The sequence below is a fragment of the Bradyrhizobium lablabi genome (genome assembly GCF_001440475.1).
Taxonomy (GTDB): Bacteria; Pseudomonadota; Alphaproteobacteria; order Rhizobiales; family Xanthobacteraceae; genus Bradyrhizobium; species Bradyrhizobium lablabi.
Genome location: NZ_LLYB01000036.1, coordinates 1 through 49,055, shown reverse-complemented (window position 1 = coordinate 49,055; position 49,055 = coordinate 1). Strand labels below are relative to the sequence as shown.

General features: G+C 64.1%; 41 protein-coding genes, 1 other RNA gene and 2 pseudogenes. 12 read left to right on the top strand and 32 right to left on the bottom strand.

All coding sequences use genetic code 11. From position 1 onward, the window contains the following. The 17 genes from ftsZ to rsmH all read right to left on the bottom strand — a co-directional run. Positions 1 to 1,161, bottom strand: a 1,161-nt coding sequence (ftsZ, locus tag CQ14_RS03395; protein ID WP_063800292.1) for a cell division protein FtsZ, incomplete at its 3' end; no start/stop codon positions are given. 88 nt (positions 1,162 to 1,249) lie between these two features. Further along, positions 1,250 to 2,569, bottom strand: a complete 1,320-nt coding sequence (gene ftsA, locus CQ14_RS03390; protein ID WP_057856531.1) for a cell division protein FtsA — start codon at positions 2,567 to 2,569, stop codon at positions 1,250 to 1,252. Beyond that, complete coding sequence (locus CQ14_RS03385) at positions 2,566 to 3,564, bottom strand: cell division protein FtsQ/DivIB (RefSeq protein ID WP_057856530.1); 999 nt, start codon at positions 3,562 to 3,564, stop codon at positions 2,566 to 2,568. Before CQ14_RS03385 ends, ftsA begins: the two co-directional genes overlap by 4 nt. Before the next feature lie 312 nt (positions 3,565 to 3,876). After that, on the bottom strand, positions 3,877 to 4,869 hold the full coding sequence (locus tag CQ14_RS03380; RefSeq protein ID WP_057856529.1) for a D-alanine--D-alanine ligase family protein: 993 nt from the start codon (positions 4,867 to 4,869) through the stop codon (positions 3,877 to 3,879). Beyond that, complete coding sequence (gene murB / locus CQ14_RS03375; protein WP_057856528.1) at positions 4,869 to 5,792, bottom strand: UDP-N-acetylmuramate dehydrogenase; 924 nt, start codon at positions 5,790 to 5,792, stop codon at positions 4,869 to 4,871. Before murB ends, CQ14_RS03380 begins: the two co-directional genes overlap by 1 nt. A gap of 2 nt (positions 5,793 to 5,794) precedes the next feature. Continuing rightward, positions 5,795 to 7,198, bottom strand: a complete 1,404-nt coding sequence (murC, locus tag CQ14_RS03370; protein WP_057856535.1) for a UDP-N-acetylmuramate--L-alanine ligase — start codon at positions 7,196 to 7,198, stop codon at positions 5,795 to 5,797. Positions 7,199 to 7,356: 158 nt separating this feature from the next. Next, complete coding sequence (gene murG / locus CQ14_RS03365) at positions 7,357 to 8,457, bottom strand: undecaprenyldiphospho-muramoylpentapeptide beta-N-acetylglucosaminyltransferase (protein WP_057856527.1); 1,101 nt, start codon at positions 8,455 to 8,457, stop codon at positions 7,357 to 7,359. Between the two features lie 38 nt (positions 8,458 to 8,495). Next, positions 8,496 to 9,647 carry a putative lipid II flippase FtsW gene (gene ftsW / locus CQ14_RS03360; protein WP_057856526.1) on the bottom strand — a complete coding sequence of 384 codons (1,152 nt, stop codon included), beginning with the start codon at positions 9,645 to 9,647 and terminating at the stop codon, positions 8,496 to 8,498. 149 nt (positions 9,648 to 9,796) lie between these two features. After that, positions 9,797 to 10,465, bottom strand: a complete 669-nt coding sequence (locus CQ14_RS03355) for a hypothetical protein (RefSeq protein WP_057856525.1) — start codon at positions 10,463 to 10,465, stop codon at positions 9,797 to 9,799. A 167-nt stretch (positions 10,466 to 10,632) separates the two neighbouring features. Beyond that, positions 10,633 to 12,078, bottom strand: coding sequence for a DUF5107 domain-containing protein (locus tag CQ14_RS03350; protein WP_082649687.1), 1,446 nt, complete (start codon positions 12,076 to 12,078; stop codon positions 10,633 to 10,635). Between the two features lie 119 nt (positions 12,079 to 12,197). Then, positions 12,198 to 13,598 carry a UDP-N-acetylmuramoyl-L-alanine--D-glutamate ligase gene (murD, locus tag CQ14_RS03345; protein WP_057856523.1) on the bottom strand — a complete coding sequence of 467 codons (1,401 nt, stop codon included), beginning with the start codon at positions 13,596 to 13,598 and terminating at the stop codon, positions 12,198 to 12,200. 10 nt (positions 13,599 to 13,608) lie between these two features. Next, positions 13,609 to 14,715, bottom strand: coding sequence for a phospho-N-acetylmuramoyl-pentapeptide-transferase (gene mraY / locus CQ14_RS03340; RefSeq protein WP_057856522.1), 1,107 nt, complete (start codon positions 14,713 to 14,715; stop codon positions 13,609 to 13,611). A gap of 165 nt (positions 14,716 to 14,880) precedes the next feature. Next, positions 14,881 to 16,257 (bottom strand): UDP-N-acetylmuramoyl-tripeptide--D-alanyl-D-alanine ligase, encoded by a 1,377-nt coding sequence (locus tag CQ14_RS03335; protein WP_057856521.1) that lies wholly within the window; start codon positions 16,255 to 16,257, stop codon positions 14,881 to 14,883. Further along, entirely contained in the window at positions 16,254 to 17,711 is a 1,458-nt protein-coding gene (locus tag CQ14_RS03330; RefSeq protein ID WP_057856520.1) for a UDP-N-acetylmuramoyl-L-alanyl-D-glutamate--2,6-diaminopimelate ligase, read from the bottom strand. The genes CQ14_RS03335 and CQ14_RS03330 overlap by 4 nt, the downstream gene beginning before the upstream one ends. Positions 17,712 to 17,757: 46 nt before the next feature. Continuing rightward, positions 17,758 to 19,512 carry a peptidoglycan D,D-transpeptidase FtsI family protein gene (locus CQ14_RS03325; RefSeq protein WP_057856519.1) on the bottom strand — a complete coding sequence of 585 codons (1,755 nt, stop codon included), beginning with the start codon at positions 19,510 to 19,512 and terminating at the stop codon, positions 17,758 to 17,760. Next, positions 19,509 to 19,901 carry a cell division protein FtsL gene (ftsL, locus tag CQ14_RS03320; protein ID WP_057856518.1) on the bottom strand — a complete coding sequence of 131 codons (393 nt, stop codon included), beginning with the start codon at positions 19,899 to 19,901 and terminating at the stop codon, positions 19,509 to 19,511. The genes CQ14_RS03325 and ftsL overlap by 4 nt, the downstream gene beginning before the upstream one ends. Before the next feature lie 3 nt (positions 19,902 to 19,904). Then, on the bottom strand, positions 19,905 to 20,900 hold the full coding sequence (rsmH, locus tag CQ14_RS03315) for a 16S rRNA (cytosine(1402)-N(4))-methyltransferase RsmH (protein ID WP_057856517.1): 996 nt from the start codon (positions 20,898 to 20,900) through the stop codon (positions 19,905 to 19,907). 644 nt (positions 20,901 to 21,544) lie between these two features. On the opposite strand from rsmH, the gene CQ14_RS03310 reads away from it, so the two are divergent. Together CQ14_RS03310 and CQ14_RS03305 are read left to right on the top strand one after the other, a co-directional pair. After that, positions 21,545 to 22,333: an N-acetylmuramoyl-L-alanine amidase gene (locus CQ14_RS03310; RefSeq protein WP_057856516.1), complete on the top strand. Its 789-nt coding sequence runs from the start codon at positions 21,545 to 21,547 to the stop codon at positions 22,331 to 22,333. Positions 22,334 to 22,487: 154 nt separating this feature from the next. Next, positions 22,488 to 22,970 carry a nucleotide exchange factor GrpE gene (locus tag CQ14_RS03305; RefSeq protein WP_057856515.1) on the top strand — a complete coding sequence of 161 codons (483 nt, stop codon included), beginning with the start codon at positions 22,488 to 22,490 and terminating at the stop codon, positions 22,968 to 22,970. Between the two features lie 72 nt (positions 22,971 to 23,042). Here the strand turns inward: CQ14_RS03305 and CQ14_RS03300 are convergent, their stop codons facing one another. The 3 genes from CQ14_RS03300 to CQ14_RS03290 form a co-directional block, all read right to left on the bottom strand. Beyond that, entirely contained in the window at positions 23,043 to 24,281 is a 1,239-nt protein-coding gene (locus CQ14_RS03300) for an RNA polymerase sigma factor (protein WP_057856514.1), read from the bottom strand. 14 nt (positions 24,282 to 24,295) lie between these two features. Next, positions 24,296 to 24,646 carry a YciI family protein gene (locus tag CQ14_RS03295; RefSeq protein WP_057856513.1) on the bottom strand — a complete coding sequence of 117 codons (351 nt, stop codon included), beginning with the start codon at positions 24,644 to 24,646 and terminating at the stop codon, positions 24,296 to 24,298. A 130-nt stretch (positions 24,647 to 24,776) separates the two neighbouring features. Beyond that, positions 24,777 to 25,208 (bottom strand): PAS domain S-box protein, encoded by a 432-nt coding sequence (locus CQ14_RS03290; protein ID WP_057856512.1) that lies wholly within the window; start codon positions 25,206 to 25,208, stop codon positions 24,777 to 24,779. 133 nt (positions 25,209 to 25,341) lie between these two features. Here CQ14_RS03290 and rnpB point away from each other — a divergent pair. After that, positions 25,342 to 25,768, top strand: an RNA gene (gene rnpB / locus CQ14_RS03400) — RNase P RNA component class A. Between the two features lie 66 nt (positions 25,769 to 25,834). Here rnpB and CQ14_RS03285 read toward each other — a convergent pair. From CQ14_RS03285 to CQ14_RS03275, 3 genes are all read right to left on the bottom strand, one after another. Then, positions 25,835 to 26,563 carry an alpha/beta hydrolase gene (locus CQ14_RS03285; protein ID WP_057856511.1) on the bottom strand — a complete coding sequence of 243 codons (729 nt, stop codon included), beginning with the start codon at positions 26,561 to 26,563 and terminating at the stop codon, positions 25,835 to 25,837. Between the two features lie 220 nt (positions 26,564 to 26,783). Continuing rightward, positions 26,784 to 27,749, bottom strand: coding sequence for a helix-turn-helix transcriptional regulator (locus tag CQ14_RS03280; protein WP_057856510.1), 966 nt, complete (start codon positions 27,747 to 27,749; stop codon positions 26,784 to 26,786). A gap of 157 nt (positions 27,750 to 27,906) precedes the next feature. Further along, positions 27,907 to 28,623 carry an alpha/beta fold hydrolase gene (locus tag CQ14_RS03275; RefSeq protein ID WP_057856509.1) on the bottom strand — a complete coding sequence of 239 codons (717 nt, stop codon included), beginning with the start codon at positions 28,621 to 28,623 and terminating at the stop codon, positions 27,907 to 27,909. A 209-nt stretch (positions 28,624 to 28,832) separates the two neighbouring features. On the opposite strand from CQ14_RS03275, the gene CQ14_RS03270 reads away from it, so the two are divergent. Both CQ14_RS03270 and CQ14_RS03265 read left to right on the top strand, forming a co-directional pair. Continuing rightward, positions 28,833 to 29,576: a sulfite exporter TauE/SafE family protein gene (locus tag CQ14_RS03270; RefSeq protein WP_057856508.1), complete on the top strand. Its 744-nt coding sequence runs from the start codon at positions 28,833 to 28,835 to the stop codon at positions 29,574 to 29,576. A 73-nt stretch (positions 29,577 to 29,649) separates the two neighbouring features. Further along, positions 29,650 to 30,582, top strand: coding sequence for a DMT family transporter (locus CQ14_RS03265; protein WP_063800291.1), 933 nt, complete (start codon positions 29,650 to 29,652; stop codon positions 30,580 to 30,582). Here the strand turns inward: CQ14_RS03265 and CQ14_RS03260 are convergent. The 5 genes from CQ14_RS03260 to CQ14_RS03240 form a co-directional block, all read right to left on the bottom strand. Beyond that, positions 30,564 to 31,001: a hypothetical protein gene (locus tag CQ14_RS03260; protein WP_057856507.1), complete on the bottom strand. Its 438-nt coding sequence runs from the start codon at positions 30,999 to 31,001 to the stop codon at positions 30,564 to 30,566. The genes CQ14_RS03265 and CQ14_RS03260 overlap by 19 nt on opposite strands. Before the next feature lie 92 nt (positions 31,002 to 31,093). Further along, complete coding sequence (locus CQ14_RS41840) at positions 31,094 to 31,309, bottom strand: hypothetical protein (protein WP_156434655.1); 216 nt, start codon at positions 31,307 to 31,309, stop codon at positions 31,094 to 31,096. Between the two features lie 43 nt (positions 31,310 to 31,352). Next, on the bottom strand, positions 31,353 to 33,155 hold the full coding sequence (locus CQ14_RS03250; protein ID WP_057856534.1) for an ABC transporter ATP-binding protein: 1,803 nt from the start codon (positions 33,153 to 33,155) through the stop codon (positions 31,353 to 31,355). A 333-nt stretch (positions 33,156 to 33,488) separates the two neighbouring features. Then, positions 33,489 to 35,072, bottom strand: a complete 1,584-nt coding sequence (locus CQ14_RS03245) for a DHA2 family efflux MFS transporter permease subunit (RefSeq protein WP_057856505.1) — start codon at positions 35,070 to 35,072, stop codon at positions 33,489 to 33,491. Between the two features lie 50 nt (positions 35,073 to 35,122). Then, positions 35,123 to 36,412: an HlyD family secretion protein gene (locus CQ14_RS03240; protein ID WP_057856504.1), complete on the bottom strand. Its 1,290-nt coding sequence runs from the start codon at positions 36,410 to 36,412 to the stop codon at positions 35,123 to 35,125. Positions 36,413 to 36,593: 181 nt separating this feature from the next. Between CQ14_RS03240 and CQ14_RS03235 the strand changes: the two genes are divergently transcribed. Next, positions 36,594 to 37,235, top strand: coding sequence for a TetR/AcrR family transcriptional regulator (locus CQ14_RS03235; RefSeq protein ID WP_057856503.1), 642 nt, complete (start codon positions 36,594 to 36,596; stop codon positions 37,233 to 37,235). A gap of 272 nt (positions 37,236 to 37,507) precedes the next feature. Here the strand turns inward: CQ14_RS03235 and CQ14_RS03230 are convergent, their stop codons facing one another. Then, positions 37,508 to 38,641, bottom strand: coding sequence for a mandelate racemase/muconate lactonizing enzyme family protein (locus CQ14_RS03230; RefSeq protein WP_057856502.1), 1,134 nt, complete (start codon positions 38,639 to 38,641; stop codon positions 37,508 to 37,510). Between the two features lie 207 nt (positions 38,642 to 38,848). Between CQ14_RS03230 and CQ14_RS03225 the strand changes: the two genes are divergently transcribed. The 5 genes and pseudogenes from CQ14_RS03225 (at position 38,849) to CQ14_RS45630 (ending at position 43,950) form a co-directional block, all read left to right on the top strand. Then, the gene (locus CQ14_RS03225) at positions 38,849 to 39,199 is read left to right on the top strand and encodes a KTSC domain-containing protein (protein ID WP_245320172.1); all 351 of its coding nucleotides are present in this window, start codon (positions 38,849 to 38,851) and stop codon (positions 39,197 to 39,199) included. Between the two features lie 59 nt (positions 39,200 to 39,258). Continuing rightward, entirely contained in the window at positions 39,259 to 39,915 is a 657-nt protein-coding gene (locus tag CQ14_RS03220; protein ID WP_057856500.1) for a TetR/AcrR family transcriptional regulator, read from the top strand. After that, on the top strand, positions 39,912 to 42,602 hold the full coding sequence (locus CQ14_RS03215; RefSeq protein ID WP_057856499.1) for a molybdopterin-dependent oxidoreductase: 2,691 nt from the start codon (positions 39,912 to 39,914) through the stop codon (positions 42,600 to 42,602). The genes CQ14_RS03220 and CQ14_RS03215 overlap by 4 nt, the downstream gene beginning before the upstream one ends. Next, positions 42,599 to 43,522: an FAD binding domain-containing protein gene (locus tag CQ14_RS03210; RefSeq protein ID WP_057856498.1), complete on the top strand. Its 924-nt coding sequence runs from the start codon at positions 42,599 to 42,601 to the stop codon at positions 43,520 to 43,522. The genes CQ14_RS03215 and CQ14_RS03210 overlap by 4 nt, the downstream gene beginning before the upstream one ends. A gap of 78 nt (positions 43,523 to 43,600) precedes the next feature. After that, positions 43,601 to 43,950: pseudogene (locus CQ14_RS45630) on the top strand (transposase). A gap of 1,199 nt (positions 43,951 to 45,149) precedes the next feature. Here CQ14_RS45630 and CQ14_RS03200 read toward each other — a convergent pair. From CQ14_RS03200 to CQ14_RS03190, 3 genes are all read right to left on the bottom strand, one after another. Beyond that, the gene (locus CQ14_RS03200) at positions 45,150 to 45,968 is read right to left on the bottom strand and encodes a hypothetical protein (protein ID WP_347337111.1); all 819 of its coding nucleotides are present in this window, start codon (positions 45,966 to 45,968) and stop codon (positions 45,150 to 45,152) included. 107 nt (positions 45,969 to 46,075) lie between these two features. After that, a complete protein-coding gene (locus CQ14_RS03195) occupies positions 46,076 to 47,314 on the bottom strand; it encodes an extensin-like domain-containing protein (RefSeq protein WP_057856532.1) in 1,239 nt (412 codons plus the stop codon). A 383-nt stretch (positions 47,315 to 47,697) separates the two neighbouring features. Continuing rightward, the gene (locus CQ14_RS03190) at positions 47,698 to 48,393 is read right to left on the bottom strand and encodes a DUF2147 domain-containing protein (protein WP_199805431.1); all 696 of its coding nucleotides are present in this window, start codon (positions 48,391 to 48,393) and stop codon (positions 47,698 to 47,700) included. 330 nt (positions 48,394 to 48,723) lie between these two features. Here CQ14_RS03190 and CQ14_RS03185 point away from each other — a divergent pair. After that, positions 48,724 to 49,055, top strand: a pseudogene (locus tag CQ14_RS03185) (DUF2147 domain-containing protein); the annotation flags it as partial.

The window sequence follows — 49,055 nt, the reverse complement described above, 5'->3', positions numbered from 1 at the left end:
CGGTGCGGGAGCCGGAGCCATCATCTGCGGCGCAGCCGTCGGTTCGAGCTTCTGGGCGCGCTCGGCCAGACGCGCATTGTCAGCGCGCAGGCGAGCGGTCAGTTCGGCCAGCCGGTTGTCCGGCGAAGCCGGGGTGGCGACGGCCGGGGCAGCAGCTGCAGCGGCGGCAGGCGTGCCGGCGTTGCGCGCGATCTGCGACTGGTCGATGCCGGTCGCGACCACGGACACGCGGATGATGCCGTCGAGCGATTCGTCGAAGGTGGCGCCGACGATGATGTTGGCGTCCTGATCGACTTCCTCGCGAATCCGGGTGGCGGCTTCGTCGACCTCGAACAGGGTCAGGTCCTTGCCGCCGGTGATCGAGATCAAGAGGCCGCGCGCACCCTTCATCGAGGAATCGTCGATCAGCGGGTTGGCGATCGCAGCTTCGGCTGCGGTCAGCGCACGCTTCTCGCCGGTCGCCTCGCCGGTGCCCATCATCGCCTTGCCCATTTCCCTCATCACCGCCCTCACGTCGGCGAAGTCGAGGTTGATCAGGCCTTCCTTGACCATCAGGTCGGTGATGCAGGCGACGCCGGAATAGAGCACCTGGTCGGCCATCGCGAAGGCGTCGGCGAAGGTGGTCTTTTCGTTGGCGACCCGGAACAGGTTCTGGTTCGGGATGATCAGCAGCGTGTCGACCACCTTGTGCAGTTCGGCGATGCCGGACTCGGCGGTGCGCATGCGGCGCTGGCCTTCGAAATGGAAGGGCTTGGTGACGACGCCGACGGTGAGGATGCCCATGTCGCGCGCGGTCTTGGCAATGACGGGAGCAGCGCCGGTGCCGGTGCCGCCGCCCATGCCGGCGGTGACGAACACCATGTTCGCGCCCGTGAGATGGTCGCGCAGCTCGTCGATGACTTCCTGCGCCGCCGCCGCGCCGACATCAGGCTGGGACCCCGCGCCGAGGCCCTGCGTCACCTGGGTGCCCATCTGCACGATGCGCTGGGCCTTCGACATGGTCAGCGCCTGCGCGTCGGTGTTGGCGACGACGAAATCGACCCCCTGCAACCCGGCGGTGATCATGTTATTGACGGCATTGCCGCCTGCTCCACCGACGCCGAAGACGGTAATCCGCGGTTTCAGCTCGCTGATGTCAGGGGGTGTCAGATTGAGTGCCATGGTTGCCTCTCTTACGACGCGCGCTTTGGTTCGCCCGGGCCGGCGGCCGCGGGATTTGGTGAAAATCGTTTGGTTACTGGACCGGTCATCAGAAGCCCTCGCGAAGCCATCGTCCGACCTTTCCGAAATAGCCGTCAGTCCCTGTTTTGAGCTGCCGCGTATGCCGCGGTTCGACGTGTTCCAGATGAGCGTATTGCGGATAGACCAGGAGGCCTGCGGGCACCGCGAACGAGGCGCTCTTGGCCTCGTTGGGCAGCCGGCCGAAACCGAGCGGACGGCCGATCCGGACCGGCCGGTTGAGAATACGGGTGGCGAGTTCCACGGTGCCGGTGAGCTGGGAGGCGCCGCCGCTCAACACGACCCGCGCCCTTGGCTCTGCCGCAAAGGGGGAATCCGCGAGCCGGTCCCGGACCATTTCAAAAATCTCCTCGGCGCGATGCCGGACGATGTTGGCAATCGTGGCGCGCGAAACGATCTGCGGCGTATCGTGTTCCTCGCCCGCAGTCGGTACAGACATCAGCTCGCGCGCGTCAGACCCGCCGGTCAGCACGGTGCCATATAACGTCTTGATTCGCTCGGCATCTGCAATGCATGCGCCGACGCCGCGTGCAAGATCCATTGTGACGTGCTGGCCGCCGAGTGCAAAACCGCTGGCATGCACGAAACGGCCGCCGGAATACGTCGCGATCGTGGTCGAACCTGCGCCCATTTCGACCACAGCGGCGCCGAGATCGGCTTCGTCGTCGGTCAATACGGAAAGACCTGCGACATAAGGACTCGCCGCCATGGCCTCGACGTTCAGATGGCAGCGCTCGACCACCAGCATCAGATTGCGGGCAACGGTGGCATCCACCGTCACCACCTGCATGTCGACGCCGAACTGCCGGGCCACCATGCCGCGGGGATCACGGATGCCCTTGACGCCGTCGAGCGCGTAGCCGACGGGGAGTGCGTGCAGCACCGTGCGGCCCTCGCCGGTGGCGTGGCGCATGCCGGTGGACGTCACGCGGGTGACATCTTCAGCGGAGACCGCGCCGCCCCTGATATCGGCGGCTGCTTCAACAAGCTGGCCCTGCAGCCGGCCACCGGAAACCGACAGCAATACCGATTCGACGCGGACCTTGGCCATCCGCTCGGCCAGCGCCACCGCCTGGCGCACCGCCTGCTCGCATTCGGCGAGATCGACCACCGCGCCGGCCTTGACGCCGCGCGACTGGATCTGGCTGTAGCCGATCAATTCCACCGCATGGCTGCGCCCGCGCAGCGCCTCGCTCGGCGGCGACGGCTTCAGCCGCGCGATCATGCAGGCGATCTTGCTGGTGCCAATATCGAGCGAAGCCACCAGCGCCGTGCGCTTGTGGTCGACGGGCCGCGTCTTCGGGGTCTGGTTGCGATCGAGGCCGGTCATGCTGAATCACCCGGCTTCTTCTTGGTCGGCTTTTTCTCCTTGAACAGCTCTTCGCGGGCCTTCGCCGCGTCTTCCGACAATTGCACCGTGAGCCTGTCCGGCAGGCGCATGTCGACGGCGACGATGTCGCGCGAGAACAGCCGGTCTTCCTTGTCGAGCTTGCTGAGGGTAGCCAGCGCATTGCCGACGTCGTTTTCCGGCAGGCGGATGTCGAGGCCGTCCTTCAGCCGCAAATTCCAGCGCCGCTCGCCGACCAGGATCGCGGCCTTGGTGACGCTGCGGACCTGCGGGTAGCGGTCGAGCAGCGCGAGGAAATCGCGGGCCTTGAGGTCGGCGCCCTTGCCCACCACCAGCGGCAGCGTCACGAAGCGGCGCGACACGTAGGGCTCCAGCACCGCGCCGTCCTCGGAGATCACGGCGAGCCGGCCGCCCTGCTGCCACAGCGCGAACGCCGAGCGCTCGACGAGGTCGATCTGCAACTGGCCGGGATAGAGCTTCAGGATAGTCGCATCTGATATCCACGGATTGGCCTTGAGCTTGTCGCGCAGGGTGGCGGCGTCGAGGAACAGCAGCGACGAGCGGCCATTGACGCCGCCGATCGCGAGTACCTCGTCCTGGCTCAATTGCTTGCGGCCGTTGATGACGACTTCGGTAATGCGGAATCCGGCCGAGTTGGCCAGCGCGTTGCGGGTGTCGCTGAGCGCGGTCGTGAATGCGTCGAGGTGACCGCCCTTGACGATGCCAAAGCCGGCACTGCCGAGCAGCATCAGGACGGTCAAGGCCACGCCCAGGCGATTCGGCAGATAGCGCTCGACCAGACGGACCAGGCGATTCGACGGCTCGCGATCAATCACGGGTTTGGCCGGGATACGGGCGCGGGCACGACGGCCCAGCCACTCGCGCAGCAGCACGGCCGCTCCAATAGCGGCTGCTTTCAGGTCAGCCTGGGGCCCCACCGATCTCACCGACCGCGTGAGGCGTCCTGCACCATCCATTGCACGAGCCTGTCCAAGTGTTGTTCCCGCAAGCTTTTTTGCGGGCCTTCGCGAGTATTGGCTCAGATGACGTCTCGGCCGTGCCGGACCTAAGTGCTGACCTGACGTCGGAACAGCGCACACCCCGGCAGCCAAGCGCCACATGCGCCGCCAGCGTTAACCTTCGGACTTACTGGTAAACAAAGTGTAAAAACGTGGGGGTGCGGGTACGTTTTGATACGTCTTTTGAGTAGTTTGCCGCTCAACTGTTAGGATTTTGAAACAATTTTAGGGGTCGCCCCCGGGTTCCCCGTTAACTCCCGGCCAGGCCGGTCAAGCCCGGCCGCGGCTGCGCCGTTCGGCCAGGGCGATCTGATCGCGCAAGAAATCCGGAAATTCGATCCCCTGGGCCTTCAGCGCCTTCGGATAGAGCGAGGCCGCCGTCAGGCCCGGCAGGGTATTGGTTTCCAGATAGACCAGCCCCTTCTCCGAGACGATGAAGTCGGTCCGGGAATAGCCGGTGCAGGACAGCGCCTTGTGCGCGCGGAGCGCCTGATCCTGCAGTTGGGCGGTGATTTCAGGCGAGAAGCGGCCCGGGCAGATCTCCTGAGTCGATTTCAGAAGATATTTCGCCGTGTAATCGAAGGCGCCCTCCCCCGGAACGATCTCGATCGGCGGCAGCGACATGATCGTCCCATCCGATTGCTCCAGCACGCCGCAGGTGGCTTCCACCCCCGCGATGTACGCCTCGATCAGATATTCTTCAGTCTTGGCAGCGTTGCGGACCGCGACGAGGTCCTGCTTGGCGTTGACGAAGATCAGGCCGTAGCTCGAACCGTCGCGCGCCGGTTTTGCGATCAGCCTGCCGTAATCGGCAAACGCCGCATCAAGGTTTTCCAGGTCAACGCCGGGCGGCGTTGCGACGCCTGCGATCGCCGCAAACCGTTTCGCCGCGGTCTTGTCGAAGGCAAGATTCGACGACGCCGACCCGGAGCCAGTGAAGGGAATGCCGCGGATCTCGCACATCGCCTGCAGTTCGCCGTTCTCGGCCCGGCCGCCGTGCAGCCCGAGCACCAGCACGCGATCCTCGGCCTTCGCCTTGTCCAGCGCCGCCTCAAGCGCGATGCCGCGGTTGCCCGGATTGAACTCATCCTCGAAGGGACGCGAATGCCCGAGCAGCGTCTTCGAGTCGACCTCATGAACGGTATCCGCCACGTGCCAGAACCAGAGATCGGCTTCCGGCAAGGCGCGGTGCAGCGCCTGCGCACTCGCCACCGAAACCAGGCGCTCTTTATTGGTGCCGCCGAAGAGAATGGTCGTCCGCATCAGCTCTGCTCGATCCCGATCCGCTTGATTTCCCAGTGCAGTTCGATTCCAGAATTCGCTTTAACCCGCTCGCGCACAGTTTCGCCCAGCGTTTCAATATCATGGCCGGTGGCGTTGCCGGTGTTGATGAGGAAATTGCAGTGCATTTCCGAGACCTGCGCCCCGCCGACACGCAGGCCCCGGCAGCCGGCGGCGTCGATCAGCTTCCAGGCGCTGTTGCCGGGCGGATTCTTGAAGGTCGAGCCCCCGGTCTTTTCGCGAATCGGCTGAGCGGTTTCGCGGTGATTCTGCACCTCGTTCATCCGCGCGCGAATGGTCTCAGTGTCGGTGATCTTCCCGCGGAAACGCGCGGAGGTGAAAATGATCGACGGGTCGACGCCGCTGTTGCGATAGACGAACTTCATGTCGGCATTGGAGAAGACGTGCCTGGTGCCGTCGCGGCCGATGCCGACGGCGTCGAGCAGCACGTCCTTGGTCTCGCTGCCATTGGCGCCGGCATTCATCCGCAGCGCGCCGCCGATGGTGCCGGGAATGCCGAAGAAGAATTCCATGCCGCCGATGTTGGCGCTTGCCGCGGTTTCCGCCACGCGCTTGTCGAGCGCGGCCGTGCCGGCGCTGACGATGTCGCCCTCCGCTCTGGTCTCGCCGAACGCCCGCGGCGACAGGCGGATCACCACGCCTTCCATGCCGCCGTCGCGCACGATCAGGTTGGAGCCGACGCCGACGACATAGACCGGCAACTCGTTCGGAAGCAGCTTCAGGAAGTAGGCGAGATCGTCTTCATCCGCCGGCGTAAACAGCACCTGCGCCGGCCCGCCGACGCGAAACCAGGTCAACTCGGCGAGCGACTGATTCGCGAGCAGCCGCCCGCGCAGTTGCGGCATCGCGGCTTTCAGGTCAGGCGTGATGTCGGGAAATGCCACTGTTACCCCAACGTCTTCAATTCGCCGGGCAACGCGTAGGCCCATTGCGTGATGTTGCCGGCGCCGAGACACACGACGAGGTCGCCGGGGCCTGCGAGGCCGTGAACGATTTTTGCCAGTTCCGCCGAACCCGGCAGCGGGATCACCTCGCGATGGCCGTGGGCGCGCAAGCCCGTGACGAAATGGTCGCGGTCGATGCCTTCGATCGGCGCTTCGCCGGCCGGATAAACCTCGGCGACAACGACCGCATCGGCGTCGTTGAAACAGGTGCAGAATTCCTCGAACAGCGACTGCAGCCGGGTATAGCGGTGCGGCTGCACCACGGCGACGACCTTGCCGTTGGTGGATTCACGTGCCGCTTTAAGAACGGCCGCGATCTCGACCGGGTGATGGCCGTAATCGTCGATCACGGTGACGCCGTTCCACTCGCCGGTCCGGGTGAAGCGCCGCTTGACGCCGCCGAAGCCGGCGATCGCCTTCCGGATCGCGTCGTCGGACATGCCGAGCTCGTGCGCCACGGCAATCGCCGCCGTCGCGTTCGAAGCGTTGTGGCGCCCCGGCATCGGCAGCGTGATATCAGCGATCTCGTGCGTGGCGTCGGTCTTGCGGTTGCGGAACACCACCTTGAATGTCGAACCGCCGCCCATTGGGGTGAGATCCACCAGCCGCACGTCAGCCTGCGGGTTCTCGCCATAGGTGATGATGCGGCGGTCCTCGATCTTGCCGACCAGGCTCTGCACCACGGGATGATCGGTGCACATCACCGCAAAGCCGTAGAACGGCACGTTCTCGACGAAATTGCGGAACGCATCCTGGATCGCCTCGAATGTCTTGAAGTGATCGAGATGTTCGGGATCGATGTTGGTGACGATCACGACATCGGACGGCAGCTTCAGGAAGGTGCCGTCGCTTTCGTCCGCCTCGACCACCATCCAGTCGCCGGCCCCGAGCCGCGCGTTGGAGCCGTAGGCATTGATGATGCCGCCGTTGATGACGGTCGGATCGAGACCGCCGGCATCGAGCAGGGTCGCGACCATCGTGGTCGTCGTGGTCTTGCCGTGGGTGCCGGCGATCGCGACACAGCTTTTCAGCCGCATCAGTTCAGCCAGCATTTCGGCGCGGCGCACCACCGGAATACGCTGGGCCCGTGCCGCCATCAATTCGGGATTGTCGCGCTTTATCGCGGTCGAGACCACGACCACGTCGGCGCCGTCGACGTTCTCGGCCTTGTGGCCGACCGAGACCTTGACGCCCTTCTCCCGCAGCCGCGCGACATTGCCGCTTTCGGAGGCGTCCGAGCCCTGCACGGTGTAGCCGAGATTGACCAGCACCTCGGCGATGCCGCTCATGCCGATGCCGCCGATCCCGACGAAGTGAATGGGTCCGATCTCGCGCGGCAGTCTCATGGGTATGTCCTTGGCCGTCATCGCCCGCCTTGTGGGCAATTGCGCACAGAAAGGGGCGATCCACTATTCCGCGAAGCCGAGGTTCAAATCAGCCGCGCAGAGTACTGGATGCCCCGCTTTCGAAGGCGCTGACAAGGGGCAATTTTGCGGACAACCGCCTAGATTCCGGCGGTTTTCATCACCAGATCGGCCAGCCGCTCGGCGGCGTCGAGGCGGCCGACCTGGCGGGCGGCGGTGGCCATCGTGGTCAGCCGTGCCGGCTCGGCGGCAAAGGCGGAGATTTCGGCCGCGAGCCGGTCGGGCGTGAATTCGGCCTGGGGGATCCGGACGGCGCCCTCCACCTTGGCCAGCACGCCGGCATTGGCGAACTGATCCTGGTCGATCGCGCCCGGCAGCGGCACCAGGATCGAGGGCCGGCCGATCGCGGCGAGTTCCGCCACGGTGCCGGCGCCGGAACGCGAGACCACGAGATGGCTGGACGCCAGCCGCGCCGGCAAATCAGAAAAGAACGGCGCAAGTTCGGCCTTGATCTTGAGCCGGTCATAGATCGCACGCACCCGCGCCATGTCTTCCTCGCGCACCTGCTGGGTCAGGACCAGGCGGCCCCACAGCACCGGCTCGAGCCGTTCGACCGCTGGCGGCACGATGTCGCTCATCACCCGCGCGCCCTGGCTGCCGCCGACCACCAGCAGGCGCAGCGGCCCGTTCGGTTCAGGTGACGCAAACGGCTCCGCGGCGGCGGCAAGGATCGCGGGACGCATCGGCGTGCCGACCGTCGTGGCTTTTCCTGCAAGCGAGGGATCGCGATCGAGCACGCCGGGCAAGGAGGTCGCGATCGCGTTGACGCGGCCGGCGAGAAAGCGGTTGGCGCGGCCGAGCACGGCATTGGCGTCGTGAATGACGCTGGGCACGCCGAGCAGCCGCGCGGCGATCAGGGGCGGCAGCGTCGGATAGCCGCCGAAGCCGACCACCGCCGCGGGCTTCAGCCGGCGCACGAGGTTGATTGCGACGCCCGTTCCGTAGCCGAGCGTGATGACGGTGCGCGCCAGCGACAGCGGATTACGGCCGCGCACGGTCTCGCTCGGGACCACGTCGATATTGTCCCGCGCGAACAGGCCGCTGTAGCGCAATGCACGGGCATCGGTGGCAAGCCGCACGCGCAAACCCCGCTTGATGAGCTCAACGCCGAGTGCTTCGGCCGGAAACAGATGGCCGCCGGTGCCGCCGGCGGCCAGCAGAATGAGAGGCGTGTTGTCCATGGCTTCAAATAGCCGACGCCGCGGCGCTAGTCACGCCCTCAAGCGTATCCGCGCGCCACGCCGGCCGCATTCATCGATTCCACCTCGGTGCGCGGGCGCTGCCGCGTCAGTGCCAGCATCATGCCTACGCCAAAGGCCAGCGAGATGATCGAGGAGCCGCCATAGGAGATGAAGGGCAGCGTCATGCCCTTGGCCGGGATCAGTTGCAGGTTCACGGCCATGTTGATCGCGGCCTGCACGCCGAACAGGATCGCTAAGCCCGACGCCGCAAAGCGCGAGAACATGTCCTCGCTGGCATAGGCGCGCGTCAGCGTGCGGATCACGATGAAGGCGAACAGCCCGACCAGCGCCAGGCAGAGGATGATGCCGAATTCTTCGGCGGCCACCGCGAACACGAAATCGGTATGGCTGTCCGGCAGGCTGCGTTTGGCAATGCCCTCGCCCGGCCCGAGCCCGAACCAGCCGCCGTTCCAGAACGCTTCCATCGCCATGTCGACCTGAAACGTGTCGCCGGAGGCCGGGTTCATGAACCGCTTGATGCGGCCAGCGACGTGCGGAACCAAGAGATAGGCGCTGAACAATCCGGCCGCCGCGGCGCCGGCAAGGCCGGCCACCCAGATCATCCGCATGCCGGCGATGAAGAACAGCGCGCCCCACACCATCAGGATCAGCATGGTCTGGCCGAAATCCGGCTCCATCACCAGGAGCGACACCAGCGTCAACAGCAGCACCATCGCCATCGAGGTCGCCGGCATTTCCGGCCGCCTGGTCGATTCCGCAAACAGCCACGCCGCCATCACCACAAATGCCGGCTTGGCGGATTCGGAAGCCTGGATATTGACGCCGAGCAGCGTGATCCAGCGCCGCGATCCCTTTACTTCCGCCCCGAAGACAAGCGTCGCCACGATGAGGATGATGCTCACCACGAACACCAGCAGCGCGAGACGGCGGATCTGCTTGGGCGACAGGAACGACACCCCGATCAGCACCAGCAGGGACGGCAGCAGGAACAGCATGTGCCGGCTGAAGAAGTGGAAGGGATCGAGCCCGATCCGGGTCGCCACCGGCGGGCTCGCCGCCAGCGACAGGATCACGCCGCCCAGCATCAGCGCCATGATCGCGCCGAGCAGCAGCTTATCCACGGTCCACCACCAGTCCGAAAACGGGGTGCGTTGGTCACGGTGGAGCATGGGCGTCCCCAAAATGGCATAGGTAACGCCCATTGGTGGAGCAGGATGGTTTATGGGGAGTTAATGAAGAGCGTAACTTTTGAGAGATCGGGCGCGCCTTCGTAGGATGGGTAGAGCGCAGCGAAACCCATCGTCGTTTGCGGCCACCATCACTGATGGGTTTCGCTGCGCCCTACCCATCCTACGGTCTGAGTCAAAGACAGGATCGTGTGGATCAGTACGTGGGACGGTACATCGAGATGGGCGGCAGAAACGAGCACGTGATCTGGCTTCGGACGATAGCCCTGAAACTGCACGTCCAGCCGAAACGGATTCTGCCAATGCTTCACCGGCTCGCGAAGCTGCAGAATGACGCCATCGATGCCGCTGTTGGCAATCCTGGCGCACTGCACCGACGACCAGGGCACCGACAGGCCGGAGCGATAGTCGCGCAGGCCATCGGCGGTGATCTCGAGGGCGGGACCATTCCGCGCGGCGTCCCGGAAGCAGGTCAGCGCCGCGACCGTGCAGCCCACGCCCCACCGCACGGCTAAGATCAGCATTGGCACGAGCACAAGGAGGAGGAGAACCTCCCAGATCGACATGCCCACGTTCACCGCGCGACGCCAAAATACAAATACCGGCATGCCAATGAGCACGCCGCACAAAAGGGCGAACATGCCGCCTGCAAGGAAGAACAACCCGAGCAAGCAATTCTTGAGCTCCGCCGACCGCGCGACGATCGGCAGCGACACGACGACGGATGGAGCGGCCGGATTTTTCAACGCGAGTTCGCTGGGGATTACGACCGTCTCGATTGCAGGCTCGCTTTCGCTCAAATCCCTTCTCCCCTGTCCGCAACAACGCGCGCTACAATATGCACCGTACAGGATGGGTGGAGCGACTTGCCCGCCGTAGCTCAACGAGCGAAGGCGGAATCGATCCCCTTCAATTGCGGTCGCCAGGATGATGGGTTTCGCTGCGCTCTACACATCCTACGGCAAACCTACTTTATTTCCGTCTTCGCCGTGATTAGCTCTTTGCCTTCCACAGTCGTGATCGTCAGCCGCACCTGCTCGCCGCTGCCGCCGGCAGGAATCGGTGTAGAAATACGGTTTCCGCTTTTTGGGTCCGCCGTCACGGCGTCGTCGAACAATGACGCGTCGCCGCGTTTCAACGTCACGCGCAACGATGTGGCCGGTTCGATACTGAAGAACTGGAGATTCACATTGGAAGCCGCTGCCGAGAAATTGATCAGGATATTCTCGTTCGCATGCGTTACATTGCTCATGCCGACGGTCGGGCTATAGGTTTCCGGAATCGATATCTCGCCGCGCGAGGGAAGCGTAGCGCGGTGGAAGAACTGGTCTGACACGCCCGCCCACAATTCGACGTAGGGCCGCGCTTCATTCGGGTCGTTGCGCGCGTCGGTCTCATTCGTGAACGACGGATATCCCCACGTCCACATCTTCAGGCCCCGAGTGACGCTGTTGTCGGCGATGCGGATGATCCCCTCCTCGTTGTCGTGGTTGATCACGCCCCAAAAATTGCCGCCCTGCATGTCGGGCGCCGCGTAGGCGATGCCCATCGTCGGCCAGTTCTTGAAGTAGCGCAATTTTTCGAAACGGCTACTGCCCGCGCCTGCGCTTTCGTCGCCATCGGACAGATTCTTCGACCAGGCGGGCGTGCTATAGGCCGCTATCGGCGCGATGATTTCGGCGCCGCCGGTCGTCCTGGGATTGTTCGGATCCGATCCCGGCGCGAGCGTCGTGCACGTCCAGTACTCGTAGTCGACCGTATTGGCTTGCGGGTTTTTCAGCACCACGCGTGTATCGAGCGCGGCGCGATCGGCTTTCAGCGTGACATAGTAAGTCGCTTCGATGCCCGTCGAACCCTTGAGGAACTGTTTTGGCGCCGCGGAATACGCGATATCATCCTTCAGCGACATCGACACGGTCACTTCACCGGCGCTCTCCTTCACCACCTTGAAGTTCCACGGCTTCAGCCACGCCTTGCCGTGCTCGGCATCCGGGAACGTCGGGAAGATGCCGCCATACACCATCAGCCAGTCGTAATAAAAATTGCCGGCGTTCATCCCGTAAGGCACGCCCACTTCCGTGCGATAAAGTTGTTCGTGGCCGGTCGGCTTGTAAATGATGGAAAGAATGCGCCCGCCAAATTCGGGGACGAGCGTCACCCTCAGATAACGATTCTCGAGCACATGGCTCTTGAACGTTCGATCGACGATAGTGTTCTTGTCGAGCGAGCCATTGACGAATCCATTCTCTGCGGAGGTCACGTACTTGACGGTGCTCCACGTGATCGTCGACTCGCTCAAGGACACTCCGTCCGACGCTAGCGTCGCATCTACGACAGCATTAAATGCCAGGGTCGCCGAGAGCGCACCAAACGTGAAACGAACAAAGGTGCGTGAGAGAGCATGAGTTGCCATTTGCGACGCCCTCGAAATGAAGAAGGATGCAGGATGGGTAGAGCGAAGCGAAACCCATCAATCCGGTCCCGCAGCGATGGGTTTCGCTGCACTCGACCCATCCTACGCGATCCTCAATATCACACCACCGGCTTCACACCCGGCATCGCCGTGACCAGATCGCGGAACGCGGCGCCGCGGATTTCGAAATTGCGGTACTGGTCGAACGAGGCACAGGCGGGCGACAGCAAGACCACCGGATCGAAAATCCCCGACGCATCCGCGTCGCGCGCCGCGCTCGCCACCGCGACATCGAGCGTCTCAGATATCTCGTGCGGCACGCGCTCGCCCAATGTACCCGCAAATTCCTGCGCGGCCTCGCCGATCAGATAGGCCTTGCGGATGCGCGGGAAATATTCGGTGAGACTTGTGATGCCGCCCTGCTTCGGCTTGCCGCCGGCGATCCAGAAGATATCGGCAAACGACGACAGCGCGTGCGCGGCGGCGTCGGCGTTGGTGCCCTTGGAGTCGTTGACGAACAGGACGTTGCCGCGGCGGCCGACCTGCTCCATGCGGTGCGCGAGGCCGGGAAAGCTGCGCAGGCCGTCTTGCAGCGTGTCGGTCGAGATGCCCATCGCCAGCGCACAAGCCGACGCACACGCCGCGTTCTGCGCATTGTGCAGGCCGCGCAACGAACCGATGCCGCCCAGCCGCGCGACCTCGCGGCGGGCGCCGCCGGAGGCCTGCACGATGGTTTCGCGCTCGACATAGACGCCGTCGGGTAGCGGGTTCTTCACGGAGATGCGCACCACGCGCTTGCCGGTCTGGTCGAGCCGGTCGGCGATGTTGCGGCACCAGCCGTCATCGACACCGACGATGGACGTGCCCTGCGGCTGCACGCCGGCGACGAGCCGCGCCTTCACGGCGGCGTAATGCTCCAGCGTGCCGTGGCGGTCGATATGGTCTTCGCTGACATTGAGCAGAATGCCGACGGACGGATCGAGCGAGGGCGCGAGGTCGATCTGGTAGGACGACATCTCGACCACATGCACCCGCCCCATCCGCGGCGGCTCCAGCGACAGGATCGCGGTGCCGATATTGCCGCCCATCTGGGTGTCGTAGCCGGCGACCTTCATCAGATGCGCAATCAGCGCCGTGGTGGTCGATTTGCCGTTGGTGCCGGTGATGGCGACGAACGGCGCGTCCGGCGCGTGGCGGCGGCGCTCGCGGCAGAACAATTCGACGTCGCCGATCACCTCGACGCCGGCCTGACGGGCCATCAGCACCGACCAATGAGGCGCCGGATGCGTCAGCGGCGCGCCGGGGGTGAGGATCAGCGCCGAGAAATTCGACCACGACACCGTGCGCAGATCGGCCGTGGTGAAGCCGGCCTGCGCCGCCTTGGCGACATTGTCGGCGCTGTCGTCGGCCGCGATCACTTCGGCGCCGCCGGCCTTCAGCGCATGGCAGCACGCAAGGCCGGAACCGCCGAGGCCGAACACGGCGACCGTCTTGCCTGCGAATGACGTGACGGGGATCATCGCGTACGGCTCACCGCAGCTTCAGCGTGGAGAGGCCGGCAAGCGCCAGCATCACCGAGATGATCCAGAACCGGATCACGATCTGCGGCTCGGTCCAGCCCTTCTGCTCGAAATGATGGTGCAGCGGCGCCATCCGGAACACGCGTTTGCCGGTCAGCTTGAACGAGGCCACCTGCACGATCACGGAGACGGCTTCCAGCACAAACAGGCCGCCAATCACGGCCAGCACGATCTCGTGCTTCACCGCGACCGCGGTCGCGCCGAGCATGCCGCCGAGCGCGAGCGAGCCGGTATCGCCCATGAAGATCGAGGCCGGCGGCGCGTTGAACCAGAGGAACCCGAGGCCGGCGCCAAGCACCGCGCCGCACAGCACGGCAAGCTCGCCGGTGCCGGCGACATACCGGATCTGCAGATAGTCGGAGAAGACGGCATTACCGGTCAGATACGAGATCATGCCGAAGCTGGCGGCGGCGATCATGACCGGCACGATGGCAAGCCCGTCGAGGCCGTCGGTCAGGTTCACCGCATTGCCGGCGCCGACGATGACGAAGGCGCCGAAGATCACGAAGAACCAGCCGAAATTGATCACCACGTCCTTCAGGAAGGGAATCGCAAGCGAGGTCGATGTGACATCGCGGCCAAGCCGAACCAGCGCGTAGCAGGCGACAAGCGCAATGATGCCCTCGATCAGAAGCCGCAGCTTGCCGGCAAAACCGCTGTGCGACTGCTTCGTGACCTTCAGATAGTCGTCGTAGAAACCGACGAAGCCGAAGCCGAGCGTCACCGCCAGCACGATCCAGACATAGGGGTTGAGCGGGTTGGCCCACAGCAGCGTCGAGACCACCAGGCCCGAGAGGATCATCAGCCCGCCCATCGTCGGCGTGCCCTTCTTGGAGATCAGGTGGGATGCCGGGCCGTCGGTGCGGATCGGCTGGCCCTTGCCTTGCCGGAGCCGCAGATGATCGATGATCCAGGGGCCGAACAGGAACACGAACAGTGCCCCCGTCACCATCGCCCCGCCGGTGCGGAAGGTGATGTAGCGAAATACGTTCAGCGCGCCGCGGAAGATGCCAAAACCGGGAACGGTGTTGGAAAGTTCGATCAGCCAGTAAAACATTCAAAAGGCCCTATCACGCGGCTTGGTTGCGCCGTCTTTGGCGGGAAGCGCTTTGGCAACGCCTTGATAATCGTTTTCATCCTCAAACCAAGCAAATCTTGGTCATGCCTGGGGTATTGACGAATCACGTCTCGCGGAAAAGGCGGGCCGCCTGATACGGCCAGTCTACGCCTTTGCCTGCAGCGCGGCCAGCAGCCTCGGCACAAACTTGTTCACCCAGAACATCTTTTTGCTGCCCTTGACCACCACCACGTCCCCGTCCCGCAGCAATGCGGCGATTTGTTGGGGATCGAGCGTGGCCGGATCTTCATGCCAGCCGAGCGCCCGCTCCGCCGGAACGAGATCGTACAAATGGCGCATCAAGGGGCCGACGCAGTAGACGCCGTCGATATCAGGCAGGTCCGCCGCGAGCTTCACGTGATAGGCGGGCGCGTCAGCACCCAATTCCAGCATGTCGCCGAGAATGGCGATGCGTCGACCTGATTTCACCGGCCGCGCCTTCAGGCTGCCGAGCGCGGCCACCATGCTGGCCGGATTGCCGTTGAAACTGTCGTCGATCACCGTGACGCCATGGGCCGCCTGTTCCACACCGCGGCCGGTCATGATGCCGACATGGCCGAGTTCTTTCGCCAGCGCCGCCGGATCGAGCCCGGCGGCATGGATCGACGCCAGCGCAGCGAGCGCATTCTGCAGGCGATGCGGCGCGCCCGGCGTCAGGCCGAATTCGATTTGCTCGCCATTCACCTGAGCGGCGACGTTCCAGCTCTCGCCCTCGGGCGTGTGCTTCAGTTCCCGCACCTCGGAGGCTGCACCGAAGCGAACGACCTTGCCGTTCCATTCCGGCGCCGCGACATCGTCAGGCAACACCAGCACGCCGTCTTTCGGCAGGCCCTGCGCGATGCTCACCTTCTCGCGCCGGATCGCCTCCAGGCTGCCGAGCTTTTCCAGATGTACCGGCTGCACGTTCACGACCAGCGCGACCGTCGGCTTCGTCAATTCGCTCAGCCGCGCGATTTCGCCGGTCTGGTTCATGCCCATCTCGACGACCCAGACGCTCGCGCCCGGGCTCGCATTGCACAGCGTCAGCGGCACGCCCCAGAAATTGTTGAAGCTGCTCGGGCTGGCATAGGCGTTCGGATACGCGGCGAGGAATTCCTTGGTGCTGGTCTTGCCCGCGCTGCCGGTCAGGCCGATCACCGGCCCGGCAAAGCGCGCCCGCGCGGCGCGTGCGAGCGTCCAAAGCCCGTCAATCAACGTATCCTTCACGACCAGTTGAGGAACGCTCACGCCGGCAATTCGATGCGGAACGATCATCGCCACCGCGCCGGCCGCCTCCGCCTTGTCGGCGAATTCCCAGCCGTCGCGTGCGCTGGCAAAACTCGAAATGAAACCGCCACTCGGCGTGCCGCTCAGCGCCACGAACAGGCATCCCGGTTTCACCAGCCGGCTGTCCTGCGTGACGAAATCGATCGGCGTGCCCGGGAATTCGCCAGGAAGCCCCAGCGCGCGCGCAACTTCGGCAACCGTCCACAACGCGCTCATACTACCCTCGCTGCGAGCGCGGCCGCCACCGCCTCATGATCACTGAACGGCAAGACCTTGTCGCCGACGATCTGGCCGGTCTCATGGCCCTTGCCGGCGATCAACAGCGCATCGCCGGGCTGCAGCGCCGCGATCCCCGCCCTGATCGCCTCGGTGCGATCGCCGATATCGGTTGCGCCCTTCGTCGCCGCCAGGATGGCCGCGCGGATCGCAGCCGGATTTTCGCTGCGCGGATTGTCGTCGGTGACGATGACCTGATCGGCATTCTCGGCCGCGATCGCGCCCATGATCGGGCGTTTTCCGGCGTCGCGATCGCCGCCGGCGCCGAAGATGACGATCAGCTTGCGTTTCGCATAAGGCCGCAGCGCCTGCAGCGACTTCGCCAGCGCGTCCGGCTTGTGCGCGTAATCGACGAAAATCGGCGCGCCATTGTGTTCACCGACCCACTCCAGCCGCCCCTTGGCGCCTTCGAGATGTTTGAGCGCGGCGAACACCGCTGAGGGATCGCTGCCGGTGCCGATCGCGAGCCCCGCAGCCACCAGCGCATTCTCGATCTGGAATTCGCCGACCAGCGGCAGCCTGATCGTGTAATTCCGCCCGCGATGCTCCAGCGCGAGGTTCTGCGCAAATCCCTCGACGCTGGCACCGACGAGGCGGATCCCTTCGCCGTCACCATCGGCATTGCCGCCGACGGCGACGATGCGCAAGCCCCGCGCCTGCGCCGCCTCGATCACTTGCGGCGAGCAAGCATGATCGGCCGAAATCACGGCCGCGCCGTCAGGCGCGATCAGGTCGCGGAACAGCCGCAGCTTGGCAGCAAGGTAATGCGCCTCGTCGGGATGGTAGTCCATATGGTCGCGCGACAGGTTGGTGAAGCCGCCGGCGGCGACGCGCACGCCGTCGAGCCGGAACTGGTCGAGCCCGTGCGAGGATCCCTCGAAGGCCAGATGCGTGACGCCGTCACCGGTTATCTCGTCGAGCTGCCTGTGCAGCGCGATCGGATCCGGCGTCGTCAGCGAGCCGTAGACGGTGCGTTTTGGCGACACCAGACCGATGGTGCCGATGCTGGCGGAAGCGTGGCCCAGCCGCTCCCAGATCTGCCGCGTGAACGCCGCCACCGAAGTCTTGCCGCTGGTGCCGGTCACCGCCGCAATGGTCGCGGGCTGCCGCGGATAGAACTTTGCCGCCGCCAGTGCCAGCGCGCGGCGGGGATTTGCGGCGACGACGAACGGCACGCGGAGGTCCGGCGGCGCATGGTCGCCGGCTACCGCGACCGCACCTGCCGCGATTGCCGCATCGATGAAGCGCGCGCCGTCGGTCTTGCTGCCGGAGAGCGCAAAAAACAAATCGCCCGGCTTCACCGCACGGCTGTCGACCGCGAGGCCCTTCACATCGACAGCTTCCGCCTGCGGCTCGATCGCCGCGTCATCGCTGAAGAGGTCGCGAAGTTTCATGGTGTTCCAGTCCGGCCCGGCGCAGCACTGCGCTTGTGGCTACGCCTTACTGGGTTGTCCTCGATGCCGCAAGAATAAGGCGGTCGGACGGCGGCAGGTCGAACCGCGGCTCGACACCCAGCAGCGGGCCGATGCGGGCAATCACCTTGCCGCCGGTCGGCACCGCGTTCCAGCCCGAGGTGATGAAGCCATAGGTTTCCGGCAATGCCTTTGGCTCGTCCAGCATGACCAGGAGCTGATACTGCGGGTTGTCGGCCGGGATGATCGCCGTGAAGGAGTTGAGCACCTGTTTCTTGGAATAGCGGCCGTTGACCACCTTTTCCGAGGTGCCGGTCTTGCCGCCGATATAGTAGCCCTTGACGTCGGCCTTCTTGGCGGTTCCGATCTCGGCGTTCAGCCGCATCAGATAGCGCATCTTGTCGGAGGTTTCGGTCCGCAGCACCTTCTTGGCGATGGCCCTCGCCTCCTCTTCCGACCGCTTGAGGAAGGTTGGGGGAATCAGGAAGCCGCCATTGATGCAGGCGTTGATGCCCATCACCGCCTGCAGCGGCGCCACCGCGATGCCGTGACCGAAGGACGCCGTGATCGTGTTGAGCTCGGTCCAGCGCTTCGGCACGATCGGGGAAGCGCTTTCCGGCAGTTCGGTGCGCAGCCGATCCATCTGGCCGAGCTTTTTCAGGAATGCCTTGTGCGCCTCGACGCCTTGCGACAACGCGATCTTGGCTGCACCGACGTTGGACGAGAAGGTGAACACTTCCGCCAGCGTGATGTTGCGGCCGACCGGATGGGTGTCGTGAATGGTGAACTTGCCGAACTTCAGCGCGCCACGCCCGTCATAGAGCGTGTTGAGGTTGGCCTTGCCGGAATCCAGCGCCATCGCCAGCGTCAGCGCCTTGAAGGTCGAGCCCATTTCGAACACGCCGGTGGTCAGGCGGTTGATGCGGTCGGGATCGTGCGCTTCCTTCGGATTGTTCGGATCGAAATCCGGCAGCGATACCAGGGCGACGATCTCGCCGGTCCTGACGTTGGAGACGAGGCCGGAGGCCGCCTTGGCCTTGTATTTTTCCTTCGCCTTCAGGAGTTCGTCGCGCAGCGCGTGTTCGACGCGCAGGTCGATCGACAGTTCCACCGGCTTCTGCAGGCGATCGGTGGCGAAGCCGGCGCGGTGCAGGTCGGCCAGACCGTTATTGTCCAGCCACTTCTCCATCCCGGCGATGCCCTGGTTGTCGATGTTGACGAGGCCGATCAGATGCGCGACCGACGCGCCGGTCGGGTAGACGCGCTTGTTTTCACGCAGGAAACCGATGCCGGGAATGCCGAGCTTGTGGATGTCATGCTGCTGCTTCGGCGAAATCTCGCGCTTCAGCCAGACAAAGCCCTTGCGCGACGACAGGCGCGCGCGCGCCTCCGCGGTATCGAGGTCCGGCAGCGCGGCGGTCAAGAGTTCGATCGCCTCGTCCTTGTCGATGATACGGCGCGGCTCGCCGAACAGGCTCGGCGCCTTGACGTCGGTCGCCAGCACCTCGCCGTTGCGATCGACGATGTCGGGCCGCGCGGTCGCAATCGCGTCCTGCGAGCCGGCGCGGCGCGCGCCGTGGCCGTCGGCGCCGACCGCGAACATGACAAGACGTCCGGCCAGCACCGCATAAACCGCCGCGAACAGCAGGATCGCAAGGCCGACACGCGCCCGCGCCTTGGCGGCGCGATCGACATTGCGCCCGTAAAGCAGGCTGCGGATCAGCCGCTGCCGCCACGGCTCGGCGAGCTTTCTCGTCGTATGGGTCAGCGCCCGGCCGGTCATTGCTGATCTCCCGGTGCGGGCACGGAGCCGGTCGTGGATGGCGCCTCGGCCGTAGCCTCGATGGTGTTGATCATCGCGCCGATCGGATCGGGCGCGCCGGGCCGCGCAAAGGCCGGCGGCCGTTCCGGCAAATTCTTCAACTGGTCATATTGCGTGGCGACCAGCGGCTTCAGCCCGAGATGGCGCTCGGCCAATCCCTGCAGCCGCAACGGCGCATCGAGCTTGGCCCATTCCGCGCGCAGCGCCGCGATGGCGTCGCGCTGCTCGCGAATTTCCGCATTCAGCCGCAGCACGCGCTCGACGCGCGAGGTCGATTCCATCTTGATCCGGTAGACATAGGCCGCCGCGAACACCAGCACGCCGATGACGAGGAAGTGGATGATCCGCATCGGTCAGCCTCCCCTCATCACGTCGACGAGAACAGGCCATGCGGGCAAGCGATCAGCCGCATGCGCGGGCGCGGCGGTGCGCTCAGCCGCCCGCAGCTTGGCGGACCGCGCGCGCGGATTGGCGGCCACTTCGGCGTCCGTTGGCGTCACCGGACGCTTGGTCAGGATCTGAAAGCTCGGCGCCGCCTGTGCCACTTCGGGCAAATGGCGCGAGCCGCCACCGGTCTTGCCGCGTGCGTTGAAGAAATCCTTGACGATGCGGTCTTCCAGCGAATGGAACGACACCACCACCAGCCGCCCGCCGGGCTTCAGCACGCGTTCGGCCGCGGAAAGCGCCAGGTGCAGTTCGTCGAGTTCGGCGTTGACGAAGATCCGCAAGCCCTGGAACGTGCGCGTCGCCGGATGAATCTCGTTCGGCTTGGAGCGCACCACTCGGCCTACGATATCGGCCAGCGCCTGCGTGGTCGTGATCGGCGCCTCTTTTCGCGCCGCCACGATGGCCCGCGCAACGGCGCGCGAGTGACGTTCTTCGCCGAAGATGTAGATGATCTTGGCGAGATCGGCCTCCGAGGCCTTCGCCACGACATCCGCCGCCGTCGGTCCGTCATGGCCCATCCGCATGTCGAGCGGGCCGCCGAGCCGGAACGAGAAGCCGCGCTCGGCCTGATCGAGCTGCATCGAGGAAACGCCGACGTCCATCACGACGCCGTCCACTGCGGCCGCCCCCTGGCCTGCGCAGACTTCCGCCAGGTTGGAGAACCGATCCTCGACCAGGGTCAGCCGCCCCTCGGACTCTTCCACCAGATCGAACCCGCCGGTAATCGCTGACCGGTCGCGGTCGATGCCGATGACCTGTGTTCCCGCCACAGCGAGGACGGCGCGGCTGTAACCGCCGGCGCCGAAGGTGGCGTCGACATAGACGCCGCCATCCCTGGGATTGAGCATCTCGACCGCCTCGCGGCCGAGCACCGAGATATGGCGCGGCGCAGCCGAAATCATGCGCCGTCCCCTGGCGTTTTCCAGTCTGCGATATGAAAACTGGACGCGAACCGGCCCATTGCGCCTCGAATCTCTGCGCTTCGCCGGGCTTTTCCGACCATAAGGCCGCGCCCCCGCGCGACTGCCGCTTCTCGCCCGGCCTCGCACCCGCTCATTTCCAGACGGAATTTGCTGGGTTGCCATGGCATTTCGAGCGTGAAACAGGGCCTCGGCCGTCCCCAACCCGGTTCGGCTCTTCACCACTTAGTAACGGCACTTAGCGTTAAGAAAGCGTTGATGATCCCCGACGGGTTTTGCGTGTTTTCCATAGCGTTTTCGAGCGAAGCGGGTACCGGTTCGCGTGAAGAAAACGCGTCAAAACAACAATCTAGAGCTTCGGTTCTGATACAATCAGAACCGAAGCTCCAAGCGGTGGAAAATGGTGATGCGCCTCGCACACATCTGGTCAAAAAGCGTGTGGAACTCGGCCGACCGATTGCGCCCGTCTAACGTAAATGAATAGTAAATGATATTGCCGCTCGAACACGATGTTGCCGCCCTGCCGCCCCGTTTGGGTTTAAAAAATGACTACTGGTTCGTTCGCATCTGCTGGTAATGATTCGAGGCGTCAACGCGCCCTTCCCGTGCCCAGGGCCAACGCCGACATGAAGACCTTTACCCCCGATTCCTCAATCGCTTCCGACGTCATCCCCTCGCCGAACCACGGCGACCGCAACAACGGCCGCGTCGCCGACATGATCCTGCTGCACTACACCGGCATGCCGGATGTGGAAGGCGCGATCGCCCAGCTCTGCACCCCCGGCACCGACGTCTCGGCGCATTACATCGTGCTCGAGGACGGCCGCATCGTGCAGTCCGTGCCGGAGGCCAAGCGCGCCTGGCATGCCGGCGTCTCCTCCTGGGCCGGCGAGGACGACATCAATTCCTGCTCGATCGGCGTCGAGATCATCAATCGCGGGCATGACTGGGGCTATCCGGATTTCCCGTCACGCCAGATCGCCGCCGTGATCGCGCTGTGCCGCGGCATCATGCTCCGACGCAAGATCGCTGCGCATCGCGTGCTCGCGCATTCCGACGTCGCTCCCGCGCGCAAGAAGGACCCCGGCGAAAAATTCCCGTGGCACTTGCTGGCCAATTCCGGCGTCGGCCATTGGGTACAGCCGGCGCCGATCGTGCGCGGCGAAACGCTCAAGCTCGGCTTGATCAGCGACGACGTCGCCAACATGCAGGCGGCGCTCGCCAAATACGGCTACAACGTCCCGATCCACGGCAAGTTCGACGGCCCGACCATGGAGGTGGTCACCGCTTTCCAGCGCCACTTCCGCCCCGCGCGCGTCGACGGCATCGCCGACCACTCGACCATGAGCACGCTGCACGCGCTGCTGGCGAGCCTGCCGGCGGACGCGATGACGACGGTAACCGCAGCGAAGTAGTTAGCTCCTCCGATCTTTAACCTCTCGTCATGACCGGGCTTGTCCCGGCCATGCACGTCCCCGCGGCGACGGTGTTAACCATCCGTTAACCATAGCTTTTCATGATGCTGCTCGTGTGTCTGTGTGTGCGTGTGTTCGCGACGGGGTTTGAATTATGGCGCAGCGTAATTTCAGAGCGTCAGCTGGAGAGGACGAGAACGTCCTGAACTTTCCCCCAGCGTCGGCACCCGACAAGGGAGCAACAGCCCTCGATATGGTTTATCAAGCGGCCGCTGTCTTCCGCAGTATGGAAGAGCATGCTCGCGAGACCGAAGCCCACGCCCAATCGCTTTGCAGCAGCGCCTTGGAAAGATTGCAGCTGGCCGAAATGCGAGCTGAGGCCGCCGAGCGGGCGCAACGTGAACTCATCATCACCGCCGAACATAAGCTGCAATATGCGTGCAAAGCACTAGAACAGGCCCGGTCGTGTATTGAAGCCCAAAAGGATAAGCTGACGGCTGTACAACTTCGTGCCGAAGTGGCTGAAGCCGAAGCGCGACAAGCCAAGGAAGCGCTCGCGCTTGTGGAAGAGGCCATTCGCAAGCGTCTGCTTTGCGCAAACCCAGATGTCGATAGTAGGTTGACAGCAGTAGCTTGATACATTGCGACCGTCTTTGGCTCAAGCCGAAGAGGAAGACGGGGATGCCCGGGACAAGCCCGGGTATGACGGTTACGAATCCATCTCCGCAATCCGCAGCGCATAGTACCGTCGCAACGGCTCAAGCTGCGTTGACGCCGTTGCCGCCAGATAGGCTTCGCGCGCCGCGTCGCGCCGATTCAAACGTCGTAACAAATCAGCGCGCACGGCCGGCAGCAATTCATAGCCTTTCAGTCCTCCCCGCGCCTCCAGCGCATCGACCAGGTCGAGCGCGCGCGCCGGCCCGTCGACCATCGCTAGCGCAGCGGCGTGGTTGAGTTCGATTACTGGCGATGGGCTGATCCGCAGCAGCACTTCATAGAGACCGGCGATCTGTGGCCAGTCGGCATCTTCATAACTGGTCGCACGTGCATGCAGCGCGGCGATCGCCGCCTGCACCGCGTAAGGCTGCGGCCGCCCCGGGATCCGCAACGCGTCCTCCACCAGCATCAAGCCCTCGGCGATCTGTCGCTGGTCCCACAGGCTGCGGTCCTGCTCTTCCAGCAGCACGATGTCGCCACCGGCGGTCTGGCGGGCGGCGCGGCGGGCATCGTGCAACAGCATCAGGGCCAATAGTCCCTTGATCTCGCCACGCGCGGGCATCAGCGCATCGAGCAATCGCGCCAGCCGGATCGCCTCGCGCGCCAGATCCGGCCGCATCAGTTCCTCGCCGGAAGTTGCGGCGTAGCCTTCGGTGAAAACGAGATAGATCACCGCAAGCACACCGCGCAGGCGCGGCTCCAGCGCTTCGCGTTCCGGGACCTCATAGGGAATGCCGGCGAGACGGATCTTCTGCTTGGCGCGCAGCAGGCGCTGCGCCATCGCCTCTTCGCTTGCGAGAAATGCGCGCGCGATCTCGGCCGTGGTGAGGCCGCACACCGTTCGCAGCGTCAGCGCTACCTGCACTTCGGCGGCAAAGGAAGGGTGACAGCACGTAAAAATCAGCCGCAACATGTCATCGTCGAAACCGCCGTCGGACGGCTCGCACGGCCCGGACGCATCCAGCAACAACTCATGCATCAATTCCTGCTGCTTGCCGCGAAACGCGATGTTGCGCCTGACACGATCGACCGCCTTGTTGCGGCCGACATTGACAAGCCACGCACGCGGACTGGTCGGCACGCCAGCGACGGGCCAACGTTCCAGCGCCGCAGCAAACGCATCCTGCAAGACATCCTCGGCCAAATCAAAATCGCCGACGAGGCGGATGAGCGTAGACAGCGCCCGCCCCGCCTCGTCGCGGAATATTTTTTCGATCTCGCCTGGTGTCATGCCATCGCTGGATGTCAATCATACACCATGATAGGCCTGACCTCGATCGAACCAACCTTGGCCGTGGGAATTCTGGCGGCAATGCCCAGCGCCTCATCGAGATCCTTGGCCTCGACCAGATAATAGCCGCCGAGCTGTTCGCGCGTCTCTGCAAACGGACCGTCGGTCGTCAGAATCTTGCCGTCGCGAACCCGCACGGTGGTTGCCGTCGTTGACGGCTGCAAGCCGTCACCGGCCTTGAAATGGCCGCTCTGGATGATGGACTGGGTGAACGCACCATATTCCCCCGTCAACTTCTTGCGGTCGTCCGCGGTCATGCGGTCGTATTCCGCATCACTCCGGTAGATCAACAACAAATACTGCATCTCAAATTCTCCTCTTGATCGGCTGGATCGCCGACATCCAGTCGAACGGGCTCCCCACAAAACGACATCGCCAGGATAATTTATTTTGGGCCGGGCGGGATCGCCCTGAATCCGCGCGGGAAGCGAGCCTTCAGGAGCGCCCGCCAGCCCCGGCGAGCCGCCGCTTCAATTCCCTCATCTCCTCAAAGCGCTTGGTCACATCGCGCATGACAGCCACGGTGCCCGTGACCTCCTGCGCCTCGTTTCGCAGCAGCACGATGGTGAATTCGACCGAGATTCGGCGGCCGTCCCTGGCAAGGCCCGGCACCGACAGCAGATCGCCGTGGCCGTACCGGCTCGTCCCGGTTTCAATCGTATGGCGAAAGCCCGCCCAATGCCGCGCGCGCAGATTTTCGGGAATGATCAGATCGAGCGACTGGCCGATGGCGTCGTCGGCGGTGAAGCCGAATATCCGCTCCGCGCCGGGATTCCAGAACGTGATGCGGCCCTCGTGATCGGTTGCAATGATCGCGTCGGAAGCGCTTTGCAGCAGGGCTTCACCAAGACCGGGAGGAATTTTCATCGCGGCTCATCTCATATCGATGAAGCCGCTATCAAATGCCCCTATCTTGCTCATGTCAAAATGAGGCGCCCGGAACCCGATTAACCATCGCTTTCCCTTGACGGAGGCCATCGAAGTCCCCATTCGTAAGCCGTCAGTCGGCCGGACGGCCGCTCCCGCTATGGTCGAAAGGCTGCGGGGGAGGAAAGTCCGGGCTCCATCGACATACGGTGCCGGATAACGTCCGGCGGGGGCAACCCCAGGGAAAGTGCCACAGAGAACGAACCGCCAGCCTTTGCCTTTCGGGGCTTCGGCGGGCAAGGGTGAAAAGGTGCGGTAAGAGCGCACCGCGTATCCGGCAACGGAAACGGCATGGCAAACCACACCGGGAGCAAAACCGAATAGGGACGGCAACGCGGTAAGTTCGCCGCAAGGCGATAACACCGCAGGGCGATGTCAGGCCCGCCGTCCGGGTAGGTTGCTCGAGGCCATGCGCAAGCATGGTCCCAGAGGAATGGCCGTCACGTACCGTTCGAAAGAACGGTGCCCTACAGAACCCGGCTTACAGGCTGGCTGATATCTGATGAACGAGGGGCTCGGCGAAACACGCCGGGCCCCTCACCATTTTCAGGACCGTAGCCCGCATCTCAATCGCGTCCCGCCTCCGCAATCGCCTGCGCCAGCCGCGCCGGGTTGCTGAAGAACATCTCATGGCTGCCGTCGCATTCGACCAGGCGGAACAGGCCGAGCCGCTCCGACAATCGCGGATGCCATGGCAGGCCGTGCGGCAAGGCGATGTCCTGCCGGCAATTGACGTAGGATTTGCCGACCGGCAGTTCCGCCAGCGGACGCTTCAGCGCGATTTTGTCGGTGAAGGTCTTGTATGGATGCAGGTTGAGCTTGGCGTAAGCGGACTTCGCCAGTTCGAGATCGGCGTCGTTGATGAAGGCATCCCGCCAGATTTCGAACGGCAGCATCACAGCGCCATTGTTGGCGGCGGCCACCGCATCGAACAGGCCGACATAGTGCGGCGGCACCATGTCGTTGAGGCACTCCCCGTCCAGCGGCACGAAGGCGTTGACGTAGACGAGCCGCTTGATTCGATCCGTCAGACGGTCGGCGACGCCCGAGATCACCATCCCGCCGTAGGAGTGGCCGACCAATCTGACGTCGCGCAGATTGTTCGCCTCGATGTAGGCGACGATCGAGGAGATCGCCTGCTCCAGCCCCGTTGTGCTGCGGTCGTCATTGCTGTTGTTGCCGGCGATCGTCGGGCAATGCACGACGTGGCCGCTCTTTCGTAAGTAGTCGGCCACCGCTTCCATCTCGGCGCCGGTGTGCCAGGCGCCGTGAACCAGTACGTAGGTGTCTGCCATTGCCGTCTCCCCTGATTTTGGAACCAGACATTGATAGGGACGACTTTGCCCGGATGGCCGGATTCGGCCACCGCCATCGCCGGATTACGCCAGACCGCTAAAGCGTGATGACTTTTCTTCGAATCGTCATCCCGCTCTANTTGTTTGAGCATGATCTCCGCGCAAACGCGTTCGCGTTTGTCGCGAGGGAAGACCGCTACACACTTTTCCGGATCATGCACTAGCGCTGCCGCCGGAAAGCGCCCGGGGTCATGCCGAAAGATCGGCGGCATTGCCGGATGAAGTGGGACGGATCTGATAGCCCGACCCGCAGCCCGATTCCGCCGACGCTGATGCGATCGAACCTCGGCTCGCTCAGCATTCTGCGCGCCGCCGCCATCCGGCAATCATTAAGTAGTCCGCTGAACGTGAGGCCTGCATTGTTGAGACAGCGGTGCAGGGTTCGCTCGGAGACATGCAGATGCTCGGCGATGATCGCCGCCGTCAATCCCGGTTCGGCATAGCGCAGCCGGATGGCGCAGCCGATCCGCCCGAGAAGGTCAGCGGAGTCGCGCCGCTCCGAATGCGTCGCCGGAATCTCGCTGCCGAAACCGAGCGCCAGCAGCGCACCGAGCTGATCGGTCAGGACCTGCGCCGGCAGCGGCCGCTCGATCGCCAGTTGCGGCGTCAACTGGCAGGCAAACGCGCTGAGCGCGGCGCCCCAACCGGCGCGCCCGTCGATGCGCTGCCCGATCCGCCGCTCCGGGTCAGTAATCCACGACTCGACCCACGCAATCGGTAGTTCCAGCGACAGCGTGTTCGAGGTCACCGGAAAGTTGAACTCGTAGCAGCGACGGGAATCCAGCAGCACAAGGTCGCCGGGCCGCAGGCGCGAGGCGTGGCCGTTCTGCATCACGGTCCAGTCATGATCGGCCTTGCACAGCAGGTAATAGAAGTTCGACGTGCTGCGCGCGAGACTGGCTTTTCGACGGTAGACGTGCTGCGCCGAGCCCTCGACGCGGTTGATGCCGATCGTATCGAGTTGGCCGCGCGCGAGGGAGCAATCGAAGCCGGAGCGGACCTGCGTCGTGATGTCCATCTCGAGAAAGGCTTCGCAGACGGCGCCGATCCAGTAGTCGAGGCGCCGCTCCGGCTCGACCAGGCCAGTCGACCATGTCTCGATCACCGAAGCCGTTCTGGCCGCCATGGCCCTGCCCTCCGCGGAGGCCTACCTTGTTGAGGGGGCGACGGAGAGTCAATCCTCGCAGAGATCCCGTAGCCCGGATGGAGCGCAGCGCAGTCCGGGATACTCGAGCCGCGGCGCGCAGACCCCGGGTTACGCTGCGCTTCACCCGGGCTACGGACTACCCCGCAATCTTCTGCAGCAACGCCATCAGCGCTTCCGGCGCCGTGACATTCGGCGAATGGCTGGCGTCGATCTCGTAATAGCTCCAGGCCGCATCCGCCTTCGTCATTCTGGCAAACGGCCCGAACGTGTCGGCCGGCGTAATGCGGGTGGCGTAGATATAGCTGCGCGGCAAGGTCAGCGGCCCGCCCTGCAGCTCAAGCTTGGTTTCAAAGCACTTGATCGGCATGTCGACGCGGCGCGCGCTGAGCCATTCGACATCGGCGGGCGCGGTGTCCGGTGGCGTCGGGTTCGGCGGCACGCGCCAGCCATCGCCGCTCTTCGCGAGCTCCTGCATCCGCGCCCGCGCCGCCTCGTTCAGGTCGAGCAGCGACTGCCCGCCCTCGGGCACGAAGGCGTCGATATAGATGAGCTGTTTGACCTTGTCGCGGGCGCGGTCAGCCACGCCGGTCGCGACCATGCCGCCATAGCTGTGACCGATCAGCACGAAGTCGCGCAGATCTTCATACCTGATGACAGCAAGCATGTCCTCGATATGGGAATTGAGATCGATCGCTGGATGGGCCAAATGCGCGCGCTCGCCAAGGCCGGTGTAGCTCGGTGTGATCAAGCGATGCCCGGCGGCCTGCATCAGCGGATGCATCTTCTTCCAGGCCCAGCCCGCGGACCACGCGCCGTGACAGACGAGGAAGGTTTTCGAGGAGGTCGAACTCATTGGGCCGTTTCCATGATGTTATTGTTGAAGGCGTCGATTGCGATAGTACCTGCCCGGTGCGTCGTGTAAACGTGGGCGCGAATTTCTAGCGTCGTCATTCCGGGATGGTCCGAAGGACCGGACCCGGAATCTCGAGATTCTCAGGTGCGCAGTTGCGCACCATAGTTCGATGCTGCGCATGCCCCGGAATGACGGAAGGAAAGAGAAGAGTGGACGTTACCACCTATGCAATCCTGCTTGCCGGCGCACTCGCCGGCGGTTTTGTCTCCGGACTCTCCGGCTTCGGCACGGCGCTGATGGCGCTGGGGATCTGGCTCTATATCCTGCCGCCGGCCATTGCCGTGCCGCTGGTGCTGATCTGCTCGGTCAGTTCGCAGATCTCGACATTGCCGTCGATGTGGAAGGTGATCGACTTCAAGCTGGCCCTGCCCTTTGTCGCCGGCGGTCTCATCGGCATGCCGATCGGGGCGCTGCTGGTGGCGCGCGCCGATCCGCAAGTCTTCAAGCTGAGCGTCGGCGTCATGCTGCTGGTGTTTCCCGCGGCCCTCTATTTTATCCGCAAGCCGATGGCGTTCCACTTTGGCGGTCGCATCGCCGATGTATGTGTTGGATTTGCCGGCGGCATTCTCGGCGGCCTTGCCGGCCTGTCGGGCCCGCTGCCAACCCTGTGGGCCAGCATCCGCGGCTGGACCAAGGACCAGCGCCGCGGCGTTTTTCAGATCTTCAATGGCAGCGTGCTCGGCGCCGCGCTGATCCTGCAAATTGCCAGCGGTTTCGTGAAATTGGATGTGCTCTGGCTGGCGATGCTGGCGTTACCCGGCACGCTGATCGGCGCCCAACTCGGCATGCGAACCTACCACGCGCTGAACGACCGCAATTTCTACGATGTCGTGCTGGCGCTGCTGTTTATGTCCGGCGTCGTATTGGTGTGGAGCAGCATTGCTCCGAGATGAAGGGCGCATAGCCGCCATGTGCTCCGAGTAGATTGCTGTACGCTCACCGGCAAAGCGGCTAACCAGTCGCATCATGAGCTCCCCTGCTTCGCGCGAGCGTCTCGGCCTGGTGCTGGGCTTCATCGGCATGGCGATCTTCGGCGGCACGCTGCCGGCGACGCGGATTGCCGTTGCGGAAATTGATCCGATTGCACTGACCTCGCTGCGCACCGCAATCGCCGGCCTGTGCTCGCTGGTGCTCCTTCTGGTGTTGCGCCGCCCGCTGCCGTCCCGCGCGCTGTGGGGGCAACTCGTGATCGCCATGCTCTGCGTCGCCGTGCTGTTTCCGCTGCTGATGTCGATGGGAATGCAGCGGGTCGACGCCTCGCATGGCGGCGTGGTGCTCGGCGTGTTACCGATCGCCACCGCGCTGGTCGCCGTCGCCGTCACCCATGAGCGGCCGAGGCCGCTGTTCTGGATCGCTTCCGTGGCGGGCGCCGCGCTGGTGATCGCGTTTGCACTGCGGCAAGGCGGCGGCGCCCTCGTCGCCGGTGATTTGTTCCTGTTCGCTTCCGTCGCTGTCGCTGCGATCGGCTACGCGTTTTCCGGCAGGCTCACCGCGCAGATGCCGGGCTGGGAGGTCATCAGCTGGATTCTGGTCATCGCACTGCCGCTGTCGATCCCGGCGGCCGCGTTGACCATGCCTGCCGATGTCAGCCAGATCGCCCTGAAGCCGTGGCTCGGCTTGCTATACGTCGCGCTGTTCTCGCAATGGATCGGCTTCTTCGCATGGAACGCCGGCCTTGCGCTGGGCGGAATCGCGCGGGTGTCACAGGTCCAGTTGCTGCAGCCCTTCGTGACCTTCGCGCTGGCTGCGTTCTTCAACGACGAGACCATCACGCTGCAGATCCTGCTGTTTGCCGCAGCCGTCGTGGTGACGGTCGCGATCTCGACGCGCACGCGCGGCAAGGCCGCGCCCGCAGCGCCACAGCGGGACCACGAACCGCCTCAGCTCGCGGCGTCCTGATCCCTGAGCACCGGATGATCGGCCATCAGTTCGGCCCGGGTCCTTTCCGAATGGATGGCCCGAACCAGCACGCGCGCGGTCTTCAGATGGTCAACCTTCACGCATAGCCTGATGATCTGGCCGAGCGAGACGTCACGCATGGCGTCGTCGGAGATTTTCATGGCGATTTCGAGCGCGTATTTGATCGCCGCCTGATATCGCGCGGCGTCGACAGCCCGGTCCTTCTCGGCATCGCGGCCACCGGCCGCCATCTTTTCCGCGATGGCGCCGGCGGCAGCGCAGATGTCGCGAATCCTGTGGGCCGCGGCGATATCGTCCAGCGGCTCATCGCCGGCAATTTCCCAGATATCCGGCTGCGAATCTTTTCGAAACCAGCCCATCGCGCGAGCCCTCTCGATGCCGGAAATATATTCCGGCATCGAGCAGCTCCGCAACAGATACGCCCTCTTGCCTGGCCGCCGGGATGCAGGCGAACCCGGTAGCCTGCCGCCATCGGCTCGCCGAGACGTTGCTATTCGTCTTCCCGTATCAGCAAATCGAATTCCTCAGGCTTCAATCGCTTCAGGGCCTTCTCGACGTCGCGACTATAGCGGCGGTCGTTTGGCTCAACGCCCCGTTGAGCTTTTCGACCATATTGCTGCAGGAATACGCTCACCGTCGCGGCCTGTAGAGCACGCTTCCGCGAGGCGTTGAGGCGGCGGCGCGGCCGCATGTCCGGCTTGATCATGCGAGACATTACTTCTGACAAATGTCCACCGCGCTTGGAAACCTCACTCGGCCGCGGTGATGCGGCCGAACTCGGTGGCCTGCAGCTCGAACAGGCCGCGATAGATGCCGCCGGGGCGCGTCGTCAGCACGGCATGGGTGCCCTGCTCGACGATCTCGCCGCGGTCGAACACCAGGATGCGGTCGAGGCTGCGCACCGTCGACAGGCGGTGCGCAATCACGATCGAGGTGCGGCCTTTCATCAGCCGCTCCATCGCCTGCTGGATCAAGCCTTCCGATTCCGAATCCAGGCTCGAAGTCGCCTCGTCCAGGATAAGGACCGGCGCATCCGCCAGGAACGCGCGCGCCAGCGCGACGCGCTGCCGCTCGCCGCCCGACAGTTTGACGCCGCGTTCGCCGACCAGCGTGCCGTAGCCTTTCGGCAGCCGCAGGATGAACTCATGCGCATTGGCGAGCCGCGCCGCCTGCTCGATCGCCGCCATGCTAGCGCCCGGCCTGCCGTAGGCGATGTTTTCCGCCAGCGTGCGGTGAAACAGGATCGGCTCCTGCTGCACGATCGCGATCTGGCTGCGCAGCGAATGCTGCGTCGCCAGCGCGATGTCCTGGCCGTCGATCAGGATTTTTCCGCCGCTGACGTCATAGAGGCGCTGCACCAGCTTGACGAAGGTGGTCTTGCCGGAGCCGGAACGTCCGACCAGGCCGACCCGCTCGCCGGCGCGGATCTCCACCGACAGGCCGTCATACAGCGGCGCGATATGGCCTCCGTAATGGAACGTCACGTCGTCGAACACGATGCGGCCGCCCTGGATGTCGATCGGCTTGGCATCCGGCGCATCGGCAATGCCGATCGGCTCGCCATGGATCGCAACCAGTTCCTCCATGTCGTTGACCGAACGCTGCAGATTGTTGATGTGCATGCCGACGTCCCGCAAATAAGCGTGAATGATGTAGTAGCTGGTCAGCACATAGGTGACATCGCCCGGCGTGGCGCGGCCGGCGATCCACAGCAGGATCGCCCCGCCGATCACGGAGGCGCGGAAGCACAGCAGCACCGCGAGTTGCGCCGTGCTCGTATAGTTGTAGCGGTACCATGTCCTGCGCACGCGCGTGCGCCACCGGCTGATGACGCCGGCCAGCCGCGCGTCCTCGCGCGCTTCCGCACCGAAGGACTTTACCACCGCGTTGCAGGTCAAGGCGTCGGCCAGCGTGCCGCCGACCTTGGTGTCCCATGCATTGGAGACGCGCGCGGCCGGCGCGATGTAGTTCACCGAGAACGCCATCGTCATCGAGACATAGATCACGGTGCCGACCGCAATCACCGCGCCCAACACCGGCCAGTGCAGCCCGAGCAGGATCATCGAGCCGACCAGCACCAGCAGCGACGGCAGCAGCGCCATCAAAAGCGTGTCATTCAGCAGATCGAGCGCCCACATGCCGCGCGTGATCTTGCGCACGGTCGAGCCGGCAAACGAGTTGGCGTGCCAGTCGGTCGAGAAGCGCTGTACGCGGGCGAAAGCGTCGCGCGACACGTCCGACATCGTCTTCAGCGTGAACGGCACGATCGCCTGCAGCCCGGTCAGCCGCAGGATCATCGACATCAGGCCCAGCGCGACGATGCCGCCGAAGGCAACGAACGCAGCATGGCGCGCCGCCGGGTCCGAAGTACCCAAGGTCAGCGCATCGACCAGGCGGCCGGAGAAGATCGGCATGAACAGGTCGGCCGCGGTCGCGCCGAGCAGGCCGCCGGAGACCATGGCGGCGCGGCCGGGCTGCTGCAGCCAGTGGCGGAAGACGAACGGGATGACCACGCGAACCGCGGCGGGACGCTTGTCTTGATGAACGGTCATGGCGTCATCCGGCTGCGCGCAGGGCACACGCCGGCTCCATCTGAAATGACGGCGCGACGGCCAGAGGCCAGACGCATGCGTCGTTGAAAACTGTCGTTAAGTCGTTGGGAAGCTTGGAAAGATCGGGCGTCAGTCCCGATCAGCGCCGGCGGAGATCGCGCTCAGCAACGCGACCGAAAAACCAGCACGAGCATCGGACGCGAGGACGCGATCTGCGAATACATCGAAATCATGCAAATCTCCCCGGTTCGAGCGACAATGCGCAGCTTATAAATGCATCACGGGTGATTTGCAACATGACATCCGCGTGATCGCGCGTGGTTGCATCTTCGCTCAATGCGCGTCGCCGCCGATCACGGTGGCGGAAGGCCTCTTGAGCGTGAGGACGAGCACGCTCAGGCCGAAATAGAACACGGTCAGCATGAAGAAAGCGTCACCATAGCCCATCACCACGGCCTGGCGGTGCACGATCTGCGACAATTGCTTCATCGCCATCAGCGCGGAATCGCCCATGCCCTGCAGGCGCTGGGTGAACATGTTGAGGGTCTCGACCGCGGTGGCATTGCCCCAGGTGACGCGATCGTGCAGGCGGGCAATGTGCAGGTCGGTGCGCTCGTTCAGCACCTGGTTGATGACGGCCAGGCCCACCGCGCCGCCGAGGTTGCGCGTCAGGTTGAAGAGGCCGGAGGCGTTCTTCACCCGCTCCGGCGCCAGCGTGCCGAGCGCGATCGTATTGGTCGGCACCATCGCCAGCATCATGCCCATGCCGCGCAGGATCTGCGGGATCAGCAATTCGTAGAAATCATATTCCTTGGTGATCCAGGTCATCTGGTAGGAGCCGAGCGCGAACAGCACCAGGCCGATCGCGATCAGATAGCGCATGTCGTACTTCGCCATCAGCCGCCCGACGATCGGCGCAGTGAAGAACATGGCAATCCCTGAGACGAACATGGTCTCGCCGATCATCAGCGGGCTGTAGCCGCGCACTTCGGCGAGATAGCGAGGATACATGTAGGTAAGGCCGTAAAGCCCGATGCCGACGCAGAACGAGATCAGGCAGCCGACGCCGAAATTACGGTCAGTAAAGGTCCTGATGTCGACGATCGGCTCGCGCGCGGTCAGCACGCGCCAAAAAAAGGCGATGGCCGAGACCGCACAGATCGCCGCGCATACCGCCACCGAGGTGTCTTCCAGCCATTGCGACTGCGGTCCTTCCTCCAGCACATATTCGAGCGTGCCGAGGAAGCCCGCCATGAACAAGAGGCCCCACCAGTCGAAATGCTCGAGCAGCGCAAAATTCGGCCTGTCGAAATCACACAGCAGCCACACGCCGATGGTGATGCCGATGCCGGGAACGATGTTGATGAAGAACAGCCAGTGCCACGACATCATGTCGGTGATGAAGCCGCCGACCGTCGGCCCGATGGTCGGCGCCAGCGTCGCGACCAGCCCGATGATGGGACCGACAATGTGAAACTTGGAGCGCGGAAACACCGTGTAGGCGGATGCGAACACGGTGGGGATCATGCCCGCGCCCAAAAATCCCTGGATCGCGCGCCACAGGATCATCTGCTCGATGGTAGAGGCAAAGCCGCAGAAGAAGCTGGCAACGGTGAAGCCGGAGGCGGAAATCGCAAACAACAGACGCGTGCCGAAGGCGCGCGACAGGAAGCCGGAAAGCGGGATCGCGATCACCTCCGCGATCAGATAGGACGTCTGCACCCACGACACTTCGCTGGAGCTGGCGGAAAGACCGGCCTGAATCTGCTGCAGCGACGCCGAGACGACCTGGATGTCCAGTATAGACATGAACATCCCGAACACCATGATCAGAAACGTAAACAGCCGCCGTGGCGGGATGTGGTCATCGGCCGCGGCATTCGTCGTCGAAGGCGATGCGGTGGTGGCGTCGGCCATGGTCAACTCGCGGGCAAGCTCCGAACTCGCGATCGGAGCTTCAGGAAAAGTTACTTCGGCTGGACCGTCCCGGGCGCGTCGAGGTCCGCGTCGCTGTCGGCGTCGGCCGCGCCCTCGCGGGTATCGACGGTGGTGTAGACCGACATGCCGGCGCGCAGCAGGTTCTGTTTGGCGACGTCCTTCGGCACGCGAATGCGAACCGGCAGCCGCTGCACGATCTTGGTGAAATTGCCGGTGGCGTTGTCCGGCGGCAGCAGCGTGAACACCGAGCCCGCCGCGGGCGAAATGCTGTCGACGACGCCGGCGAACTTGCGATGACCATAGGCATCAACCGAGATAGTCACGGGCTGGCCCGGACGGATGCGCTTGAGCTGGGTTTCCTTGTAGTTGGCATCGATGAAGACGTCGTTGAGCGGCACGATATTGGCGAGCCGCTGCCCGGCCTGGATGAAATCGCCGGCATTGACGAGGCGATTGGAGAAAGTGCCGTCGACCGGCGCGCGCACCGAGGTGAAGGCGAGATCGCGCTCCGCCTTGGCCAGCTGGGTCTGCAATTCCGCGAGCTGCGCGCGGGCCTCGGCCTGCTGCGCCTTCGTCACCTCGACATTGTCGCGCGCGGCGTCAAAAGCGGCCTGCGCGGACCTCACCGCAGCAGCGCCCTGATCGCGACTGGCTTCGGAGACCTCAAAGGCGGCGCGCGAGGCAAAACCCTTGGTGCTCAGCGTCTGCTGGCGGTCGAAATCGAGACCGGCGCGCTTCATCGCGGCTTCCGCGGAAGCGAGCTGCGCCTTGGTCTGCTCGACGGCGCTTTCGAGCGCGGTTACCTGACGGCCGATGCGGTCGATCGCCGCCTCCTGCGTCGCGATCCTGCTGCGCGCGGCTTCCACCGCGATGCGATAGTCGCCGTCATCGATCCTGAAAATCACGTCGCCGGCGCGAACCAGCGAATTGTCGCGCGGCAGGATCGCCGCGACATGACCCGATACCCGGGCGCCGAGCGTGGTGTTGTTGGCGCGCACATAGGCATCGTCGGTCGAGATGTAGAAGCGGCCGACGAGAACGAAGTAGACGCCGTAAGCGGCGGCCGCGAGCGCGAGCAAGCCGAGCACACCCATCATGACGAATTTGCGCTTGCCCGGTTTCGCCGCTGGAGCCGCGGAGGTGCCGGCCGGCGATGCAACGGGCTGTTCGGTTGCCGGCGCGCCGGGCGCCTCCGCAGAGCGGCGCCTTGCCTCTTCAGCGGCAACGGCGCGCAGCTGGGCCGCAACCTCGGCCTCTTCCTCCGCCGTTTCAGGTCCGGTGCGAACAACGCGCGCGGCCTGATCTCTCGCACCGGCCATCACCGGCCTCCCCATACTAGTGACGCGGCGCCGGCGCGCTCTCGCGACGGCACCATCGAGACAAAATGTAGCATTGACCGAACGGTTCGGTCAAGATAACCAATCAGGAGTATTGACCGTAAAGCGAAACCAGCCGCCGGCCTGCATCACGGGTTGAATTCTTTCGCGAGAAGATAAACCAATGGTTGCATCCACATCAAACCCCATTCATCTCCTGGGCGAGGAGGAAAGCGCCAAGCGCCGCCAGATTTTGGACGGGGCGCGAAAGGTGTTCATGGATCTGGGCTTCGATGGGGCCAGCATGAATGAGATTGCCCGCGCCGCCGGCGTTTCCAAGGGCACGCTCTACGTCTACTTCGCCGACAAAAGCCGGCTGTTCGAAGCCATCGTCGAGGACGAAGCGCTCGAAAAGGGCAAGATTGCCTACAATGTCGATCCCAAACGCGATGTCGAAACCACGCTGCGGGAATTCGGCCAGGCCTATATCGGGTCGATATGCCGCCCGGGCGGCGGATCGTCGATCCGCACGGTGATGGCGATCGCCGAACGGATGCCCGATGTCGGGCGCCAGTTCTATGAGAACGTGCTGGCGAAGACGATCAACCGTCTTGCCGGTTATCTGCAGGCGCATGTCCGGCCGGACGATCTGGCCATCGACGACTGCCAGCTTGCGGCCGCGCAGTTCCTGCAAATGTGCCAGGCGACGCTGTTCCTGCCGTTCGTGTTCCAGGCCGAGCCTGCGCCATCGGCGGAGCGCATCGCGCGCGTCGTCGACAGCGCGACGCGGATCTTCCTGCAGACGTATCGGGCGAAGCCGCGGTAGAAGCGTCCTCCCCTTTTTCCGATCATTGTCCTAAAGCCTGCGCACTTCCCAGACGCTATGGCGCCTGGGAACCAAAGTCCCGATCGACCGTTATGCCGCGCGCGGGAGGTTGGGATCATGTCTTTAAAAAGCGTACTTCTTTGGCTGGTCGGAATTCCGTTGCCGATCATTCTCCTGCTCGCACTCTTCCTGCATCCCGGCTGACGCGTTCATTTTGCAAACGCGGCGCATCCCGGGACGGTGTCGTGTGCCGTTAACGGGCTAACAGCCCCTCACCTCGCCGCAAACCGTGTCAGCGCATCGCGGTCGATCTCGATGCCGAGCCCGGGGCTGTCAGGCACGGCGACGAGACCGCCCGAATGTTCGATCGGCCTCGTGAGGATCGCCTGGCGGATCGGATGCTCGGTGCGGTCAAACTCCAGGATCGGCTCGAGCGGCGCCAGCGACCGCGGCGTGTGCGATGGCAGCACCGCAAGGAGTTGCAGCGACGCGGCGATCGCGATCCCCGTCCCCCAGACGTGCGGGTTGTACCGGACGCCGAATGTCTCGGCCATATCGGCGATCTTCCTGCATTCGGAAAGTCCGCCCGCCGCGCAGGTGTCGGGCTGGATGATATCAATCGCGCGTGACACCAGCACATCGCGGAAGCCGAACCGCGTGAATTCGCATTCGCCGCCCGCGACCGGAATCGAGATCGCGGCTTTCACCTCGCGGTATCCTGCGAGATCCTCGGGCGGTACCGGCTCCTCGAACCATCCGATGTCGTAGCGCTCGATCATCCGGCCGAGACGGATCGCCGCTGTCGCATCATAGGCGTGGTTGGCATCGACCATCAGCGCAATGCCGGACCCGATCGCCTCCCGCACGGCGCGCGTTACCGCGACATCCTCCTCCACGCCGAAACCCACTTTCAGTTTCACCGCCTTGAAGCCCTCCGCGACGTAGCCCGCGGCCTCATCCGGCAGATAACGCATCGGATCGCCGGACTTGCGCCGGTAGAGTCCCGTCGCATAGGCCTGCACCTCGTTCCGGCTCGCACCGCCGAGCAGTTGATGGACGGGGACGTCGAAAAATTTTCCCTTGATATCCCAGAGCGCGATATCGATGCCGCTCAGCGCCTCGATGACCACACCCTTCTGGCCGTGATCGCGCAGCGCGGAATAGACTTTCCGCCACAGAAAATCGGTTCGCAGCGGATCCTCGCCGATCAGTAACGGCGCGATGCCCGCGACCGCGGCCGCGGTGATCCGCGCCGGCCCGTAGCATTCGCCCCAACCGATCAGGCCGTCCTCGGTCTCGACTTCGACCACCATGGCGGCACGCGTGTCGTACCAGGCGCGGGAGTAGGCAAAGGGCTGCGAGAGGGCCGCTTCAAGGACATGGGCGCGAACGTTCCTGATTTTCATGACCCGGCTCTCCACCGCGGGATTTTGGATGCAGCCCGCTTGGCCGCAACGATAGGCGGACCGGCCGAAGACGAAAACCCCCGATGACGCAACGGTCTCTCTTTCAGATAGGTGCCGCCGGGATCGCGAAAGCCAGCAGTTGGCGCTTGTTGTCTCGCCGGTCAGGGTGCAGACTTCTGCGTCCCCGATGCTGGTGCAAGAAACGAAGTGACCCGTCTCGCTTTCATGCTCGCGCTGCTTTTCACCGCCCATTGGGAGGAAGCCGAGATCGTTGACGTCAAGGGCCGCGGCCCGATCGATCTTGCGCCGTTCACCTGTCAGGAAGTCACCCGCAGCAGCGTCATCAGCCGGGTGTGCTACGACGCCGAGAGCCGGCGCATGCTGGTCCAGCGCTACGCGGCCTACCAGCAATATTGCGATGTGCCGAAGGAGACGATCGATGCGCTGCTGAACGCGCCATCGATGGGCCAGTACTTCAATGCCAACATCAACGCGGCCGGCCACGACGGCAACGGACCTTACGGCTGCCGGATGCACAAAGCGCCGTCATATCAGTGACATCGCATCCTCGCTTCGACGTGATTTGACATTTCGTCTTCTTTTGTCAAAATCGTCAAATGGGCCCGCGTACCCGCATTCTCGATGCCGCGATGCTGGTGTTTCGCCGGCACGGTTTTCGGCGCTCGTCGATCGAGCAGACGGCCGAGGCTGCCGGCCTGACGCGGCAGGCGCTCTATCATCATTTCAAATCCAAGGAAGCGCTGTTCCGCGCCGTGATCGAGCGGCTGCATGAGGACGCGCTCGCCGCCGAGATCGCGGCGGCCGCAGCGGCGGAAAAGGCCGGCGGCAGCCTCGCCGATATTCTCGTCGCGTCCGTCTCCGCCAAGCTCGGGCAGTTGGCTGCTTCGCTCGACGGCTCGCCGCATGTTGAAGAGCTGTTCTCCGAGCATCTCCTGCAGGCGCGCGACCTCTATCAGAAATATGCCACCGCCTATGCCGATCAGATCGCCGCGACGATCACCCGGGTCTGTCGCAAGCGGGGCCTCGTTCTCAACGCCGGCATGACGCCGCGCGAGCTTGCGCGATGCGTCGAGATGGCCGTCAACGGCACGAAATCCGCCTACCCCGCAATGCAGCCGGCTGACGCCTTCCTGAAGGATCTGGAAATCATGCTGCGCACGCTGATCGCCGGCGCCCTTGGCCCGGCGAGACCGCGCGCGACCAAACCGAAGCCCGACAAAAAATCCTCCCGCAAACCTGGAGATCGCAGATGAGCACCATGACGATCAACGGCAGGCTCGCGCCCCTCCCCGACGATCCCGATGCGCTGCTGGTGGACGTCGTGCGCGACGCGCTAGACCTCACCGGCACCAAGCTCGTCTGCGGGGCCGGCGTCTGCGGCGCCTGCACGGTGCTGGTGGATGGCGCGCCTGCCGTGAGCTGCCTGATGCCGGCGCGATCAGCCGCGAACAGGAACGTGACCACGGTCGAAGGCATCGGCGCGGCAAAACTGCATCCGGTGCAGAAGGCTTTCATGGCGCACGACGCGTTGCAATGCGGCTTCTGCACGCCGGGCTTCATCGTCGAGGCTGTCGCGTTTCACGACCGCTGGCGCGCGACAAAGGGAACGGCCGTGCCTTCGCGCGAGGAAATCGGCGGGGCGTTGTCCGGGCATCTTTGCCGCTGCGGCGCCTATGACGGCATCTTCCGTGCGGTGGCCGATGCCTGCGCCGGCCGCTTCGACGGCAGCGACATCCTGCCGCCGCGCATGGAGGCGCGCGACAAGGTGACGGGATCGGCGAAGTACACCGTCGACATCCATCATGACGGCCAGCTCGAAGGCGTGATCCTGCGCTCGCCGTTCGCGCATGCGCGCATCAACGAACTCGATCTCGCCCCCGCGCGCGCCGTGGCCGGCGTGAGCGCCGCAATCCCGCTGCTCGGCGACGACCGCATCGTCCGCTATGTCGGCGAGCCCATCGCAGCCGTCGCGGCCAGGGATCGCAGAACGGCGCTGGCCGCGATCGCCGCAATCAAATTCAAGGGTGAGCCCCTGCCATCCGCGGTCGGGCTCGATGAAGCGCGCAAGGCCGATGCCCCCGTCGTGTTCGAAAAATCCGCGCGCAAGAAGGCCGGCAATGTCTCCGAAGGCGGCGGTGCGCCCGCGGCGTGGAAGGGCAATGTCCGCGGACCGTCGGCGGCATTTTCCAAAAAGCCAAAGAAGGTGCGGAGCTGGGTCGACGGCGCGCGCGCCGCGAACAATCCGCTGCTGGTGGAAGGGATCTTCCGCACCGGCACGCAACAGCATGCCTGCCTCGAGCCACATGCGGCGGTGGCGCGCTTCGACGGCGACCGGCTCACCGTGCATGTGTCGACGCAGGCGGTATTTCACGTGATGGAGATGATCGCCAAACGCTACAAGTTCGGCCACGACAAGGTGCGGGTGATCGCCGACCATGTCGGCGGCGGCTTCGGGTCGAAGGCTTCGCTCGGCGTGGAAACGACCACCGCGATCGAACTGGCGCGCGAAGCCAAGGCGCCGGTGCGCGTCGCCTATGACCGGCACGAGGAGCTTTCGGTCACCGGCTATCGGCCGGCGACCGAGATGAAGATTGCGTTGCTGCCGTCCGAGCAAGGCGAACTGAAAGCACTTTCGCTGACCGCCTACGCCGATACGGGAGCCGCGACCAATTCGACCATCGCCGCGCTGGCGCGCCTGATCTATCCGGCGGAAGCAAAGGAGCTCGCCGATTTCGACGTCATCAGCAATTTGCCGGCCGGCGCACCCTTCCGCGGTCCCGGCGGGCCGCCGATGGCGTTTGCGCTGGAACAGGCGATCGACGAAGCGGCGCTGCGCATGAAGCTCGACCCGATCGCGCTGCGCAAGCGTTGGGATCCCGATCCCAACCGCCAGCGACTGTATGATTGGGCCTCGAGCCTTGACGTCTGGCGCAACCGCAAACCGGTCGCCGCGCAAAGCGGCCGCTATCGCCGCGGTGTCGGCGTCGCCACCGGCTACTGGCTTTATCTGTGGCAGCCCGGCTCGAAGGTCGAGGTGGCGGTGAAGGGCGGGCGCCTCGTCGCCAGCACCGCGACGCAGGATATCGGCACCGGCACCCGCACCGTGATCGCCAATACGCTGGCGCGCGAATTCGGGCTGGAGCCGCATGAGGTCGAGGTCAGGATCGGCGATTCAAGATTGCCGGAAGGTCCGGGCTCCGGCGGCAGCCGGGTCACGGCGTCGGTGATCCCGCCGATGCTGCTGGCGATCGAACAGTTGAAGACCGCGATCCAGCAAAGCACAAAACGGCAGCCGGTCCCTGGCTCCAATGCGCCCTGGCGGGAAATGCTCGCCGCTTCGCCCGACCTCGCCGTTTCCAGCGTACGGCCGGAAGATTCCAGGCGCATGGCGCCGGGAATTGAGTCACCGCTCAAGCAGGTCGGCTTGCTGGGCTGGATCTTCGGCTGGATGATGCGGCGCTTCTCCAACCTTGCGATCGGCGCCGGCGTGCCGAGTTCAGTGCAGGTCGTCGAAGTCGAAGTCGACACCTGGCTCGGCCATGTCCGCGTCGTCAGCGTGCACACCGGCATTGCGGTCGGCAAGGTGGTAGCGCCCGCGCTGGCGCACAGCCAGGCGGCCGGCGCGGTCATCCAGGGCATCGGCTACGCACTCTATGAAGCACGCGAAGTCGATTCCCGCACCGGCGACGTGCTCAGCGGCGGCATGGAGGACTATCGCATTCCCGGAATCGCGGACACGCCCATGATCGACGTGCATTTCGACCAGGGCGGATTCGATCACGTGCTCGGCGGCAGCGTCGGAATCGGCGAGGTCGCGACCGTGCCGACCTCGCCGGCGGTTGCCAACGCCATTTGCAACGCCACCGGCGTTCGGCTGACCGAGCTGCCGCTCCGTCCCGACCGTCTCGTCGCCGCACTCAAAGGGAGGGCCGCCGCATGACACCGACAGCCGTGACCGCCATGCAGCCGAGCGAATTCCGCGCCGCCGGCACCGACCTCTCCGAGCGTCGCCGCAGCGGCGTCTCGACCGGACCCTTGATCGACATATCAGCCGCATCCGACACGATCGGAATGCATTGGGACGCCGACGGCAGGGCGCGCCTCGGTGCTTTCACCACCATTGCCGCGATCGCTTCCGACGTGCGCCTCGCCGCGGCCTATCCCGGCATCGCGGTCTCCGCGCAAGGCCTGGCGACGCCGCAGATCCGTCACCTCGCGACGCTGGGCGGCAATCTCGCGCAACGTTCGCGCTGCTGGTATTTCCGCAATCCGCATATCGCCTGCCTGAAGAAAGGCGGTTCGGATTGTCCGGCGCGATCGGGCAATCATCTCTACCATGTCGCCTTCGATCTCGGCCCCTGCGTGGCGCCGCATCCCTCGACCATGGCGGCAGCGCTGCTGGCCTATGAGGCAACGGTGACGACGAACCAGAGAAGTTCGCTGACGATCGGCGACCTCCTCGGCGACGGCTCCAACGGCGGCGCTGACAACGCGTTGCAGCCGGGCGAGATGATCAAGAGCGTCGAGCTTCCCTCCCCGCTGCAGGGCGAGCGCGCCCTCTACAAACGCGCGATCAGCCGCACGCATGCCGAATGGCCGTTGGTCGAAGTCTGCGCCCGCGCGGTGGTGAAGGACGGCACGTTCCAGTTCGTGCGCCTCGCCGCCGGCGGCATCGCTCCGGTGCCACTGCGGCTGCATGCGGTGGAAGCCGCCTTGCAGGACAGGAAAGCCACGGCGGCTGCGCTCGCCAATGCCGCCGGGCAAGCGACATCAGGCGCAAAGCCGCTGCCGATGACCGGCTACAAGCTCGATCTGCTGAAGGGCGTCGTGCACGATTTGCTGGAGGGGCTGGCGCCGTGAGAAGCGTAGGGCGGATTAGCGAAGCGTAATCCGCCATCTGTTGCTCGAATACACCGGCATCGTGCTACGCTGCACGCCATGCCTAATTATCGTCGCGCGTTCGTTCCCGGCGGGGGCTGGTTCTTCACCGTCAACCTGCTGGACCGTCGTCAAACCCTGCTCGTCGATCACCTCTCAACTCGGTTCGTGTAATGCGTAACGAGCGGGGTATCTGGCAACGACGATTCTGGGAGCATCTGATACGCGACGAAGCGGATTATGCTCGCCACGTCGAGTATTGTTATATCAACCCGCTAAAGCACGGTTTTGCAACACGCGTGCGCGACTGGCCATACTCATCGTTTCATCGGGACGTTCGCGCACGAATATTCCCACTTGATTGGGCAGGTGACGGTGAAGCAAGCGGGGATTTCGGCGAACGACGGTAACCGCGGCCGGGGCGGCGAATTTACGCTTCGCTAATCTGCCCTACGAGTTGGAACCACGCAGATGAGGCCGGAACACCTTGGGCGGGATCCGTGTTGCCCCCTTGCGGATTTCTGCCGTTGCGGTCCAGGCNCACACCGGGCGGCACCCTCGCCATTGACTTACATCAATGTGGTTTACGGACANCCCTGCAACAGCCTGCGGTAATTGGAGGCGTCAACAAGAGGAGCACAGCTATGGCCTTGGAGTTCTTGGAAACCAAGCCTCGCGACTTCAGTCCCACGTCGGTTTCTGGGCTTACGAAAGAGGCGCGCGACGGCGTCAACGCGGCGCTGAAGTCTTTGTCGGACTGGCGCAACGAGCTTGCCGACACCAACACAAAGAACGGCAAACGCGTCCTCGAACAGATGGCTGCGGCTGCCTCGGCACTCGGATGGCCGGAACAGGTGGTCGGTGCCGCTCGCACACAGTTGCTCAGCATCGCCGAAATTCAAATCAAAACGATGGATCAACTGATGGACGCCTGGGAGGAGCAGATCAAACTGCCAAATCCCATGTCCGCTTCACCATCGGCGATGTTGTCAAAGCTACAGTCCATGCCGGGCCTTGGCTCAACGCAGGCACCTGCGAATCCCATCCAGCTGTGGATGCAATTCGCGGAACAGTGGCAACGAACATGGACTGACGCAATTGGCGCCTGGGGCAAGCGCCATTGAGTCGGTTTGCAGGATGGGTGGAGCGCAGCGATACCCATCCTGCAAGCTTCAATGCCAAGCTTACTTCCCCGCGGGCAGTTTGACCGGGATATGGGGCGAGGTACTTACCACGCGGGGGCTCCCGTCGGGGTGGCTGTGGCTCTTGATCGTTTCCAGGAGCAAAATAAATTTTTCGGCAAGCATGTGCATCGCCTCACAAGCATGTGCATCGCCTCAATGGATGAATGGTCCTTATAGTTAGGTCGGAACCATTGCTCAGGAAATTCAATCAACTATTTGAGAGCGCGGCCGCTCATATGATCGTTGGTCGATTGTGCGCGATCCGAGGGATGGGTGGAGCGCAGCGAAACCCATCACCTCACGAACGGGATTGATGGATACCGCTTCGCTCCAACCATCCTACGCACTGACGAAAGGCGGCGTGCATGCTGGAGCGGCTGGCTGGGTAACTGCGCGTGCACTCATTAGCAGCGGATTGAGGAGTCTCAGGCATTGAAGTCTGTAGACCCGCCGGAGGATTCGTGGGGAGTTGAATAGCCCGCATACCGCTGCGCGATGGCGGTCTGTCGTTCCGCCATCATTGCTTCGAAGGCTGCGTCCAGTTGCGCGCGGGTATAATCTGTCGAAATCGTCTGACGTGGTTTCCATTCAGACTGCGTGATCGCCGTGGGCGCCTTCTCGACCGTACCGCCGACAGCTTTCGCGAAAAGCTCCGCACGCCATTGCGCCAGATCGGGGCCGAGCAGGCCGGGAGGGTCTTGCCAGTCTCCGACCTTTCCTGCGGCATCGTTCGTCATCGCGGAAGAGCCGGCGTTGTAAAGGGTCGCAACGACCTTGCCGTTGACCTTGACGGTCGCATAGATATTTTGCGGCGCATTATCGGGCACATCAGTGGCGGCGGCTGAGTTAGCGGCTTGCATCCTCAACCAATTCGACGCCATCAGGTCGCGAAGCTCGGGGTTGTCCCTGACCGACATGATCTTCAAACCGGACATGTCGAGTGCCTTGACGGCTGAAACTGGAATTCCCGGCTTCGCATTTCCTGTTGCCGCGGTTGCATCTGCATCTGCCACCGGCAACGCATCCGCCGGCGTCAATGTCGTCTTCGATGGAAATGCTTGCGTGGAACGCAAATAGCTCCCGGCGCCGGCCATACTCGTAATCATGGACACACCCTTCCTCAGCAACTTAAGGGTGGAAGCAATCGCCATGCCAGCGCGGAAATGATTGATAAGGCTGGTGTCCTCATTCTCGACAAGGGCAGCGTGCCGGAAAATCTTGCCGACGGCGGCAGGACTTTCCATTCCTGGGGGTGTCCGTAGGTGGGTTGAGCCCTAGCGAAACCCATCGCTTCACGAACGGGATTGATGGGTATCGCTTCGCCTCACCCATCCTACGAATCCGACCGGCTCTAATGATCCTCGAACTCGTCTTCGTCGTTGACCTTGCTGCTGCGGCCGCCGAACCAGCGCGACACGGATTTTTTGAGCGATCCTGTCGAATAGGGATCGCGTGACGCATAGGGGTTACGCTGGGCGCGCGCGGCGACCTGTTCGCCCGACACCGCGGCCGGCTGGCAGATGGTGCGGCGCGAGGCACGGCGCATCAGGTCGACGTGAATGTGATCCTCATGGTGCGAGTTGGAGCCCGGCGCCAGCACGGTGTTGAATTGCTGGCAGGCGGTCGCCTGCACGTCGCGCAGGAAGCCCTGCTCTTCCGGCATGCCGCGCCAGCCGCCCTTGACCGTGATGCGGCGGCCGTCGGCGAGCGTAAAGGCCGCGATGTCGAGTGCGTTGCCGAAAGCGTGCTCGGAAATATGCGCATGCGGATTGCCGTTCATGCCGCGGCAGGAATAGGCCGAGATCTGCTTGATCTCGACGACGCGCGCGCCGAACCAGCGCATCGACGCCGGCTGCACGGAATCGGTGAGCCAGCGGTCGAGCGCGGAGACGATCGGGCACGCCAGCGTCGCCGCCGGCTTCATCGAGACCTGGCCGAAGGCGCTGACCGGATTGCCTTGCGCGGGCCCAAGCCGCGGCGCGGCCGGTGATGGCGGATAGGATGGTTGCGAATACGGCGCGGAAGAAGGCGCGGTGTAACGGCCCTGCGGCGGATAGGATGGCTGCGCCGCATAACCACCGCTACGCGATGACGGCGTGCCCTCCGGCGGCAGGTCGATGTCGTCCTCCTGCATGGCGACGCCCGGCGCGGAAAGCGAGATCGGGCCGTTCGACGGCGCGGCATAGTTCGGCTGGCGCGGCGCCGGTTCCGGATAGCTGCCCGGATAATTTCCCGAATAATTCTGCTGGGGTGGAGCTGCCGCCGGCGCACGGTTGATCGGCCAGCGCGGCTGATGGCCGATATTGCCGGGAGGCCGCAGGCTTTCGTCGGCAAAGCCGAAAGAGGTGATGTTTTCGCCGAGCGCCGCCACTTTCAGCGGGTATTCCGCACCGCACACGCCGGGACCGGAAATCGGGTCGATCCGGACCACTTCCGCGCTCTCCTTGACCGCGCCGGACTTCAGGCAAGCGACTTCAGCCTCGGCACGCCACGGTTCGCGCTCGGCGGACTGAAAAAATCCGCGGCCACAACCCGCTAGCGAGACGAGGACGAAGGAGCCGACGAGATACAAACGAACTCCGCGCGTCATCGCGCGCACGTTCAACTAATTTATTTAAAGACTCTTCAACATGTTGATTTTACGAATTTTTTACCATGTTTTTGGAGCTGCCGGCGGCTCAGAGCAGGCGGATGGACAGTAGCGCTGACTTTTTTAGGCCGGGAACGCTTTGCTAGCCTTAAGTGTTATGTGCGGGCACGACGTGAACCCAGGGAGCGTTCCCAATGGATTTCGTAAGTCCTCTCGTTAGCAGACTTGGCGTTGTAACTGCGTATGTTGCATTTGCCTTCGTCGCCGCGATTGTGCTTGGCGTGTTCTAGAACTACCCGTCCAGACAAATGGACCCGAACGCCCGGTGGCCTCCGCCATCGGGCGTTTTCGTGCGCATGGCAAACGCGTCAAAAAAGAGAGCCTTATGAGCGCGGCTCGGCAGACACCATCACCAGACTATCGGCACGGCGCATCACGCGGCTCCAATTGTTGCCGGAGCAGTAGAAGCGGAGAAGCGCGCAGGCTTCGACGCGAAGCGTGTTGATCCCCTTGATCGACATCGTGCCGTAATAGGTCTCGCGACTGTCCTGGCTGTAGACACTGCCGGTCCATTGCCGCTCGGTCTTCGGCTTCATGTTGATCAGGATCGCCTCGCCCTTCTCGGACGAAGCACTGAGCGCATAGCCGCACAGTGCATTGCCGCATTTTGTGATTCGCACCATTCCCTTGCCTTCGGTCTGCCAGTCCCCGATCGGCGAATCCGAGGACTCGTCCTCGGCCTGATGCGCAACGTGTTCAATCTGCAATGCAGGCTGCACGACCTCGACCGGCTTCGCAACCGGCGGAAGCGGCGGCAATGGAATCGAAGCCTGCTGGGCCGGCGGGAGAGTTCGCGGTGGCGCTTCGACGGTCTGAGTTGTCGATGCCGCCGTGGTGTAGACAGCCGGCGGCGGTGCGGTGACGATGGTCTTGGCCGGCGGCGTGGTCACCGGCGGCGCGGGCGGCGAAACCGTCTGTGGTACAGGCGGCACTGGCCTCGCCGGCACCACGCCCACATCGCGATCGTCGCCATAGCGGTCGCGCTTGTGACGCCAGTTGAGGCTTCGGGAGACTGACATCGATGCGCACGACACCGAGCGGCAATGCCTGGAGGCTTCGATGTACACCCTATGACCGCCGATGCTGAATGAAATCGAGCGGCCGGCGTGGGCCGAAGAACTGAGCAGCATCAGCACAGCGAGAAACCAAAACCATTCATCGAAGCCTCCCGCAGGTGATCGCGGAAAACTAGTCGCGGGGAACTTCAACCTGATGTGATTTGAATCACCGAGCCGGACCCTGCTGCTGCCGGGTGTCACGTGATGTGCATCACAGAACGCATCCTCGCTCCCGCATAGGGTCGACCCACATTCAACGTTAGCGCTCACAGGCCACTCAGGGAGGCCCTCATGAAGAAGCTCTACATCCTCGCCGCATTGTTGATGGCCAGCACCTCGGCGCAGGCCGGCGGCATCACCTTCCAGGTCAATGGCGAGCGCATTCGTGTCGACGCGCCGCGCAACTGCAACGCTCTGTCCTGCATCAAGATCACCGCGCCCGGCTACAACGGCACGCTTGGCAATATCGACCTCAAGGGCATGGGCTCGAAGAGCAAGGACGACGATGACGTCGCGCCGGCCGCGCTGGCAAAACCGGCGGCTCCGGCTCCGGTCCAGGCGACCGCACCGCAGCCCGCGGCTCCTGCTGCGCCGGCGCCTGCGCAGACAACCGTAGCGGCCGC

Excerpts from the sequence above, each read along its gene's own strand:
- ftsA (WP_057856531.1), bottom strand. The coding sequence starts at position 2,569 with ATGACCGGCCTCGATCGCAACCAGACCCCGAAGACGCGGCCCGTCGAC.
- CQ14_RS03385 (WP_057856530.1), bottom strand. The coding sequence starts at position 3,564 with ATGGATGGTGCAGGACGCCTCACGCGGTCGGTGAGATCGGTGGGGCCC.
- CQ14_RS03380 (WP_057856529.1), bottom strand. The coding sequence starts at position 4,869 with ATGCGGACGACCATTCTCTTCGGCGGCACCAATAAAGAGCGCCTGGTT.
- murC (WP_057856535.1), bottom strand. The coding sequence starts at position 7,198 with ATGAGACTGCCGCGCGAGATCGGACCCATTCACTTCGTCGGGATCGGC.
- murG (WP_057856527.1), bottom strand. The coding sequence starts at position 8,457 with ATGGACAACACGCCTCTCATTCTGCTGGCCGCCGGCGGCACCGGCGGC.
- ftsW (WP_057856526.1), bottom strand. The coding sequence starts at position 9,647 with ATGCTCCACCGTGACCAACGCACCCCGTTTTCGGACTGGTGGTGGACC.
- CQ14_RS03350 (WP_082649687.1), bottom strand. The coding sequence starts at position 12,078 with ATGGCAACTCATGCTCTCTCACGCACCTTTGTTCGTTTCACGTTTGGT.
- murD (WP_057856523.1), bottom strand. The coding sequence starts at position 13,598 with ATGATCCCCGTCACGTCATTCGCAGGCAAGACGGTCGCCGTGTTCGGC.
- mraY (WP_057856522.1), bottom strand. The coding sequence starts at position 14,715 with ATGTTTTACTGGCTGATCGAACTTTCCAACACCGTTCCCGGTTTTGGC.
- CQ14_RS03335 (WP_057856521.1), bottom strand. The coding sequence starts at position 16,257 with ATGAGCGCGTTGTGGACGGTTGCCGAAGTTGCGCGCGCGCTGGGGCTT.
- CQ14_RS03330 (WP_057856520.1), bottom strand. The coding sequence starts at position 17,711 with ATGAAACTTCGCGACCTCTTCAGCGATGACGCGGCGATCGAGCCGCAG.
- CQ14_RS03325 (WP_057856519.1), bottom strand. The coding sequence starts at position 19,512 with ATGACCGGCCGGGCGCTGACCCATACGACGAGAAAGCTCGCCGAGCCG.
- ftsL (WP_057856518.1), bottom strand. The coding sequence starts at position 19,901 with ATGCGGATCATCCACTTCCTCGTCATCGGCGTGCTGGTGTTCGCGGCG.
- rsmH (WP_057856517.1), bottom strand. The coding sequence starts at position 20,900 with ATGATTTCGGCTGCGCCGCGCCATATCTCGGTGCTCGGCCGCGAGGCG.
- CQ14_RS03310 (WP_057856516.1), top strand. The coding sequence starts at position 21,545 with ATGAAGACCTTTACCCCCGATTCCTCAATCGCTTCCGACGTCATCCCC.
- CQ14_RS03305 (WP_057856515.1), top strand. The coding sequence starts at position 22,488 with ATGGCGCAGCGTAATTTCAGAGCGTCAGCTGGAGAGGACGAGAACGTC.
- CQ14_RS03300 (WP_057856514.1), bottom strand. The coding sequence starts at position 24,281 with ATGACACCAGGCGAGATCGAAAAAATATTCCGCGACGAGGCGGGGCGG.
- CQ14_RS03295 (WP_057856513.1), bottom strand. The coding sequence starts at position 24,646 with ATGCAGTATTTGTTGTTGATCTACCGGAGTGATGCGGAATACGACCGC.
- CQ14_RS03290 (WP_057856512.1), bottom strand. The coding sequence starts at position 25,208 with ATGAAAATTCCTCCCGGTCTTGGTGAAGCCCTGCTGCAAAGCGCTTCC.
- CQ14_RS03285 (WP_057856511.1), bottom strand. The coding sequence starts at position 26,563 with ATGGCAGACACCTACGTACTGGTTCACGGCGCCTGGCACACCGGCGCC.
- CQ14_RS03280 (WP_057856510.1), bottom strand. The coding sequence starts at position 27,749 with ATGGCGGCCAGAACGGCTTCGGTGATCGAGACATGGTCGACTGGCCTG.
- CQ14_RS03275 (WP_057856509.1), bottom strand. The coding sequence starts at position 28,623 with ATGAGTTCGACCTCCTCGAAAACCTTCCTCGTCTGTCACGGCGCGTGG.
- CQ14_RS03265 (WP_063800291.1), top strand. The coding sequence starts at position 29,650 with ATGAGCTCCCCTGCTTCGCGCGAGCGTCTCGGCCTGGTGCTGGGCTTC.
- CQ14_RS03260 (WP_057856507.1), bottom strand. The coding sequence starts at position 31,001 with ATGCCGGAATATATTTCCGGCATCGAGAGGGCTCGCGCGATGGGCTGG.
- CQ14_RS41840 (WP_156434655.1), bottom strand. The coding sequence starts at position 31,309 with ATGATCAAGCCGGACATGCGGCCGCGCCGCCGCCTCAACGCCTCGCGG.
- CQ14_RS03250 (WP_057856534.1), bottom strand. The coding sequence starts at position 33,155 with ATGACCGTTCATCAAGACAAGCGTCCCGCCGCGGTTCGCGTGGTCATC.
- CQ14_RS03245 (WP_057856505.1), bottom strand. The coding sequence starts at position 35,072 with ATGGCCGACGCCACCACCGCATCGCCTTCGACGACGAATGCCGCGGCC.
- CQ14_RS03240 (WP_057856504.1), bottom strand. The coding sequence starts at position 36,412 with ATGGCCGGTGCGAGAGATCAGGCCGCGCGCGTTGTTCGCACCGGACCT.
- CQ14_RS03235 (WP_057856503.1), top strand. The coding sequence starts at position 36,594 with ATGGTTGCATCCACATCAAACCCCATTCATCTCCTGGGCGAGGAGGAA.
- CQ14_RS03230 (WP_057856502.1), bottom strand. The coding sequence starts at position 38,641 with ATGAAAATCAGGAACGTTCGCGCCCATGTCCTTGAAGCGGCCCTCTCG.
- CQ14_RS03220 (WP_057856500.1), top strand. The coding sequence starts at position 39,259 with ATGGGCCCGCGTACCCGCATTCTCGATGCCGCGATGCTGGTGTTTCGC.
- CQ14_RS03215 (WP_057856499.1), top strand. The coding sequence starts at position 39,912 with ATGAGCACCATGACGATCAACGGCAGGCTCGCGCCCCTCCCCGACGAT.
- CQ14_RS03210 (WP_057856498.1), top strand. The coding sequence starts at position 42,599 with ATGACACCGACAGCCGTGACCGCCATGCAGCCGAGCGAATTCCGCGCC.
- CQ14_RS03200 (WP_347337111.1), bottom strand. The coding sequence starts at position 45,968 with ATGGAAAGTCCTGCCGCCGTCGGCAAGATTTTCCGGCACGCTGCCCTT.
- CQ14_RS03195 (WP_057856532.1), bottom strand. The coding sequence starts at position 47,314 with ATGACGCGCGGAGTTCGTTTGTATCTCGTCGGCTCCTTCGTCCTCGTC.
- CQ14_RS03190 (WP_199805431.1), bottom strand. The coding sequence starts at position 48,393 with ATGTCAGTCTCCCGAAGCCTCAACTGGCGTCACAAGCGCGACCGCTAT.